The sequence below is a fragment of the Streptomyces sp. NPDC057694 genome (assembly GCF_042799415.1).
In the GTDB taxonomy this organism is placed as follows: domain Bacteria; phylum Actinomycetota; class Actinomycetes; order Streptomycetales; family Streptomycetaceae; genus Streptomyces.
In genome coordinates this window covers 30,292-87,962 of sequence record NZ_JBHVIX010000011.1, presented here as the reverse complement: position 1 = coordinate 87,962, position 57,671 = coordinate 30,292, and the positions used below count along the sequence as shown (strand labels likewise).

Genomic DNA, 57,671 nt, shown 5'->3' with positions numbered 1-57,671 from the left:
GTTGGTGGTGGTCGTGTCGTAGTAGACGGTGGCGGAGGTCCCGTCGGCCGGCTGGGTGTCCGCACACGGGTCGCTGTGGGCGACGGTGCCGCCCTGGACGGTGATCAGGCCGGTGCCGAGCTGGTAGTTCTTCCCGCCGTTGTTGTCCCAGGTGCCGCTGCCGTTGTTGAAGGTGGCCTGCCAGGACGTGGCGCTGCCGAGGTCGACGGTCTTCTTCACCCAGCCGGTGCAGGCGGCCTCCATGGCGACGCCCGGGACCGTGGTCCAGCTGCCGCCCGTGGGCGCCCAATGCAGTTTGTACGCGGACCAGTTGGTGGTGACCGTCGAGTAGTACACGGTGGCCGTGTTCGCCTCGGCGGCGTGCGCCGGGGCACTGCCGAGCGGCAGGCCGGGCAGCAGGGCCGCCACCAGGGCGGCCAGGACGGCGAGGACGAGACTCGCGGGGCTGCGGCGGTGTCTGTGGCGCGCACGCCGCCGTATCGAAAGGTTCATGACAACTCCCTGGTCGGGGCCGCGACGGTGCGGCCGATGGGGGCCGGTGGTTCCCCGCGCGCGCCACGCGGGGAACCACCGGGTGCGGGTCAGCGGGTGAACACCGCGACCGTGCGGGCGGGCACGTCGAAGGTGCCCGAACTCTTCTCGTAGGACGCGGACTTGACGACGGCGTCGGAGCCGCCGGCCTGCGTCGGGTGGAGGCGGTAGCCGGTCCCCGCGAGGTCCTTCACCGTCTGCTGCTGAGCCTTCGGGGTCGCGTTGAAGACGACCACGAGGTCACCGAGGCGGGCGGTGATGACGCCGGGGGTCTCGTCCTTGCCGGAGAGCGGGAAGGAGAGCTGCTCCTGGACCTGACCGGCGGTGGACAGATGGAAGGCGGATTCGTCCGTGCGGATCTTCAGCAGGTCCTGGTACGCGGCCGATGTCCCGTTGATCGCCGCGCAGTCCGGCACCTTCACGGATGTCAACAGAGGCTTGGCGTAAGGCCACTTGGCGTCGTTATCGGCGGCCGGGGGCAGCCCGCGCCCGTAGCCGTTCCCGGCGCGGCAGTCCCAGTGGACGGCGTTGAACCAGTCGCCGCTGTCGAACGAGTTGCGGTCGAGGGACTTGGAGCGGAGCAGGTCGGTGCCGGCCTGGGAGAGCGCCGGGCCCTGCGAGAGCGCGGCCGTCGCCATGGCGAGGACCTGCATGCGGGAGCGGTCGGCGGCGGACGTCGACGCGGGCAGCTTGTAGGTGAGCGCGTCGTAGAGCGATTCGTTGTCGTGGGCGTCCGCGTAGGAGAGAGCGTCGCCCGGGGCGTCCGCGTAGCCCGCGGCGGCGCCGTTGTAGTCGACGCCGGAGCCCTTCACCTTCTTCCCGTCGGTGTCGGTGAACTCGTATCCGGCGAGGTTCCCGGACAGGCCGACCTTGATGAGGTCCTGGTAGTGCAGGAGGCGGGCCTTCTGCTCGGCCGCCGTGCCGTTCGCCTTGCTGGAGTTGGGGTCGGTGTAGAGGCCGGTGGCGAAGCCCTGGACGCCGGGGTCCTCGTCGAACGGGGAGCCGCCGCGCACGGCGTCGCGGGAGCGGTCGTTGAAGGTGGCGATGCCGGTGCCCGCCATGTTCTTCTGCGTGGCCTGCACGAAGCGGGCGTCGTCGGCGACCTCGCCGAAGTTCCAGCCCTCTCCGTAGAGGACGATCTTCTTGCCGTCGACGCCGTCCTTCTTCAGGGTCAGCGCGTCGAGTGCCTTACGGACCGCCAGGATGTTGGCCTTGGGGTGGTGGCCCATCAGGTCGAAGCGGAAGCCGTCGACCTTGTACTCCTTGGCCCAGGTGACGACGGAGTCGACGACGAGCTTGCCCATCATCGTGTTCTCGGGTGCCGTGTTCGAGCAGCAGGTGGAGTTGGCGACGGAGCCGTCGGCCATGAGCCGCTGGTAGTAGCCGGGCACGATCTTGTCGAGGACGGACGTCTTGCTCTGGCCGCTGCTGGTGGTGTGGTTGTAGACGACGTCCATGACGACGCGCAGGCCGTCGTCGTTGAGGGACTTGACCATCTGCCGGAACTGGACGGTGCGGGCCGTGCCGTCGGGGTCGGTCGCGTAGGAGCCCTCGGGGACGGTGTAGTGATACGGGTCGTAGCCCCAGTTGTAGGCGTCCTTGGCGGCGGTCTTGCCCACGCACTCCTGCTGCCGGTCGCTGTCGGCGGCGTACGAGGTCAGGTCGCAGTCGGGGGTGGCCTGGTCGGACTTCTTCTCGGGGATGGTGGCGATGTCGAAGGCGGGCAGCAGGTGCACGTACGACGTGCCCGCCTTCGCCAGCTCGCGCAGGTGCTTCGAGCCGTCGCTGTTCTTGTCGGTGAAGGCGAGATACGTGCCGCGGTGGTCCTTGGCCGCCGTCTTGTCCTCGACGGAGAAGTCGCGGATGTGGAGTTCCTGGATCTGGGCGTCCTTCATGGCGACGGCCTTGGGCTTGGTCAGGGTCGACCAGCCCTTGGGCGCGAGGGACGTGTCGTCGAGGTCGACGACGAGGCTGCGCTCGGAGTCGGCGGTGAGGGCGACCGAGTAGGGGTCGGTGACCTCATTGGTGACGATCTTCTGGACGCTGGGCGCCCACACCTGCACGGCGTAGCGGTACTCCTTGCCCTTCCAGGAGGCGGCCGGACCGGTGACGGACCAGACACCCGTCCCGTCGTCGCGCCGCATCGCCGTCTTCTTGCCGCCGAGTTCGAGGGACACGCTGTGCGCGGTCGGCGCCCATACGGACAGGGTGACCTTGCCGCCCTTGAACACCGGCCCCAGGGAAGCCTGTTCGGCCTTGGCGCCGTACAGGTCGTCGAGGATGCCCTGGGTCTGCACTCCGGTGGCGGCGACGAGCGCGCCGTTCGCGATGCGCTGGGTGAACACGATCTGTCCGTCGAGCGCCCGGCGCACCCGGTCCCGGTCGCGCGGGTCGACGGTGAACGCCGTGTACTCCTTCAGGTGCGGGTACTTGGCCTTCTGGGCGTCCGTGAGCGTGGCCGGGGTGAGCCGGAGCCAGCGGCCCTCGTTGCTGAGCGCGCCGTCGTCGACGGTGATGCCGCCGTCCCGCGCGTACACGAGCTGGGTGGAGGCGGCCGCCTTGGAGCCGACGGAGCCGGGGACGACGACGGTGTCGGCGTCGATCCACTGCGCCTGCGCCTTGGTGATGTCCAGGTCGGGGGTCGAACCGACGGACGGCAGCAGGTAGTTGCTGTCCCCGGCGTTCAGCCACACCTCGTGGCCGTACGTGGTCAGGTCGAGGGAGCGGTCGCTGGGGATGTCCTTCTCGTCGCCCTTGTGGAGGATGTAGCTGAGCGAGGTCGCACCGTCGGCGAGGGGCACCTCGAAGGTGACGCCGTAGGCGTCCTTGCCGGTCGGCTGGAGCGGCTTCGTCCAGTCGGTGCCCTGGGCGGCGCCCGTCCAGGTGTGCAGCCCCCAGCCGTCGTAGTCGCCGTCGGCGCGGTGGACGTGGATGATCGCCTTGGTCTTGTCCTGGGCGGGGTAGACCCCGTCGGGCCTGGTCGTCTCCTGTCCGTCCTTGCCCTGGGCGACCCAGACCTCGCCGGTCTTCGCCAGGTCGACGGTGCGTTCGCCCCCGTCGGCGGTGTCGCCCTTCTGGATCGTGTACGTCAGTGAACTCGCCCCGTCGGGGACCTTCACCCAGGCGAAGGCTCCGTAGGCGTCACGGCCGACGAACTCTCCCGTGCTGTCGCCGGACGTGAGGGTCCAGCCGTCGTAGTCGCCGCCGGTGCGCTTGTAGTGGACGATCGCGTAGGTGCGGTCCACGGCGCTCGGCTTCTCGGCCGCCGGGGCCTGACCGGCCGTCGTCGCGGCGAGAGCGCTCGCGGTGCGTCCGCCACGGTCGACCACAACCGCCTTGTACCGCAGGGCGGTTCCTGCCGCCACCTTCTCGGAGACGGTCTGGGTCACCTGGTACGGGGCGTGGTCGGCGGTGCCGAGCGTCTTCCACCGGCCACCCCCGACCTGTGCGGCGAAGACGACGCGGGCGCCGGTGGACTTGCCCGGGTCGGCGGCGACGGTGACCGTGCCGGTGGCGCCGGCCTCCGGGGCCTTCAGCGTCAGCGTGGGCATGCTCCGGGCGGCGGGCAGCCGGCCGTCGGCGCGGAGCACGGTCGACGAGAGCGCCGGGACGGTGACCTTCACCTTGCCGCCGGTGACGGACACGGCACCCGAACCACCGTACAGAGTCGTGAACTTGGCGGACTCGACCGGCAGCTCGACCGTCTTCGGCCCGCTCGCGTTGTTCACGGCGACGACGTACTCACGGTCGTCGCCGGTCCGCGAGAACGCGTACACCGAGTCCTTCGCGTACAGCTCCTTCTGCACGCCGTCGGCGAGCGCGGGATTCTGCTTGCGCAGCTTCGACAGCGCGGCGATCGCCTTGTACAGGGGGTGCGAGGGGTCGTAGGCGTCGCTCGCGTGGGTGCGTTCGGTGCCTATCTCGTCGTCGTCGAGGTAGTCGGCGACCTTGGAGGCGAACATCGTCTGCCGGGCGTCCTTGTCGCCGCCCGCGCCGGTGAAGCCCTGCTCGTCGCCCGAGTAGACGACCGGATTGCCGCGGCTGAGGAACATCAGCTCGTTCGCGAGCTTGTCGCGCAGGAGGAGTTCCGCGTCGCTCGCCTTCGGGTTGTCGCTCTTCAGGAAGGAGCCGAAGCGGCCCATGTCGTGGTTGCCGAGGAACGTGACCTCGTTGTAGGCGTTCGCCTTGTCCGTCGTGTAGCGGTAGTCCTGCGCGAGGACGTCGGACAGGCCGCTCGCCGCCTTGCCCTGGGAGGCGTAGCCGCGGATGGCGTCCTGGAGCGGGAAGTCGAGGGTGGCGTCGAGGCGGCCCTCGGTGACGTAGGGGGCGGTGACGGACGGGTCGGCGGAGTAGGTCTCACCGAAGATGAAGAAGTCGTCGCGGCCGTGCTTCGCGGCGTACGCATCCAGGGCGGTGGCCCACTGCGTCCAGAACTTCATGTCCACGTTGCGGACCGTGTCGACGCGGAAGCCGTCGATGTCGAAGTCCTTGACCCACTTCTCGTAGATCTTCTCCATGCCCTCGACGACCTCGGGCCGCTCGGTCCACAGGTCGTCGAGGCCGGTGTGGTCGCCGTTCAGCGCGCTCTCGCCGACGAAGGTGGAGTCGCCGCGGTTGTGGTACATGGTCGGATCGTTCAGCCAGGACGGCGACTTGGCGTTCTTCTCCGCCGCCGCGGTCGTCGGCGTGTACGCGAACGAGTCCTTGTCGACCTTGCGCGCGGGCTCCTTCGCGTCGTCGAACGGACGGCCCTCGGTGTCGAGGTACGGGTAGGCGCCCGTGCTGCGGTAGCCGTACGTCTGCTCGGTGTCGGTGATGACGTCGGCGGTGTGGTTCGTGATGACGTCGAAGTAGACCTTCATTCCCTTGGCGTGGGCCTTGTCGATGAGGGTCTCGAGGTCCTGGTTGGTGCCGAAGTGCGGGTCGACCCGCGTGAAGTCGGTGATCCAGTAGCCGTGGTAGCCGGCGCTGGCGCTGTCGCCGCTGCCCTGGACCGGCTTGTTCTTGAAGATCGGCGCCATCCAGATGGCGGTGGTGCCCAGGCCCTTGATGTAGTCGAGCTTCTTCGTCAGGCCCTTGAGGTCGCCGCCCTGGTAGAAGCCCTTGTCGGTGGGGTCGAAGCCGGTCGCGGTGCGGCTGCCGGTCAGTCCGCCCTTGTCGTTGCCGGTGTCCCCGTTGGCGAACCGGTCGGGCAGCACGAAGTAGTACTGCTCCCGGGTGGCGTCGTCGCGTGCGGGCTGCGCGGCCAGCTCGGCGTCGGACGGGGGCTTCGGCGGAGCGGGCGCCGCCGACGCCGAGGTGGCGGTGTGCAGCGCCGCGGCGAGCAGCGCGGCGACGGCCGCGGCGGCTGCCGCCTTCCTCCGTGACGCGCCGCGCGCGCCGCTTCTTCGGTTCACCTTGTAGGGCCTTTCTGGAACTGTTCCGCCGGTGCGGATGGTCATACGGAGCCGGACCGCCCGGTGCCTGCGGGGAGGCGGGGCACCGGGCGGTCGGTGGAACGGGGGGGGCAGGTGTTGCGGTCAGCCGCGCCAGGTGTCCGTGAGGGAGACGAGGCCGGAGGAGGAGACGGTCGCGGTGCGGTTGGCGCCGCTCTCCCAGGTGACGTTGCCGCTCGCGTCCTTGCGGAGGTACTTGTACTCGAACGAGGTGCCGGCGGGCAGCGGCACGTCGAGCTTCCAGACCGGGTAGGCGCCCGGGTCCAGCTTCAGGGCGTTGCCGGTGTTCCAGTTGCCCAGCTGGTCCTTGTTGCCGGTGACGTAGATGTTCTGGCCCCAGGCGGTGGAGGCCGTGACGTTGAAGGAGGCGCCCGCGGTGGGGGTGGTGGTGCCGCTGTCGCCGGCGCCGCAGGTCTTGGCGCCGGTCTGGATCGCGAGCGCGGTGTTCGACGCCAGCGTCGCCGTGAACTGTCCGGAGGAGTTCACCGTGACGCCCTTGCCGCTCTGCACGTCGCAATAGTCACCGGCGGGCAGCGACGTCTGGAAGGTGCGGGTGAGCGAGGACGACTCGTGGTTGATGGCGACGTACGCCTTGGCGCCGCGGCCGAACGCGATCTGGTTCGCGCCGTTGTCCCACCAGTCGCTGACGGCCTCGCCGCGTGCGGTGTTGCGCCAGGCGACCATGCTCGCGATCTCGCGCCAGGCGTGCTGGCACTTCCATCCGTCGGTGTAGCAGGCGCTCACCGAGCCGTTGTCGGGCGGTCCCGCGTCCTTGTCGGTCCACTCGTAGCCGGAGTGCACGTCGGGCGACCCGTACGGCCAGGCCAGCATGAAGACGTTGGCGAGGGTGTAGGTGGCGCCGTTCTTGTAGTTGAGGGTGTCGCCGCCGCGCTCGGTGTCGTGGTTGTCGACGAAGACGGCGGACTGTCCCGAGGGCATGTAGCCCCAGGACTCGCCGAAGTTCTTCAGGTAGGCGAGGTTCTCGCCGGTGAAGACGCGCTTGAGGTCACGGGCGTAGCGGAACTCCTGGACGTCGCCGTTGCCGAGGTACTCGGTCGGCGAGACGGCCTCTCCGGCGCCGTAGATGGCCTCCTGCTTCCAGTACGCGTTCGGGTTCGTCAGCCGCGACTTGATGTTCGCGAGGTCGGCCGTCGCCATGTGCTTGGCGGCGTCGATCCGGAAGCCGTCGACGCCGAGGGAGAGCAGGTCGTTCAGGTAGCCGGCGATGGTGGCGCGGACGTGCTCCTCGCCGGTGTCGAGGTCGGCGAGGCCGACCAGTTCGCACTCCTGGACGTTGGTGCGGTCCTGGTAGTTGCTGATCGTCGCCGTGCAGTTGTCCATGTCGGAGGACGAGTAGACGCCGGGGTAGTCGTACTTGGTGTACGAGGAGCCGCCGGTGCCGGTCCCCGAGCCGGACGTCATGTGGTTGATGACGGAGTCGGCGACGACCTTCACACCGGCCGCGTGACAGGTGTCGATCATGTTCTTGAAGGCGGTCCGGTCACCGAGCCGGCCCGCGATCTTGTAGCTGACGGGCTGGTACGACGTCCACCACTGGGAGCCCTGGATGTGCTCCTGCGGCGGGGAGACCTGGACGTAGCCGTAGCCGGCCGGGCCGAGCGTGTTCGTGCACTCCTTCGCCACCGAGGCGAAGTTCCACTCGAACATCACCGCGGTGACGTCCTTCGTGCCGGGCGCGGCGGCCTGGGCGGGGGCCGGGGCCGTGACGGCGGCCGCTGCTCCCGCCAGAACGGCGAGTGCGGCAGCCACGGACTTTCTGGCCATGGTTCCTCCTGATTCGAAGGGCAACGCGCCATGCCCGTAAGCGTGCTGGGGGGATCGCTTGAATCTTGCTGCAAGTGATTGCGGGGTGACCGTATGAGGGACCGTCATCACGGTCAACCCCTTGGACGCGTTCGTTCCCAACTCGCGCGCGAAAACTACGGATTCTCCTTGCAAGGACTTACGCAAGTATTCCAGCGGTGTTACGTTCAACCACGCTTCCGGTCCGGCGCCGGGGGCCCGGCCGTGCCGGGCCCCACGCGCCCGGCGTTCGGACCGGCGGTGTCCACGCGTCAGCCGTTCAGACACCAGTCGACGAAGGTCGTGACGCTGGGATCCACCCGGTTCTTGCCGTCCGCCACCGCCGCCGTGCAGAAGAAGCGGACCTCGCCGAATTCGAGGTCCATGGTCTCCACCAGGTTCCGCAGCCCGAGCCGCTCGCTCAGCCACTTCCGCACGGACGCCGTGTCGTCCGGCTGGTCGGGCAGCAGGGCGGACCGTCCGCTCAGCAGGTCGCGCTTGCTGACGGCGACGGCGAGCCGGGATCTGTCCAGGCGCGTCCCCATCGTGCGCACCGTCTGCACCGAGCGTGCGAAGACGTCCTCCGGGTCGACCGTCGAGGCGAGCGTGCGGTCGACCTTCGGGCCCTCGGCGTCCAGGCGGGTCCAGAACGCGTCGACGGCCATCGGGTCGAGGACGAAGACGAAGGTGCGGGCCTCGCGGATGTAGCGCAGCGCGTCGGTCTCCTCCCGGTTGACGAACCGCTCCCCCGCCGTGTCGAAGACATGCACCAGACGCTGTCCGCGACCGCCGCCGAGCACGAACGAATGGGCCCGGGGCAGCGCCTTCTGCGTGGGCCGGGTGTGGCCCTGGATCTCCAGGACCTCGTTGAGGACCTCCTGGGCGTCCCTCGACTCGCGGTCGGCGAGGCGGATCTCGGCGCCGCCGTCGGCCGCCGCGTCCTCCAGCGACTTCACCATCGCCGCCATCAGCTGGGTCTTGCCCGCGGCCCTGCCGCCGATCAGCGGCAGGATCACCTCGGGCATGTGACCGGCGTCCTGGTTCATCGGCTTTCCGCAGGCCTCGTGCACACAGTGGCCGCTGAGCCGGGCGTCCTTGCTCATCAGCATGAGCAGGGTCGGGATCCGCTGGTCGCAGGCGCAGCGGCGGCGGAAGAGACCGAAGGTGCCGGGGCGGATGTCCGCGTGCCGGCGGCGGCAGCGTTCCCGGGGGCAGTCGTACGCGGGATAGGGCACGCGCTCGAAGCAGCTCGGGCAGAGCATGCCGCGGGGCAGGCCGCGCAGGATCATCACCGTGCGGTCGATGCCGCGCAGGACGAGCGCGAGCAGCCGGGCGCCGCCCGCGAGCAGGGCGACGACGAGGGCCTGTGCCCCGAGCAGCAGGGCGAGCAGCGGCGCCGCGAGAGCCGCCCCGACGGCCAGGCCCACGTACAGGGTCAGGCCGTACGGGATCGAGATGGCGCGGTGCACCGTGGGCGCGGTGAAGTGGCGGGTGCGCACGCGGCGGCCGGCGTCGGTCACCGTGCGGACGTAGCTCTGCCGCCCCTGGACGAGGAGTTCGCGCAGGTCGCGGGTGGCGGGGCCGAAGAAGTAGTTGCGGTGGGCCAGTTCGTCGGCGGGCCCGTGGCGCGGGATCGTCGTGAACTCGGGGGTCCGTCGGCGCAGAACCCCGTCCAGCACCTGGCCGTAGCGGAAGAGCAGTTCACTCACGAGCGCGGCTGCGCGCAGGCCCACGATCACCGGGGTGACGAACAAGTAGCCCGCGAGGAACACGAGATAGATCGCCGGGCCGATGATGAAGGTCAGGATGTCGTCCATCGGGGGTTCAGTCCTCGTCCGCTCGGGGGCCGTCCGAGGACCGCCGTGACGTGAGCTTGCGGCCCCACTTCTTGACGCGGCCCACGCGCAGTTCGGCGATCTCCTCGTAGCGGGCGGCGAGCTTGGCGTCGTAGGGCCGCAGTACGGCGGCGAGGCGGTTCAGGTCGTCCGGGCGCCAGTGGTCGGCGAGATGCTGGCGCAGCGCCGAGATGAGGTCCAGGTGTGCCTGCGGGAGGAGACCGTCCGGGTCGGTGACCGCGACGACGCCCGTGACATGGCTGAGCAGCCGCGTACCGATCCGGCGTTCGGTCGACGCGTCCCGGTAGACGGCGCGCAGGTAGACGTCCGCGAGGCGGAACGCGAACTTCGGCAGTTCCGCGCGGAGTCGGGCCGGGTCGGCGGGCAGCTTGAGCAGCGCGGGCAGCAGCAGGTGGTCCTTGAGGGCGCGGGGCGCCGCCAGCGCCTGCACCTGCGGGATGCCGAACGCGACGGCGAGCGCGGTGGCCTCCCGGGTCCTGCGCAGGGCCTCGTCCAGGTCGACGACGACCCGCACCCGCTCCTGGGCGACCGCGGGCAGCCACGCGAAGCGGCCGGGTTCGGCGAGCGTGTGGCACAGCGTCAGGCAGTGCCGCAGCGCCTGTTCGTCCGCGACCTCCTGCTTCACGGCGCGGTCGAGCCATTCGGCGACCGCCTCCCCCACGGGTTCGTCCGGCGGGAACCGGACGGCGATCTCGGTCGCTTCCTTGTGCGTCCAGGTCCGCGACGGCTGTCGCCACAGCGCCCGCAGCAGGTCGGCGTCGGGTGCGGTCCGCCCGCGTACGTCCAGGATCCGGAAGAGCAGCTCGATGGTGCGGGCGGGTTCCCGCTCGGCCTGCGCCAGCCAGTAGTGCTCCAGGAGCCGGGGCTGCTCGCCGAGGTCCCGTTCCCTGAGCAGGTCGGCCGGGAACTGGGCGAAGAGCTGTTCCTGCCCGCCGCGGTCCTCGAGGACCTCCTGCACCGCCGCGGCGAGCTTCGCCCTGAACTCCGGCAGGGTGTGGACGAGTTGGCCGACCTCGGCCCGTAGTCCCGGGCCCGCCTCCGAGGCGCCGAGGAGCACGCGGGACAGGTCCAGACTCTGCTGCGCGAGCAGCTCGGGCGGTGGGGTCAGCCGGGCGCCGACCGCCCAGAGCAGCAGCCGTACCCGCTGCCGGCTGGTGGTGGCGTCGGCGAGCAGGCGCTGCCACAGGGCGGTGGCCCGTTCCCGCTCGCCGGGGTCGTTGAGGGGTACGGGGCCCGGCGCGTTCTCGGCACCGGTGACGTAGGCGCGGATCCGGGACTGGTGGAGCTTGCCTTCGAGTTCCTGGTGCAGGGCGGTGTCGCCGCCCGCCTCGGCTGCCGCGCTGAGCGCCGCTACCTGGCGGTCGTCGAGGTCGCGGTGCTTGTGGTGGATGTCGGCGGCGACCGCGGCGCGGCGCGGTCCGAGGTGGCCGGCGCCGGGGAGCCAGTCGAGGACCGCACGGACGTCGGCGGCGGTCAGTTCGATGCCGCCGGCCGCCGCGGCGGCCGCGACCGGGGCGTGCCAGTCGCCGAGCGCCCGCTCCTGCCCACTGGTGTACTCGGCGGTCCACGACCACACGGAGCGGATCGATCCGACCCCGATCCGGTGCAGCAGCCGTACGAGGTGGTGGGTGGGCACCACCTCGGGGAAGCGGCCCGCGGAGAAGTCGAAGACGGTGTACGACTCCTCGTCGTCCGGGCCCAGGTCGAGATGGGCGCCGGGCACCGTGCCGATCAGGTGCAGTCTGCTGCGGGCGGGGCGGAAGAGGTAGGTGGCGAAGGAGAGGCTGCGGGCGAGCTGGGGCGGCAGCAGGTAGGAGACGGCCGCGAACCAGTGGGCGATCCGGTCCGTGGTGTCGTCGACGACCACGACCGAGCCGTCCTCGGCGAGCGCCGCGAACACCGCGGCGAGGAGCGCCGGGAGCTGATCGGCGTGCGGGTGGGTGCGCAGGAAGGCGCGGACCGCGCGGGGCGACAGCGGGCCGCGCGGCAGGGGCGCGGGCCGGTCCGGGATCGTGGTCGTGTCGGCGACCCGGGTGGTCCACAGCGGGGAGTCCCACAGCTCGATAGGGAGCAGCCCGCCGTTGTCGGTGCCGAACTCGCCCTCGGTGTGCAGCGCGTGGGCGAAGTAGTTGCCGAAGCGGCGGGCCGAGTCCCGTCCCGCGTAGCGCACGCACAGCGTGGTCGCGCCGCCCGTCCCGCTCACCGTGTGGCACAGGTTGACCGGGCAGCGGGCCAGCAGCTCGGGGGTGTCGGACTCGGCCAGGGCGCGCGGCGGCTCGTATCCGGCGAGGCCCTCGACCCGGTGCCGGGTGCCGGCCGTGACCTGTTCGCTCACCGCGTTGAACTGGAACCCCGACGACCCGCTGAGCCCGTGCTCGCAGGACGTGTAGTACAGCTGCTGGAATCCGGTCATCCCCGGCCCGTCCTCGGCACCGAGCCGAACTCGCTCAGCAGCCACAGCAGCGGGTCCGCGACCCGGTAGGGCTGGATGCCGAGGTCGGCGACGCGCGACTCGGCGGTGGCGCTGCGGCCGAGCGCGGAGACGCCGAAGTAGCGGTAGCGGGCGAAGGTGTTCTCCAGGGACTGGTCGATGGAGACGCCGTCCCACTCCTTGAGGAGCTGGCGCACCTCCTCGTGGACGCTGAGGCTGTCGGAGACGTCGAAGCGGCCGCGCGCGGCCGCGTGGGAGCGCAGTGGGCTGCCGCTCTCCATGAGGTGCCAGAACGCGTCCATCTTGGAGAAGACCACCGCGATCGGGGTGTCGACCTTGGCGGCCTTCCCGCCCCGGGCGGCGAGGAGCATGCCGCTCACCCGGCTCAGGACGTTGATCGGCGGGTCGATGCCGTCGAGGCCCGGCAGCTCCGTGCCGGGTGCGGCGTTGTTCCTGGCGCCGGGCATCTGCAGCGGGTCGAGGAGCAGGATGATGCCGTCCGCGTTGGTCAGATAGCGGGTGTTGAGCTCTACGCTCTCGCGGCTGTTGAAGTCCTCGCCCGCGGTGTCGAAGAACGACAGGACGGTGTGCTGCGGCTGTTCCTTGAACAGTTTCTTGCGGCGCAGCCCGAACCGGAACACCAGCGGCTCCACGCGGTTGGCGTTGGTCGTCGCGGTCTGGGTCGGCGGGAACATCTGCCGGTCGCGGTAGAGCCGGTCCTCGTAGTCCGTGCTGAAGCGGCGCATGGTCGTGTCGTCCAGGCCCATCAGGGACGCGCCGAACGCCTCGCCGACCTGGTTGCGCATCTCGTGCAGCAGCACGGTCATGTAGATCGTCTTGCCGGAGGAGCGCGCGCCGACCATCGCGATCAGCCGGTTCTCCACCATGCCGAACTGGACGGGCAGTTCGACGTGGCAGACCGGGCAGATCCGGTACGTCGTCTCGCTCTCGCAGTCCGGGTGCACGGCCGTGGACCTGCGGCCGTCGGCGGCGAAGTCCGGGCCCACCTCGTGGCTGGGGCGCCGGCCGAACCGTTCGTCGAGGACCGGGTCGCGGCGCCGCTCGCACCGTTTGCCGACGCGGCTGAGCCGGCTGTTGCAGCGGAACCGGATCTCGCGCGGTGCGAAGGTCTCGTAGCAGTAGGGGCAGGTGAGTCGTCTGGGCATGTCAGGTCACTCGCAGCCGGTGCAGCGCCGTGGGGCGGATGTCGGTGTCGTTGTGGTCGTCGTACGCGTCGTAGCCGTCGTGCGGGTCGTCCCGCTCGTGCGGGGAGGCGGGGCCGCTCGCCGGGAAGCAGACGAGCCAGGAGGTGCCCTTGGTGCTGGGGAAGGGGAACTCCACGGTGAGGGGCGTGCCCGCGGAGAGCCGCTGGGCGGGCACCTCGTGCAGGACGGTGCCCTCGGCGGTGCTGGTGGGGCGGTAGCGGCCGAGGCCGTGCACGATGCGCACGGCGGGCAGGTCGCAGCCGGTCCGCGCGGTGAACGTGACGGTGGCGACGCGGGCGCCGGTGAGGCGGCGGCGCAGCGACGGTTCGTAGTCGACGATGGGCGGTTCGGCCGCGACGCGCAGGGACGCGGCGCCCTCGGTGTCGGCACCGGCGTCCGGTACGAGCGCCTCGACGGTGAGGGTGACCGTGCCGCGGCCGAGCGGCAGGTCGAGGCCGCCGTCGTGTTCGTAGACCCGCCGCTGACAGCGGATGTCGCCGTCGCGCGGACCGTCACCGGACGTGGACGGATCCTCGCGGCGCCAGCGGACGCGGGCGGTGAGCGCGTCGTCGGGCCAGGCCCACAGGACGAGGAGGTGGTCGTCGCGGCGGATGGCCTGGAGCTGGGTGACGGGGACGGAGTGGAGGGTGGAGGTGGAGGCGGGAACAGAGGAGGTGGCGGTGGCGGTGGCGGTGGCGGTGGCGGTGTGCGTCGGTGGCGAGGCAAAGGGTGCGGGTTCGGGCGTCGGTTCGGGCGCCGGTTCTTCCGGTGTCGGGGCCGGTTCGGGGTGCGGCTCTGCTCGTGGCGTCGGTATCGGTGCCGGCTCTACGGGGGTGACGGGTTCCGTCGCCGTGGCGGTGGGCGCTCCCGGGGCACTCTTGGCCGGGGGCTCGGGGTCCGTCGGGGCGGTCTGCCAGGGCTGCGGCTCCGGGTCCTCCAGCGGTGGCGGGAAGTTCCGGTCGCCCGCCGGTGCCGGGCCGGTTCCGACGCGCAGCAGGCCGAAGTCCTCCAGGAGCAACAGGCCGTGCACGACGGCGAGTTCAGGGGTGGTGCAGCGGACCATGGCCCCTTGGGCGGCGGACAGTTCCTCGACCTCGTCGCGGCGGGCCGGGTTCGTGTACAGGCCGCCGGAGAGGAGGACGGCGTCCGGGGTGGCCTCGGCGAGTGCCCGGGACACCTGGGTACGGGCGTGATCCTCGCCGAGCGGTGCGGTGCGCGTCGTGACAATGCGGGCCGTCAGGTCCGGGGTGATGGCGAGCACCGTCAGCTCCACGGTCTCCGCCGCCTGGTCGACGACCAGGATCGTGCGGTGGACGCCCTCGTCGATGGCGCCGTAGTGCAGGGCCACCGCGACGGGCTTCGGGACGATGCGGTGGACGTGGAGCCCCGCGTCCTCGGCGGCGCGGCGCAGCCGGGCCTCGGCCTCGCGGTCGGCGGAGGCGGGCAGGCCGAGCACCGCGTCGTCGTCCTCGTCCGCGGTGAGCAGCAGGTGCAGCGCGGCGGCGGGGTCGGCGACACCGTCGGTGCCGGCCAGGTCCTCCAGGTCCGTCGCCGTCACGACCGGGCGGCCCTGCGGGTCGAACCGGCCGAGGTGGGCGATCCGGTGGTCGATGGCGATACCGAGCATGGCGTCAGCCGGTCCCTTCCTCGGTCGTGGCACCGGTCGTGGCACCGGTCCCGGCTCCGGGCGCGGTCTCGGTCCTGGCCCACGGCGTGCCGGTGGTGTCGATGCCCAGCCGGACGCGGCTGCCCGGGGCCGGGCGCCGGGCCAGGAAGTGCCCGACCACGGCCGCCCGCAGCCGTTCCAGTTCGTTGCGGATCTGGCGGCCGCCGTACGCCTGGTGCTCGGGGGTGCTCATCCGCGCGGTGATCCACGGGTGCAGGGTGGCCGTGTCGGGCACGAGCTCGACCTGGTGGCGTTCGCGGACGGACTCGGTGAGCTGGCCGAGCAGCCGGTCGGCGATCTTCACGATGTGTTCGCGGCGCAGCATGTCGAAGACGACCACGCCCGGCTTGAGCCGGCCGTAGATCTCCGGTCGGCCGATCGCCCGGAACTTCTCCTCGACCGCCCGGGTGAAGTGTGCGTCGAGGGCCGCGTAGGGCACTTCTTCGGTGCCGTCCTCACCGCCGTCGGACAGCAGGCCCTGGACGGCCTCGGCGCCGGTGTTGGAGGTGAAGATGATCAGGCACTGGGAGAAGTACGCGGTCTGGCCGCGGCCGTCGGTGAGCCGGCCGTCCTCCAGGATCTGCAGGAACTTGTCGAGGACGCGGGGGTGGGCCTTCTCGATCTCGTCGAAGAGCAGGACGCTGAAGGGCCGCTCCTGGACCCGGCGGGTCAGCTCGCCGCCCTGTTCGTGCCCGATGTACCCGGGCGGCGCGCCCGCGAGCCGCTCGGCGGCGTGCTCCTGCTGGTACTCGCTCATGTCGAAGCGGGCGTAGGCGCTCTGGTCGCCGAACATCAACTCGGCGACCGCTTTGGCGAGTTCGGTCTTGCCGACGCCGGTCGGGCCGACGAAGAAGAACGCGCCGCGCGGCCGGGCGGTGCCGGAGCCGCCGAAGTCGATGCCCACGAAGGCGGCCTGGAGCGCCGCGGACACCGCCTCGACGGCCTTGGCCTGGCCCACGACCCGGGTGCCGAGGACTCCGGCGGCGCGGGCCACGGTGTCGCGGTCGAGCTGGGTCCACGGGTCGACGCTCACGTTGAGCCGGTGCAGTTCCAGGAGCTTGTCCGGCTTCTGCAGGGGCGCGACGCGCAGCCACGACGTCCGGGCGAGGGCCTCGATGTCCCAGCCGGACATGCCGTCGGTCGCGCCGACCAGGGCCTCGATGTCGTGCCGGGTGGCTTCCGGGGCGCCGTTGAAGTCACCGCGCAGCCAGGTCAGCCAGAGCCGCCGCTCGCTCGGGTCGGGCGGGCCGATGTGCAGGGTGGCGATCCGGGGGTCCTCCAGAGGGAACCAGCCGGGCAGCCGGCCCACATCACCGACCGCGCACAGGACGGCGTTGCGTGCGTGCGGCGGGCGGCCCGCGAGGCTCTCGCGGGGCGTCACGGCGTCCGTCATCGCGGCGCGCAGCAGGAGATATCCGGCGTTCGACTCCGGCTGCCCGGGCGGGAGATGGTGGTCGACGTCCTGGAAGACGAAGGCCACGGAGGCGTCCGGGGACGCGACGAGCCGGTGCACGACGGCCACGACGTCGTCGAACGACCGCGGCGGCCCGGCCTGCCGGGGGGCGAGCAGACCCGACCGCTCCCGGCCGCGTTCGCGGCCGCGCCGGGTGCGCGGGTCCGTGCCTTCGGCGGGGCCGCTCTCGCGGGGCCCGTCCTGTTCGCCCGCGGCGCTGCTCCCGTCCGCCCCGCCATCGGGGCGCGAGTCGTCGCGGCCGCGCCGTTCGGCGGATCCGCGGGGGCGGTCCGCCGCGAGCTCCGCGAAGCGTTCCGCGTGCCCGGGCAGGGGGAAGGTGAGTCCGGCCACCGGGTCCCACCAGCCGACGACGTCGGCGCCGCGGGCCTCCAGGACTCCGGCGACGAGATCGCGGAAGGAGGCGGGGCGGTCCTCGAACCACCAGCGGTCCCTGATCTGACCGGTGAGGACGACCTGGCGGCCGCGCCGGAGTTCCCAGCCGAGGGACACCGCCCACAGGGGCATCATGCCGTCGGCGGTGACCGGTCCCGCGCCGTCCTTGCCCCCGGCGTCCTCGGCGCCGTCGGCACTGTCGGCCCGGTCGGCGCCGTCCTCGTCGAACTTGGTGAAGTCGAGCGTGGTCACGGGGTCGTCCACCTCCAGGAGGCGTCGCGGGGCAGCGGCTTGGCGCGGCGGCCCGGCGGCTTGCCGTCCCAGGTGATCTCGCCCGCGACGAACCCGTCGTCGCCGCCGAGCGACTCGTGCACCCGCTCCAGGAGCGCCTCCGTCGTGTCGCACACCGCTTCGTCCTGAGCGGCGTGCAGCGTGACGTCCGGTTCGCCGTCGACGCGGTAGACGAGGACGGGTGTGCCGTCCTCCTCGCTGGCGACCGTGGTCTCGTACGTCGCCCCGGTGGGCCGCGTGAAGTGCAGCCGGAACGTGCCGTCCTCCTCCGCGCCGCCCTCGAAGGCGAACCCTTCCCCGGTCATGGCGTCCCGGAGCGCCGCCACCAGGTCGCGGCGCCGCTCGTCGGCCAACTCCAGTTCGTCGAGGCGGGTTTCGGCGTCGGGGAGGCGGGCCTCCAGGTCGGCCACGGCCGCCAGCGCCTCGCCCGGACGGCGTGCCGTCAGGCTTTCCGTCGCGGCGCGCAGCGCGTCGTCGATCGTGTCGGCGAGATCGGGGGCGCCCAGCTCGGCGGCGGTGTTGACGACGCCCTGGGCCGCGGGGCGGACGGCGTCGAGCCGCTCGGCGGCCTCCGTGAGGGCCAGCTCCAGGGCCGCCGCGGCCTCGGCGCGCTCGCGTTCGGCCGCGCGCTCCTCTTCCGCCGCGCGCTCCCGCTCCGCCGCTCGTTCCCGCTCGGCCCGGACTTCGCGCTCCGCGGTCTCCCGCGCCTGCGCGATCGTCGCCGCGTGCCGGTCCAGGGCGTGTTCGGCCGTGCCCAACAGCGCCTCGAAGCGCACCTGCTGGTCGGGCGCCGACGCTGCGCGGAGCTGCCCGAGAAGATCGGTGCAGCGCCGGTGGCCCTCGGCATCGAGGATGGCTCCGTCCGGGGCGGCCGCCAATCGGCGATCCAGAGCGGCGAGGACGTGCACGCGGTCGTCCGTGCGGCTCCCGGCGTCCGTCGCGCGCAGGCCGACTGCCTTGCCGCGCAGTACCTCCACCGCGCCGTCGAGCCGCTCGCCGCGCGCGACGCGCACCCGCAGGGCGGCCAGCTCTCCTTCCAGGGCGCCGATCCCGTCGCGCACCCCGGACCGCTGGGCCTCGGCGACGAGTTCCCGCACCTCCTCAAGGCCGCGCTCGTCGGCGCGGCTCTGCTCGGCCTGCGCGCGGTCCCGGCGGGCGGCGTGCTCGGCTTCCCTGCGGGCCGTCACCTCGGCTTCCTTGCGGGCGGCTTCGGCGCGGGCGCGTTCCCTGCGGGCGGCGGCGGCCTGGGCGATCCTGACCCGTTCGGCAGCCCGCCTGCGCTCCCTGGCCCGGCGTTCGTCGGCCCGGCGCGCGCGCTCCGCCGCTTCTCGCTGGGCGTACAGAGCGCCGACCCGGACGCTGCTGTACTTCGGTGATCCGCTCATCGTTCCCTCCGCTCCTCGGTGTGCAGCACGAACCCCCGCACCGCGAGCTGTTCTTCCAGCTGTCCCCGGAAACCGGGGGTGGGTGGTACTCCGGCCCAGGACAGCGAGCCGTCCGCCTCCACCGACATCTCGACCCCGGCGCTCGTGTCCGGCTCGTCGAGCACCTCCCGGTAGCGGTCGGTGAGCGGGACGAGCCGCTGGTTGTCCGAGCCGCGCCAGCGCAGCGCGCCGTGCCGGGCCGCGACGTACGGTCCGTCGACCAGCAGGTCGAGCCGGTCGAGCAGGGCGAGCCGGTCCGGGCCGCCGCGCCGCAGCGCCTCGTGGCGGAACCCGGAGTACGCCATCGCCCCGAAGTCCGGGCGCCGCTCGCGCACCGTGTCGAGCAGCTCGGCCAGCGCCCCGGCCTGGCTGAACGGCTCGCCGCCGGAGAACGTCACGCCTTCGATGCCGTCCAACGCGCAGAGCCAGTCGGCGAGTTCGGGCACCGTGCGGCTCGTGCCGCCGTCGAACGGCAGTGTCTCTGCCGCGACGCAGCCGGTGCAGCGCAGCGGGCAGCCCTGCACCCAGATGACGGCGCGGCTGCCGGGGCCGAGGACCGTGCACCGGTCCAGGGTCCTGGAGACGGAGAGACGGGTCGTCATCGCACCTCCCGCGCGGGGCCGGGATAGCTGTCGGTGCCGCGCTCGGCCTGGTCGCACCACGGGCACCACGGGCGCTCGACGGTGTGGACGTGGTGGGCGTTGACCTTGCACACCTTCAGCCGGCCGACGCCCAGTTCGGCGGCGAGCGCCTCGGCCCACTCGGTGTCCGCGGGACGTCTCGGGGTGCCGCCGAACGCCGTACGCAGCAGGTGGGCGAGTCGGCGCGGCAGCAGGTCGGCGGGCGGTACCGAGCGGGGCAGCAGCACGGAGGCGCGGTCGACGAGCCGACAGCGGCCGTGCAGCACGTTGTCGTCGTACGAGAGATAGTCGCGGCCGTCCGCCGGGGGCCCCGCGAAGGGGTGCAGGCCCGCCATGAGGAGCTGGTGGACGAGAACGGCCAGGGTGAAGTCGTCGGAGGCCGCGTCCGGCGGCGCCCCCGCGCGGGCGCCCATGCGCTCGGGGGCCGTGTATCCGGGGGTGCGCATCCGGCCGGGGAACACCTCACGGCCGTCGCTGAACTGCCAGGAGTCGACGTCCGCCATCCCGACGCGGCCGGCCTCGTCGACCCAGAGGTTGTCGGGCTTGAGGTCGCCCACCACATAGCCCTCGGCGTGCAGTTCGGCCAGCAGCCGGGCCAGTGCGAGGCCGGCGCGCAGTCCGCTCTCCCAGGTCGCTCCGGGCAGGTGGACGCGGCGGGCGGAGGTGTCGAGGAGGTGGCTGAAGGGCTGGTACGCGTGGCGCATGTCGGTCATCACGTAGCCGTCGACGCGGTCCCCCGGGCTGCCGCCCGCGGTGTGCACCTGGACCAGCGGCCAGGCGAGGCGGACGGGTGTGCCGGAGAGCAGGCCGACGGTGCGGGGTTCGCGGCGCTGGCGGACGAGGCGGGCGACGCGGCGCCGGTAGGCCGCGGCGTCGGGCGGGTCGGGGACGAGTTTCGCGACGAGGGGGCGGTCGTCGTCGACGCCGTAGACGAAGCCCTCGGAGCCGCTGCCGATCTGCTCGGTGAGCCGCCAGGTGTGTCCGCCGCGGGAGACCAGCGTCAGGGCCATGGTCAGCCCCCTTCGACGAGCGCGCACAGGACGGTCAGGTCGTCACCGGTCCGGTCGCCGGCTTCCTGCGCGCAGAGCAGACGCCTGAGCGGTTCGGCGTCGCCCTCGTTGTCGCGCAGCGTCGCGGCGAGGCCGAGGAAGAAGCCCTCGGCGGGTAACGGGCCTGCCCTGAGCGGGAGTTCGCGGACGGCCGGGTGGTCGAGTGCGAGGGGCGCGCAGCCGTCGGTGGACAGGACGACGCCGCTCAGCTCGGGTTCCCACACGACGAAGGTGCGGATGCGCAGGGCCGCGCCGGGCGAGGAGAGGAAGGCGGGCGGTCCCTCGGGCGGCGGCAGGACGAGGTGGCAGCGGTCGTCGCGGGTCAGGAGGGTGCCGAAGCCGTCGCCGAGCGACACGAACGCCACCCAGGGCGGTGCCACGACGGCGGCGGTGAGGGTCGCCGCCAGATCGCCGGGCTCACCGGGGTCGGAGGCGTCCGCGGCCAGCGCCCCTGTGACCGCGCGCAGATACTCCTCGACGACGGTCTTGCCGCATCCCGCGATCCACGCGGTCCACGCCTCCGGGGGCTCCTCGGCGCCGGGGATGTCCCGTGCCAGGAGGCGGCAGGCCGCGTCGACGGCGACATGGGCGCCGAGCGCGCTGCGGTGGCGGCTGCCCGCGCCGTCGGACACGGCGAGGACGGCCGTGTCGCCCAGGTCGACCGCTTTGAAGGCGTCCTGGCAGCCCTGGGCCCGGGCCAGATGCGCGGCGCCCTGGACACCGGCGCCCGCGACGATCACCGCAGCCCCCGTTCCAGCCGGTCCATGCGGGCGAGCTTGGCGGCCCGGTCCTCGACCTGCCGGTGGATGAGGTCCGCGTCCTGGTCGGGGCTGCTGGCGTCGGTGCTCTGGAAGAACAGTTCGAGGATGCGGCCGAAGTCCAGGTTCTCCAGCAAGGAGGTGGCCTTCGGCGCCAGGGCCCGCAGCAGCGGCAGGTCGGCGCCGCGCACCCCGACCACCTGGACCACCCACTCCCCCTGCTCCTCGCCCCGCCGCACCCGCTCGGCCGTGCCCGCGAGGGCGGCCGCGTCCAGCGGCCGGCCTTCGGTGTCGCTCGGCGCCCCGTCGGTGAGGACCCACAGGAAGGGACGGCGGACCGGGACGCGCTGCGCCTGGAGGGCGCGGTAGCGGGCGCGGGCCAGATCGAGGCCCGTCTCGACGGCGTCCGTCAGCCGGGTCAGGCCCTCGGCGCGCAGCGCGGGCGGATGCAGCCGGTCCACCAGCACGAACAGCCGCTCCTTGGCGGCCTCTTCGACCGGGACGAGGCGGCCGGGCCCCGGATCGTAGACCCGTACGACCGAGTCGAAGGTGATCAGGCACGTCTCCACCCGGGTGCGCAGCCGCTCCTGCGCCCGGACCCCGTCGAACCAGCTGCGCAGCGCCTCGTTCAGCTCGTCGATGCGCGGGTGCTGTGCGGGGCGTCCCATGGAGGCGGACGTGTCGAGCAGGAGCACGACCGGCTGGCGTTCCTCGTACCCGGCACCGAACTCGATGCCGCGCACGCTCATCCGGCCGCCCCCGCGGTGTCGGCGTGGGCCACCAGGCGCTGCCGCTCGGGGTCGTGGCGCACGGTCACGGCGGTACCCGGCGGCAGGCCGGGCGGCTCGGGAAGCATGCGCAGCAGAACACCGTCGACGAGTACGTACATGTCCGGGGCGGGCCAGGTCACCGTGCGTCCGGTGGTGCCGTGGGCCCACTCCCCCATCCCCCTGATCATGCGGCCACAGTATGTGCCATCGTGCCCATCTTTCTTGCCTGTTACGGAAATTGACGCTCCGTCGAGACACTGCGCGCCGGGGCGCGAGCCGCCCGGGGGCGAAGGCTCCCCCGAGGTCCCACCCGGGCGACCCGCACTACCAGTCAAGCGGACCGGCCGGTCGCGGACGGGTCGCGAACCGGTCGGGTCCCGGCCGTGATCCGTTCCACCACACTCGCCGCCTCCGGGGCGCGGACCACGAAGTGCACGTCCCAGGGCGCCCCGCGCGCCAGTTCGGCCTCGACGGCGCTCCAGACGGCGGCCGCGCTCACCCGGTACGGGAGTCCGCCGCGCCCGGAGCCGAGCAGCGGGAAGCACACCGAGCGCAGCGGCGGGGCGTACCGGTCGCGCTCTTCGGCCAGAAGTGCGAGGGCGCGCGAGGTGGCGCGGGTGATGTCGGCGGGCAGGACGTCGTAGTCGTTGGTGCCGGCCCGGGGGACGGCGACCGCCGCGTGGTAGATCCGCCGGACTCCGGCCTCGGCCATCGCTCCCGACCCGGTGGTCGCGACCGTGCCGGGAAGGACGGGACGGCCCGAAGCGCCGTTCCTGGCGGCCCACTTGCGCAGTTCGTCGTGGAGCGGGTCGTCGATCAGGTCGCCGGTCACCCCGCGCACGGCGGCGGCTCTGCGCAGGGAGGCGGACACCGAGGACTTGTACGGCTCGGGCAGCGCGAAGTAGGTGTTGGCCGGGCAGACCACCACGTCCACGTCGCGCAGCAGGTCGACGGGGTGGACGTGGAGGGTGAGACGTACGGGGCGGCTGCCCGCGAGGACGTCCACGCCGCGGTGGGTGACCCCTTCCCAGTCGCCCGCGTCCGGTGCGCCGCCGCTCCCGTCGGCGGTCAGCGCCACGATGTGTTCGGCGACCTGCCCGAGCACCATCACTTCGTGGTGCTTGCGGAAGCGCTCCTCGCTGACCCGGTACATCTCGGCGGCGCGCGCCCGGCGGGACGACGCGGGCCAGTCCCGGGTGCCTTGGGCGAGACCCAGCGTGTACGCGGCGGCGGTGCGCAGCGTGCCCGCGTCGAGCCGGTCCACGGCACGCCGCAGCAGCGCCTCGACCGCGGCTTCGCGGGTGCGCGCGACGACTGTAGCGGCCGCGGCCGCCTCCAGTGCGGGCAGCTCTCGGTCGCGCAGTCGCAGCAGTCCGGCGCGCCGAACTGTCTGTAAATCGGCCAGAATTGACGCGTGGTCGACAGACGCTGGTGCCATGCGGCCAACGATGGCACCACGTGTCACGGCCGAACAAGCCGATTGCGCAAGGCTTCCGGATCAGCGGTGCAGCGGTTCCTTGATCGCCGATCGCAGGGGTTCGAGCAACTGGTTGGCCTCCTTGATGCCGTCCGGGGAGCCGAGGTCGGCGATGCTGCGGTACGGCAGGGGTTCGAGGGGGCCGTCCGCGACGTCGGCGAGGCGATCGCCGAAGAGCACCAGGGCACGCCGTGACGGGTTGCGTTTCGAGCCCCAGATCATGCCCATGGCCCCGGGCACCTGGGCCCGGACCTCGCGCGCCCACTGCCGCGTGTTCGTGTAGTGCTCGCGTCCCTCGTTCTCCAGCAGGGAGTTGTCCTGGAGGACGGCGGCGAGGGCGGGTCCCGAGCACAGGGAGACCAGTCGCAGTTCGCACCGGGTGCGCACCACGTGCAGCGCCTTGTTGCGCACGGCCCTCCAGGGGACCAGGCGCATCCCGGTCTCCCGGTCGAAGGGCACGGAGCGCAGCAGCGTCTCGGCGAGTGCGGTCTCCGCGTCCACGGCCGCGTAGAGGCAGGGGTAGGGGTCTTCCCGGGTGCCGTGGAAGCGGCCGGGCGCGGGGTCCTCCGCCTGGAACGGTTTGAACTGTTCGGCCGCGAACCGGGACGAATGCATCCGCCACAACTGTGTGTGGGCGGGGAGCACTTCCCAGTGCGGCTGGAAGCGGTACGCGGAGGGCGTCGGTGCCTGCTCGTGCATCAGTCCCCCTCCACCAGCACATGAGCGGCGTCGAGGAGTTCGCCGTCCGACCGGTCGCCGAGGAGAGCGGCGGGCCGTCTGCCGCCCAGCCAGGCGTTGGCGCTCAGCCACCAGTCGGCGGCGCCCCAGGGGTCCGCGTCGGCGCACAGCAGCCCGTTGATCTCCAGGACGATCCGGTACGGCGCCCCGTCCGCGGTTCCGAACTGGAACTCGGGGTAGCGGTCGCCGCGTTCGGGGTCGGCGAGCCGGATCAGTTCGGGCGGCGGTTCCGTTCCGCCGTAGCGGCCGCGGACCTCGGCGGCGGTCAGCGCGGGCGCCCCCAGCAGCCGCTGCTCGACGGCGGCGATGATCGCCGCGGTGTCGGGAGGCGGTGGCGGCGCGGTGATCCGGGCGAGCAGTTCCACTGTCCGCCGCACGACGGGCTGCCCGGCTGTCGGTGTGGCGACGAGCCGTACGGAGTCGAGCGCCTCGCGGACCGGGTGGCCGTACGGCAGCGCGACCAGGCTCAGCCGGATCCGTTGAAAGGCGCGGCGTACGGCTCTGGCGTCGTCCGGCGCGGTCTCGGCGAGCACCCGCAGGCGCCCCAGCAGATCCTGGTACTGCTCGTCGGTGAGGTGCTCGCGGACGCTGTCGTGGTGGTCGGCGATGAGGTCGAGCACCTCGGTGCCGTCGTCCCCGGGGTTCATACGGCCTCCTGCTTTCCTTGGCCGGGGTGTCCTTGGTGGATGAACGCGGCCCAGTGGCCCGGCCGTTGCAGATCGGGGCGGCCGGCGTCCGCCCGGAGGTCGTCGCCGAGGCAGCCCGGGTCCTGCCGGTCGGGGTCGAGCATCCACAGTTGTGCGGCGCGCAGGGCGTCGACCGGGCTGAGGCCGGCCCGCAGATGATGGTGGAACACCGTCATCATGAGGCTCGACGCGCCGTCCCCCGCGGCCCATCGGGAGCCCACGACGTCCCGCGCGCCACCGGAGACGAACGCCGTGGTGAGGGTGAGGGCCTCGTCGTGGTCGCGGTTGCTCAGGTCGGTCTCGCAGGCGCTGAGGACGATCAACGGCCCGTCGGCCGCGTCCTGTCCGGCGGGCTGCGGCCGGTCGAGGAGGCGGCTCACGGTGAGCCGGCCGTGCGCGTCGGCCGCGTCGTCACCAGCGCCGACATCGCCGTCGTCGTCGCCGTCGCCGTCGCCGTCGGGTGGAGCGAGATGCAGCGCCGACTCGGTGGGGCGCGGTCCCGCCATGGCGTGGGTGGCCAGGTGCACCATCGAGTGGTCCTGGGCGAGCAGGGAGAGCACCTGGTCGGGGGTGCCGGCCGGCACCGAGTCGGGCGGGAGGCTGCCGAAGTCTCCGTACAGGCGCGCGCCGGGGTAGAAGGCTTCGCGCAGTGCGAGGACCTCCAGTTCGGCGAACGGGAGCGTGACGCTCGGGTCGACGATCATGGCCGGGGCCGAGACCGGATCGCGGGGTGCCCGTTTCACGGTCCGCAGGAACTGGCTGCCGGACGCCGCGTAGCTGATCACGAGGGCCCGGCACAGGTAGTCGTACGGGGAGTTCTCCGGGAAGCGGGCCGCGTGCCAGGGCACGATGCCGAGCCGGCCGCACGGGACGAGGACGACGCGGGGTGCCCGGCGCTCCCTGGTGCCGTCGGGGAGGTGGTCCGTCAGTCCGCCGAGCACGTGCTCGAAGACGCCGTACGCCCAGTCGCACAGCTCGGACAGGGCCGTCTCCCACGCCTGCCTCCCGCCGGACCGGTCCTTCGAGAGGGCCGCGGCCGCATCCAGGTAGCGCTCCAGGGGGCCGCTCTCGGTCTCGGCGAGCAGGGGCAGCGCGCCGACGCCGATGCCGATCTCCGGGCCGACGGCGAGAACCATGCCCGGCGCCTCGCCGCCGGTGCCGGGGACCAGATAGATCAGCGCGTCCGCGCCCGCCTCGGCGACACCGTCGGCGAGTTCGCGCAGGGTGGGGGTGCCGAGCAGGCCGCCGCGCTCCCGGTAGCCGAGCGCTTCGAGGGCCTGGCGGCGCAGGGTGCTGGGGAGTTCTGCGGGCAGTTCCGTGCCGTCGGCGGCGCCGGACGAGCGCCAGGCGGCGGCGAGGCCGGGGTGTCCGCGCTCCTCCAGGAGGTCGGGCACGTTGCGGGAAGTGGCAGCTGCTTGCAGCACCAGGGCGCGGCCCATTTCCAGGGCGACGACCGCGTCGTCGACCCGCTCGTGCATGGCGGCCCACAGGGCGGCCCGCGCGGCGAGGGAGGCTCCGGTGCGCGCGGTGGTCAGGCGGTGCTCGGCCCCGTTCTGGAGGAGGACGTCGGCGGCGAGGGTGACGAGGGCCTCGTTCGCCGTGTCGATGGCCGCGGCGGCGTCGGCCTCCTGCCGGGTCCGGTGCCATCGTGCGCGGTAGCCGTCGGCGAGGCTCCACAGGGACTCGGCGGCGACGCGTGGGGCCCGGCCCTCCCGGATGTGTTCACGGAGCCGTTCCAGGACGGTGACGGCGGCGTCGAGGTCTTCCAGCGCGTCGGTGGCGCCGAAGCGCATGCCGAGCCGGTTCGCGGCGGTGTGCAGCTGGTCGGCGGGGGCGTCCGCCGGTGGTACCTCCCGGTCGGGGACGACCGAGGTGTCTCCGGCGAGCCACGCGCGGGCGGCGGCGATGTCGCCCTCGGGAAACACGTTCAGCATCTCGTCGCGCCCGAACGGGAGGCTGCCGGCGAGGCCTGCCGCCTTGCCGTCCTCCAGGTCCGTGAGGCCGTCGGCGAGCAGTTCCCGGTCCATGGTGAGCCGGCCGAGGCCCAGCCGGACCATGCCACGGGCCATGAGCGCCGCGAAGCGGAAGTCGCTGCCCTCGGGGACGGCGTCGGTCAGCCGCTCGGCCTCGGGCAGGAGAGCGCGCAGCTGCTCGACGTCCTCGGCGGGACCGGCGATCCGCACCTTCGTCATCAGCTCGATCACGTCCGCCATGACCGCCATGCCGTCGGCCATGGGGATCGAGGACTGCGACTGCCTGCGCAGGTAGTCGGTGACCTTCTGGTTGTTGGCGAACCCGAGCGCCTGGTCCTGGAGGGTGCCGCCGGCGCCTTCGCTCATGTTGAGCAGGAGGGCCATCATGCCTTCCAGGGCGTCCTTCTTGATCCCCAGGCCCTCCGGCATGTCGTCGAACGCCTCACGCAGACGCTTGAGCTGCTGATTGATGGCGGCGGGGTCCCCTCCGCCGGCGTGGTCGACGAAGTCGACCGACGTGGTGTTGACGGCCTGCCAGGCGGCGATGATGCGGCGGAACTCGTCGGGGGTCCAGGGCATGGAGGGTCCGGCGGACGCGTCGCCGCCGGCGGGTCCGGGGGCGGCGGCCGGTCCGGGGGTGGCGGCCGGTCCGGGGGTGGCGGCCGGTCCGGTGGGCATGTCTCCTCCCCCGGTCATCCGCCCCATCATGTCCGTCACCATTTTTCGCATCTGGGCGGCGCCCGGAGTGCCGTCGTCGGGGATCATGCCGGTGAACAGATCGGTGAGCCCGTCCGTCGAAGGCTGGTTCCCGAAGTCGTGCACCTGCCGGAACGCCGCCAACTGCTCGGCCGGCAGCGGGAGTTCGATGGCGTCCGCCATCAGTTCCCGGGCGTCGGCCGCGAGCCGGTTCATGCCGTCGAGGCCTTCGCGCATCATCAGGTCGAAGAAGGCGGTCGCGTCCGGTTCCGGTGCGAGCCCGCCCTTCGTCTCCTGCAGGGGCAGCACGTGGGTCAGCAGGAACAGCGCGGCCCATCTGCGGTCCTCGACCGAGGCCGCCGCACCGGTCGGCGTCGCTGGGTCCCGTACGTCGCGCAGCAGTCGGTGGGCGCGGTCCCGGTCCTCGGGGGTCCCGCCGCCCGCGGCATGGCGGAGGGTGAGGACACCGCCGAGCCAGCACGTCACCGAGCTGTGCAGCGGCGGATCGTGGTCCAACAGGTTTGCCAGTGCGCCGAGTTCGGCGATCGAATCGTCGTGGGCCCGCGACGGCCCGGCCACCGTGTCGGGCGTCGGCACCAGTGCCCTGGCCCGGCCGACGGCGTCGCCCGCCCAGGCCTCCAGTGCCTGGACACCACCGGTCTCCTCTGCTTCGCTCACCGGCTCTTCCCCCGTCCCGAGAACCTCAGCCGTGCGTCTCCGTCTCCATGATGCCGAGACGTACGGCGCAACGGTCGCCGATCACCGAGGTTTTCCGGTCCGCACCCGATCATCGCCCTGAACTCGCCCTCGACGCGCCCGAATCGACGAGTTGCCCGGTGTCCGGGGCGGGCCGGTCCGCGACGCCCAGGTCGCTGCGCATCCCGCGCCGCAGCACGCGCAGCCGTTCCCACAGGGCGTCGATCTCCGCCTGGGCGACGCCGAGCGAGTCGCCGGGGCGCGGGTCGCCGTCGTCGAGGCGCCGGAGCCTGCCGTAGACGGTGCCGAGTGCGTGGGTGATCTCGCCGGCCAGGTCGAGCACCGTGTCGGGCAGCCGCATCTGGGCCTCTGCGTACACGTCGCGGTGCACGTCGCGGGCTTCGGTGAGGCGCTGGCGGACCGCGGGCGCGTCCTCGGCGCGGAGCAGGGTGTGCACCTGGTCGGTGAGCGCGGCGAGGTACTGCCGGGAGGCGGTGTTGAGGGCGACGTACCCGGCGCGCCGCTCCTCGGCCTCCCGTGCCCGTGCCCTGGCCCGTTCGGCGCGTTCCTGTTCGCGCCGCCGGCTGCGGTCGGCCGCGCGCTGGGTGAGCAGGGCCGACAGCAGGGTCCCGAGCACCCCGACGACCGCCACGAACGGCGCGCCCGCGCCTTCGATGTCCATCGCACCCACCCCCGCGTCGCCGTGTGCGACCAGCGAACCGTGCGGACGCGGCGGCGGGTACCCCGTGACCGGACAGCGCCCGGAGAGCGCCCGGCCTTCGCCCGGGGCGCTCCCGGTTCCTAGTTCGTGCGGCGCGCCCGCTGTGCGGTGGATCCGCGTACGACCAGCTCGGGCTGGAACACGAACTCGGTCCGCTGTACGGGCGTTCCGCCGATCTCCTCCAGGAGGGCGCCGACGGCGGCGGTCGCCATGGCCTGCACGGGCTGGCGCACCGTCGTCAGCGGCGGGTCGGTGAACGGGATCAGCGGTGAGTCGTCGAAGCCGGTCACGGAGATGTCGCGCGGTACGTCGAGGCCGCGTTCGCGCACCGCTCTGATGACGCCGAGCGCCATGGGGTCGCTGCCGCAGACGATGCCGGTGCAGCCGAGGTCGAGCAGGGCTCCGCCTGCCGCGTGGCCGCCCTCGACGGTGAACAGGGTGCGCTGGATCAGCGTCTCGGCCTCGTCGCGCGGCACGCCGAGCATGGTGTGCAGGGCGGCGACGAATCCTTCGGCCTTGCGCCGCGAGGGCACGAACCGGGTCGGGCCGATGGCCAGGCCGATGCGTTCGTGCCCGAGGTCGACGAGGTGGCGCACGGCCATCCGGGCCGCCGAGCGGTCGTCGGGTGACACGAACGGCGCGTTGATGTGCTCGTTGAACCCGTTGATGAGGACGTAGGGCACCTTGCGGTCGGTCAGCCGGGCGTAGCGTGCCGTGTCCGCCGTGGTGTCGGCGTGCAGCCCGGACAGGAACACGATGCCGTTGACGCCGCGTTCCTCCAGCTGCTCCACGAGTTCGTCCTCGGTGGCGCCGCCGGGCATCTGCGTGCAGAGCACGGGCGTGTACCCGTACCCGGCCAGGACCTGCTCGATGACCTGGGCGAACGCCGGGAAGATCGGGTTGGTCAGCTCGGGGATGACGAGGCCGATGAGTCCGGCGCTGCGCCGGCGCAGGCGGACCGGCCGCTCGTAGCCGAGCACGTCGAGGGCGGCGAGCACCTTCTGCCGGGTGGCCGCCGCGACGCCGGGCTTGCCGTTGAGGACGCGGCTGACCGTGGCCTCGCTGACCTGTGCCTGCGCCGCGACGTCGTGGAGCCGCAGGGTGCCGCCGTTCTCGGCGGCACCCTGCGGAGGGGAGACCGTCACGCGGCCCACCAGACGGTGCAGTCGGCGGGCAGTTCGATCTCGCCGTCCTCGACGGTGACCGGGCTGGATGCGAGCAGGACGGTGCCCGGGGCGGGGATGCGCACGGCGCTGCCGGTGGTGTTGACCGTGCAGGCGAAACCGGGCCGCTCGAAGTGCAGCAGCCCAGCAGGAGTGTCGTCGTGCCAGGCGACACTGTCGCCCGCGCCGAGCCCGGCCTGCGCCCGCCGCACAGCCAGCGCCGTGCGGTACAGCTCCAGCGTCGAACCCTCCTGGCCGGTCTGCGCCTCCACGCTCAGCTCGCCCCAACTCTCGGGCTGCGGCAGCCAGCTACCACCCTCGCCGAAGCCGTACGAGGATCCGTCACGCGTCCACGGGATAGGCACGCGGCAGCCGTCGCGGAACCCGTCCTGGCCCTGGGCGCGGAAGAACGAGGGGTCCTGACGCACCTCGTCCGGCAGGTCGGTGACGTCCGGCAGACCCAACTCCTCGCCCTGGTAGATGTACGCCGATCCCGGCAGCGCCAGCATCAGCAGCGTGGCCGCGCGGGCCCGCCGCAGACCGAGCTCGCGGTCGCCGGCCGTACGGATCTGGGTGCCCAGGCCGGGCGGGTTCGCGTAGCGCGTGGCGTGCCGCGTCACGTCGTGGTTCGACAGCACCCAGGTCGCCGGGGCACCCACCGGACGCATCGCGTCCAGCGACGTGTCGATGATCTTCCGCAGCTCATCGGCCTCCCAAGGGGCGCCGAGGTACTGGAAGTTGAAGGCCTGATGCAGCTCATCGGGGCGGACGTAGTTGGCCGTGCGCTCCACCGTCGGCGTCCACGCCTCCGCCACGAAGATCCGCTCGTCGTCGTACTCGTCCAGGATCTTCCGCCACGAACGGTAGACCGCATGCACCCCGTCCTGGTCGAAGAACGGCATGACATCGTTGCCCAACAACTTCAACTGATCCCCGCCACCGAGATCCGGCAGCCCCTCCGCCTTCACCAGACCGTGCGCGACATCGATCCGGAACCCGTCCACCCCCATGTCGAGCCAGAACCGCAGGATCGACCGGAACTCGTCCGCGACCGCCGGATGCTCCCAGTTCAGATCCGGCTGCTCGGGCGCGAACAGGTGCAGGTACCACTCGCCGTCCGCAAGCCGCGTCCACGCCGGACCACCGAAGATGGACTCCCAGTCGTTGGGCGGCAGTTCACCGTTCTCACCCTTGCCCGCACGGAAGTGGTAGCGCTCCCGCACCGGCGATCCAGGCCCCTCCGCCACCGCACGCTTGAACCACTCATGCTGGTCCGAGGAATGATTCGGCACCAGGTCCACGATGATCCGCAAACCCAGCCCGTGCGCGTCCCGGATCACCGCATCCGCGTCCAGCAGCGTGCCGTACATCGGGTCGACGGCCCGGTAGTCGGCGACGTCGTATCCGCCGTCCGCCTGCGGGGAGGCGTAGAACGGGGACAGCCAGACGGCGTCCGCTCCCAGCTCCTTCAAGTACGGCAGACGCCGCCGGATCCCCTCCAGATCACCCGTGCCGTCGCCGTCGCTGTCGGCGAAACTGCGCGGATACACCTGATAGATGACCGCGTCCCGCCACCAGTCGGCGGCCTCGCGGATCGTGGCGGTGAACACGGGTGACTGGTCCGTGGAGTGCTGGCTCATGGTGTCCTTGAGACGTGAGGGGCTGGACGACTGGTCGGTGGTGCGGGGCGGTTCAGCCCTTGGTGCCACCGGCCGTCAGACCGGTGACCAGGTTCTTCTGTACGAGGTAGAAGACGGCGGAGATCGGGACGGCGATCAGCACGGCCGTCGCGGCCATGTACTGGCGCTGGGCGTCATGCTCGCTGATGAAGCTCTGCAGTCCCACCGCGAGGGTGTACTTCTGGTCGTCGAGCATGAAGGTGTTGGCGAAGGCGACCTCGCTCCATGCCGTGATCATGGTGTAGAACGCGGCGACGGCGAGACCCGGCCTGGCCAGCGGCAGGATGAGGCGGAAGAACGTACCGAACGGGGAGAGCCCGTCGACCCGGCCCGCTTCGTCGATCTCCATGGGGATCGTGTCGAAGTAGCCCTTCATCAGCCACGCGCAGTACGGCACGGCGGTCGTCAGGTAGACGATGATGAGGCCGGCGTAGGTGTCGATCAGGCCCAGGTCCGAGAGGATCACGTACATCGGGACCATGAGGACCGCGACGGGGAACATCTGCGTGACCAGCAGGATCCACATGAACTTCTTGTAGCCCGGGAAACGCATCCGGGACACCGCGTAGCCGCTGGTGGCGGCGACGAGCACGCCGATCACAGTGGTGCCGAGGGACACGATGAGCGTGTTGCCCAGCCACTTCAGGAAGTTGGTCTGCCCCAGCACGAACGAGTAGTTGCTCAGCGTCGCCGTGTCGAGGATCCGCGACGGGTGGAGGTAGTCGTCCTTGTCCGGGCCGAGGGAGAGGAAGACCAGCCAGGCGATCGGGAACAGCGCGACGAGGCTCGCCACGATGAGGACGGCATGGCTGGCCAGCGACATCTTGCGGCTGCGCCGGCCGCGCCGGGGCGCGTTGACGAGCCGCGGGGCGGCGGGTTCGGGGACGGGGGTCTTCGTCAGAATCTCGGTGCTCATGGCGGTGGCTGCTCCTGCGGCGTCAGATGGCGGCTTGAACGTCATTGCGGTTCAGCCAGCGGCGGTAGACGGAGGTGAAGACGATGAGAAGGGACAGGAGCAGGACGCCGTAGGTGGCGGACTGGGCGTAGTCGCGGGGCGTCTGGCCGAAGCCGAGGTAGTAGGCCCAGGTGACGAGGATCTGCGCGTCCGGCGCCGTGTTGCCGAAGAGCAGGAAGATGATCGCGAACTGGTTGAACGTCCAGATGATGCCGAGCAGGACCACCGTGGAGCTGACGGACCGCAGGCCGGGCAGGGTCACGTTGCGGAACTGCTGCCAGGCGCTCGCGCCGTCCATCTCGGCGGCCTCGTAGAGCGTCGAGTCGATGGACTGCAGTCCGCCGAGCAGCGACACCATCATGAACGGCACACCGCACCAGGTGTTGACGAGGATCGCGGCGATCTGCTGGAAGAGAGGGTCCTCCAGCCAGGACGGCGAGGGCAGGCTCATGGCGTCGAGCGTGGTGTTGATGACGCCGGAGTCGGCGAGCATGAACCGCCAGGCGAAGACGGTGACGAAGGTCGGGACCGCCCACGGCAGGATCAGCATCAGCCGGTAGGCGGTGCGGCCGCGCAGGTCCTTCTGGTTGAGCAGCAGCGCGAGGCCGAGCCCGATCACGTAGTGCAGGGTGACGCAGGACGCGGTCCAGACGATCGTCCAGATGAAGTGCGACCAGAAACGGTCGTAGGAGGTGGGACCCCACAGGATGTCGGCGTAGTTGTCGAGGCCGATGAACTTGTAGGTCGCGTCGATGTGGTTGACGCCGATGGTGCGGGCCGAGTTGAGGCTGTCGGCGTCGGTGAGCGTCAGGTAGAAGCCGCGGACCAGGGGGTAGAGCACGATCAGCGCGAGCACGACGATCACCGGGGCGATCATGGCGTACGCGTACCAGTGCTTCTGGTAACCGTTCTTGAGCCGGGCTATGAGGCCCGGACGCCGGCCGCGGTCACCTCCGCTGGGGGCGGCCGGGCGCTCGACGGCGACAGTCATGGGGAACACCTTCTGGTCTGCGGCTGGTACACGGCTTCGGGGTGGTACGTACTGCGGGTGCCGCGGTCCCACGCGCGGGGCGGGCTGCTGAGTGGAACCGCGGCACCTGTATGGGGAAGTGCCCTGCTACTTGGGTTGCTTGGGCTACTTGCTGAAGCCGTCGGGCAGGAGCTTGCCGTACTGGGTCGTGACGGAGGAGAACATCTTGTCGAGGCTCTCCTTGCCGCTGGCGGCCTTCGGCAGCTCGGTGTCGAGCGGACCCCACAGCGAGCTGTACTCGGGCAGCTCGGGGCGCGGTGAGGCGGCGGTCAGAACCTTCTGGTAGCCGGCCAGGCCCGGGTCCGAGGTGACCTCGGTGGTGTAGGCGTCGTCACGCGTGGGCAGCGTCGCGTTCTTCAGCGCGATCTGCGTCTGCGTCTTCGCCGACGTCATCCACTTGACGAACTTCAGGGACGCGGCCTGGTGGGCCTTGTCCGAGCCCGCGTACACCGACAGGTTGTGGCCGCCGGTCGGGGCACCCGCCTTGCCGGAGGAGCCGGCCGGGACGGTGGCGACGCCGAGGTTCGCCTTGTCCTTGAACGCCGAGCCCTTGTAGAAGTTGGTGACCTCCCACGGGCCCTCGATCGTCATGGCGACCTTGCCGTTGACGAAGGCGTCCTGGCGGTGGGCGTACGAGTCGGCCGTGACGTCGGCCTTGTGCAGGCCCTTGCCGTTGAAGGTGCTCAGCCAGGTCTTGGCCGCCTTCTGGCCCTCGGCCGAGTCCAGGGTGATCTTCTTGCCGGCGGCGTCGACGGTGTCGGTGCCCTCGCCCAGCAGGAACGGCTCGAAGTAGTAGCCCTTCTCGGAGCCGAAGTAGCCGTCGACGCCGGTCTTCGCCTTGATGGTGGCGGCGTCCTTCTTCAGCTGCTCCCAGGTGGTGGGCGCCTCGGTGATGCCGGCCTTCTTGAACAGGGCCTTGTTGTAGACGAGCCCGAGGGTGTCGGTGACCAGCGGAACGCCGTACGTCTTGCCCTCGTACTGGGCCTGCTTGATCAGGTTCGGCTTGAACTTGTCCTTGTCCGCGAGGGCCTCGGTGCCGTCCAGCGGCAGCAGGTAGCTCTTCTTCGCGAAGGCGGGCGTCCAGCCGACCTCGGCGCGCAGCACGTCCGGGGCGCCGCTGGCACCGGCCGCGGTGTCGAACTTGTTCTGCGCCTGGTCGAACGGCACGTTGACGTACTTGACCTTGACGTCCGAGTTGGCCTTCTCGAAGTCCGCGATCAGGGCCTTGTACGTGGGCGACTCGTTCGTGGCGTTCGACGTGTCCCACCAGGTGATGGTGACCGGTCCCGAGGACTTGCCGCCGTCGTCGTCGCTACCGCCACAGGCCGTCGCCGCGAGTGCGAGGGACGCCACCACCGCGGTGGCCGCTATGCCACGCCGCATGAGATCTCCTAGAGAGTGAAAGCCCGTGAGTGGGCGGGGACACGGTCCCGACCGCTTCCCCTGACCTACTTGCCGGCTGCGCCGCTGCGGCCGCCGGGCGACGTGAACGTAACAGCGTGGAAAGCGCCGCGAAAGACCTTGCGCGAAATTTCTGCAAGACGAGGCCATCGTTACATCGCCGTGTCCTGAAGGTTGCCGGGGAATCGCTTGACACCCGTACGCAGACACGGACATAAGCGTGCTAAAAGTCTGCAAATGCCGTCGCAAGACGCTGAGTTCGCCCGTCGTCGCGGCCGGTTCACGACCCTGAAGCGCTCTGCAACACCTTCCAAAGAACTTGCGGGCAGCGGTTTCTCCCTGTCGGTGGGCATTCCCGCAGGCAACCGGTACAGTCCAATGCCATGACCGCGCGGCTTTCCGACATTGCAGCCCAGGCGGGGGTCAGCGAAGCCACAGTCAGCCGCGTGCTCAACGGCAAACCCGGTGTGGCCTCCGGCACCCGCGAATCCGTCATGGCCGCACTCGACGTGCTCGGTTACGAGCGGCCGCCGCGGCTTCGCACCCGCAGCGCCGGCCTGATCGGACTGATCACCCCGGAGCTGGACAACCCCATCTTCCCGGCGCTCGCCCAGGTCATCGGCCAGGCGCTGACCCGCCAGGGATACACGCCGGTGCTCGCCACCCAGACCCCCGGCGGGTCCACGGAGGACGAGCTGACCGAGATGCTCGTGGAGCGCAGCGTCTCCGGGATCATCTACGTGTCCGGGCTGCACGCCGACACCACGGCCGACACCCAGCGCTACGACCAACTGCGCGGCCAGGGCATCCCGTTCGTCCTCGTCAACGGCTTCTCGGCGCAGATCAAGGCGCCGTTCGTGTCCACCGACGACCGGGCCGCGACCCGGCTGTCCGTGCAGCATCTCGCCTCGCTCGGGCACACCAGGATCGGCCTGGCCGTGGGCCCGCGCCGGTTCGTGCCCGTGCAGCGCAAGATCGAGGGCTTCCAGTCGGGCATGGCCGAGCAGCTGGGCCTCAGCACGGAGGAGAGCGAGGCGCTGGTCCAGCACTCCCTGTACACGATGGAGGGCGGGCAGGCGGCGGCCGCGGCACTTCTTGCGCAAGGTTGCACGGCCATCGTGTGCGCCAGCGACATGATGGCGCTCGGCGCGATCCGCGCCGCCCGGCAGGCCGGTCACCGGGTGCCGCAGGACGTGTCGGTGGTCGGCTTCGACGACTCCCCGCTGATCGCGTTCACCGACCCGCCGCTGACGACGATCCGTCAGCCGGTGCAGGCCATGGGGCAGGCGGCGGTGCGCGCGGTCCTGGAGGAGATCGGCGGGACGCCCGCGCCGCACACGGAGTTCGTCTTCATGCCGGAGCTGGTCGTCCGCGGTTCGACGGCGGCGGCGCCCGACCGGCGCGACTGAGCCGGGCCACCGCTCCCCCTTCGTGGTCAGCCGGTCAGTGTCCGCTTCGGCCTGACCACACAGAACTCGTTGCCCTCCGGGTCGGCGAGCACGGTCCACGACTCGTCGCCGCGCTGTCCGACGTCCGCCGGCCGGGCGCCGAGCGCGAGCAGCCGCTCGATCTCGTCCGCGCGGTCCTCGGCGGCCGAGGTGAGGTCCAGGTGCAGCCGGTTCTTGACCGTCTTGGGGCCGGTCACCGGCATGAAGCAGATGCCCACGGGCGCCGTCTCGTCCGGCCCGATCACGATCTCCCGGTCCCGCTCGGACAGGATCCGCCAGCGCAGCGCCTGCGCCCAGAAGCGGGCCAGGGCGGGCAGGTCGTGGGCGTCGATCACGATGTGGTGCAGCGACAGGGGCATGGCGGGCAGTATCGCCCGCTCAGGCCGCCGCGTGCAGTGGCGCCCACCAGTCCACGTGCTCGCGGTACCAGCGCGCGGTGTCCGCGAGGCGGCGCTCGAAGTCGCCGCCCGGCCGGTAGCCCAGTTCCTCGGTGATGCGGGAGTGGTCCACGGCGTAGCGCCGGTCGTGTCCCTTGCGGTCGGTGACGTGCCGGATCCGGTCGGGGCCCGCCCCGCACAGGGTGAGCAGGCGGTGGGTGAGGTCGAGGTTGGTCAGGGAGGTGCCGCCGCCGATGTTGTACGTGCGGCCGGGGCGGCCGGCGGTGCGGACCAGTTCGATGCCGCGCACGTGGTCGTCGACGTGCAGCCAGTCGCGGATCTGCAGCCCGTCGCCGTAGACCGGGACCGTGCCGCCCCCGATCAGGGCGGCCAGGAAGCGCGGGATCAGTTTCTCGGGGTGCTGGTACGGGCCGAAGTTGTTGGTGCAGCGGGTGACGCGGACGTCGAGGCCGTGGGTGCGGTGGTGGGCCAGCGCGAGATGGTCGGCGGCCGCCTTCGACGCCGCGTAGGGCGAGTTCGGGCTCAGTGCGCTGTCCTCGGTGGCCGCCCCGGCGGGAAGGTCGCCGTAGACCTCGTCGGTCGAGATCTGCACGAAGGTGCGGATGCCGTGCCGCAGGGCGGCGTCCAGGAGGGTCTGGGTGCCGAGCACGTTGGTGCGGGCGAAGGCGGCGCCGGACTCGATGGAGCGGTCGACGTGGGACTCGGCCGCGAAGTGCACGATGTCGTCGTGGTGCGCGGCGAGCCGGTCGACGAGCGGGGCGTCGCACACGTCACCGTGCACGAAGGTGAGCCGGGGGTCGCCGCGCACGGTGTCGAGGCGCGTGGTGCTGCCCGCGTAGGTGAGGGCGTCGAGCACGGTCACCGAAACGTCGGCCGGCCCCTCGGGGCCGAGCAGGGCACGCACGTGGGCGGAGCCGATGAAGCCGGCTCCGCCGGTGACGAGGAGGCGTCGCGTCATGAGGTCAGGTGCACCTTGCTGTGGTCTCCGATGACGAGCCGGTGGGCCCGGGACAGGGCGGGCGCGGGTGCGACGACCGCGCCGCGCCCGATGAGGGAGTCCTCGATGCGCGCGGCGCCCGCCACCCGCGCGCCGGGAAGCAGTACCGAGTGGGCGATCGCGCTGTCCTCGACGCGACAGCCCTCGGCGACGGCAGTGTACGGACCGATGTGGGACCCGGTGACGACGGCTCCGGCCCCGATGATCACCGGGCCCGTGATGCGGGAGTCGCGCACGACCGCGCCCTCGGCGATGCTGACCCGGCCGCGCACGGTGCTGCACGCGTCGACCTTGCCCTCGATTCTGCCGACCAGGGTGTCGAGGACGTGGCGGTTCGCCTCCAGCATGTCGTCGACGTTGCCGGTGTCGCGCCAGGGCGCCGTGGTGGTCTCGGCGCGGACGGGCAGCCCCTGGTCGATCATCCACTGCACGGCGTGGGTGAGTTCCAGCTCGCCGCGCGCGGACGGGGTGACGGCGCGGACCGCGTCGTGGACGGCGGGCGTGAAGGCGTAGACGCCGACCAGGGCGAGGTCGCTGCGCGGGCGCTCGGGTTTCTCCTCCAGGCCGAGCACGCGGTCGCCGTCCTCGGGGTCGAGCTGCGCGACGCCGAAGGCGGTGGGGTCGGCGACCCGGGTCAGCAGCAGTCGCGCGGCGGCCGGTGCGGTGCGGGCCCGGTCGAGGAAGCCGCGGACGCCGTCGGGGAGGTAGTTGTCGCCGAGGTAGAGGAGGAAGTCGTCCTCGCCGAGGAAGTCGCGGGCGACGAGCACCGCGTGGGCGAGGCCCAGGGGGCGTTCCTGCCGCAGGTAGGTGAGACGCAGACCGAAGGCCGAGCCGTCGCCGGCGGCGCGGCGGATCTCCGGTCCGTGGTCGCCGACGACGATGCCCGTCTCGGTGACACCGGCCGCGGCCAGCGCGTCCAGTGCGTAGAAGAGCACGGGCCGGTTGGCGATCGGCAGGAGCTGTTTGGCTCCGGTGTGGGTGAAGGGACGCAGTCTGCTGCCGGTCCCGCCCGCCAGGAGCAGGGCCTTCACGCGTACCCCCGGCGGTGCGGTCCTGCCGGTGGATGTGGTCTCAAGGGTTCCTCCTCGGCGACGCGAGCACGACGGGCGGGACGCGGGAGTGGAGCGGTCGGCGGGGCCGGGAGCCCGGGGGGGGGCCGCAGCGCCGGGGCCCGGGTGACGACCACCCGCAGGGCCCGACTCAAGCAGACCCCCGAACCCTTTCGCAAGACCACTCTGAAATTTTCAGCAACTACTTGCTAGAGCCGTCGCCGTGGTGTTTCACTCGGTGCCCGAAGCACTCAACAGCCTTGATCCACGGGCCAGTTCGTGTCGTCCGGCAGCACCGAGGGAGCCGCAGTGAGGCAACACAGCCGCCAGCTCGCCCAATTGGAGCGGGAGGATCCGCATCTGGCTCCGGGCGCCTCGGAGGAGGCGGCCGTGGGGCGGCGGGTGTTCACCGAGGGCCGGGGCCCGGTGCTGACGGACCTCGACGGCAACCAGTACCTGGACTTCGCCTCGGGCACGCTCACCCAGTCCCTCGGCCATACGCACCCCGAGGTGGTGGCGGCGCTGACGGCGCAGGCCGGCCGGTTGTGGAACGTGCACGACACGGCCACCCCGGACCGGGCCCGGCTGCTCGACACGCTCGCCCGGGCGCTGCCGGATCACCTCGACACGTACGCGCTGTTCTCCACCGGCGCCGAGGTGGTGGAGGCGGCGCTGCGGGTGGTGCAGGCGACGGCGGCGCCGGGCCGCAACCGGATCGGGGCGCTGCGCCACGGCTTCCACGGCAAGACGATGGGCGCGCGGATGCTGGTGCACTGGGACATCGGCCACCAGTCGTTCGCGGGCAACAGCGTGCTGGGCTACGCACCGTACTGCTACCGCTGCCCGCTGGGCCTGGAGCGCTCGTCGTGCGGGCTGCGCTGCGCGTCGCTGGTGCGGCGGCACATCGCCGACAAGCCGAGCACGGCCGCGCTCGTCTTCGAGCCGGTGCTCGGCGCGGCCGGTGTGATCGTGCCGCCGCCCGGCTACTGGGAGCAGATCGGTGACGCCTGCCGGGAGAACGGGGTGCTGCTCGTCGCCGACGAGGTGCTGACCGGCGGCGGCCGCACCGGAGCGTTCCTCGCGAGTGAACGCGTAGGTGTGGAGCCGGACTTGGCGGCGCTGTCCAAGGGCATGGCGAACGGCTTCCCGTTCGCGGTGCTCGCGGGCCGTCGGGCGCTGCTGCACGATCCGGCGGCGGCGACGCCGGGCGCGTACGCGTCGACGTACGCGAGCAATCCGCTCGGCATCGCGGCGGCCCGCGCCACGCTGGAGGTCATCGAGCGCGATCACCTGATCGAACAGGTGCGGACACTCGGGGAGTTGCTCCAGGAGCGGCTGCTGGGACTGCACGACCGCTTCGAGAACCTCGGCGACGTACGGGGCCTAGGGCTGCTGTGGGGCCTGGAGTTCGTGACGGACCGGGCGAGCCGCACGCCGGCCCCCGCGCTCGCCCGCGCCGTGTACTCGGCGGCGCTCGACCTGGGGCTCCGGGTCGCTCTCGGCGGTCATGTGCTGCGGCTGGCACCGCCGTTCACGGTCGACGAAGCACTGCTCGACGACGGTGTCGGTCTGCTGGCGAAGGCGATCGAGCAGGCGGTGGCCGCATGATCGTCGCGCACGAGCTGGTCAAGGAGTTCCGCATCCCCGAGCGCCGGCCGGGTCTGGCCGGCAGTCTCGGGACGCTCTTCACGCGCCGGCACCGCGTCGTGCGGGCGGTGGACGGGGTGTCGTTCGAGATTCCGGCGGGCTCGCGCACCGCGTACATCGGGGCGAACGGCGCGGGCAAGTCGACGACCATCAAGATGCTCACCGGGATCATGACCCCGACGTCGGGGTACTGCCGGGTGCGCGGCATCGAGCCGTACCGCCACCGGCAGCGCAACGCGCGCTCGATCGGTGTCGTCTTCGGGCAGCGCAGCCAGCTGTGGTGGGACCTGTCGGTGCCCGACTCGTTCCGCATCCTGCGCCGGATCTACGACATCCCCGACGCCGTCTACCGCCGCAACCTGGCCCTGTACCGCGAGCTGCTCGACATCGACGCGCTCGGCACCACGCCCGTACGGCAGTTGAGTCTCGGGCAGCGGATGCGGGCGGAGATCGCGGCGAGTCTCCTGCACGATCCGGCCGTCGTGTTCTGGGACGAGCCGACCATCGGGCTCGACATGGTGCTCAAGGAGGCGGTGCGCGAGCTGGTCGTCCGCGCGCACCGGGATCTCGGCACGACGGTCGTGCTCACCAGCCACGACATCGCCGACATCGCCGCGATCTGCGACAGCGCGCTGGTCGTGGACCGGGGCCGGGTGGTGCACCAGGGCACCCTCCAGGAGCTGCTGCGCACCGCGGACCGCCGGTCGGTCGTCTTCGACCACCGGGATCCGCTGGCGGCGGACGCCGTGTGCGCGCTCGTCGAGGGGCAGCTGCCCGGGGTGCGGGCCACGCCCGCCGAGGGCGGCCGGATCCAGGTCGACTACCCGGCCGCGGAGTTCACCTCGCGCCAGGTCCTGGCGTTCCTCCTCGACCGGTTCGACCTCGTGGACTGCTATGCGCCGGAACCGGATCTGGAGGACGTGCTCCGCCAGATCTACGGCCGGGGCCGTGCCCCGCGTCCCGCCGAGGTGAGCGGCGTATGAGCGCACGGGCTTCGGTCAGCGCATACAGGTCGTACAGGGCCTATCTGTCGTTCGCGACCGGCGGGCTGCAATCGCTGCTCCAGTACCGGTCGATGTTCGTGATCACCGGGGTGACGGCCGCCGCGGGCGCGGCCGTGACGGTGTTCCTGTGGCGGGCCGTGTACGCGGACGCACCGAGCAGTGGCGGGCCCGGCGGTTTCACGCTCACCGGCATCACCACCTATCTGCTGGTGGCGCAGGTGCTTCAGGTGCTGCACACGAACCGGGTGGACGACGAGGTGTCGGCCGAGGTCTACCGCGGGGACGTCGCCGTGATGCTGGTGCGGCCGGTCAGCTATCCGCTGGTGCGGTTCTTCGCCTGTCTGCCGGTGGTCGCGGCCAACGCGGCGCTGGTCGGGGTGCCGGTCCTCGCTCTCTTCGCGGTCCTCGTGCCGCTGACCGTTCCGCGCCCCGCCGACCTGGCGCTGTTCGTGGCGTCCACGGGGCTCTCGGTCCTCATCGCGTTCTGCGTGAACCTGCTCACCGGCATGACCGGCTTCCTCACCACCAACACGTGGGGGGTGCGGATGGTCAAGCAGAGCGTGGTCGCCTTCTTCGCCGGGCAGCTCGTGCCGATCGCGCTGATGCCCGGCCCGCTGGCGGCCCTCGCGTACGCGCTGCCGTTCCGCGGCATGGTCGACGGCCCGCTGACTCTGCTGCTCGGCCGGTACGACGGCGTGGCGGGCGCGTGCTCGGTGCTCGCCCAGCAGACGGGCTGGGTGCTCGGCCTGGGGCTGCTGTGCGCGGTGCTGTGGCGGGCGGCGCTCGGCCGGCTGGAGGTGCTGGGCGGATGAGCGCACTGCGCGCGGTGTCCCGGTACGCGCGCCTGTCCTGGTTCCTGGGCGGGGTGGGCCTGCACCGGCTGACCGCGTACCGGCTCGACTTCGTGCTCGGCGCGGGGGCGTTCCTGGTGCGGGTCGGGGTGCAGACGGCGGTGGTCGGTCTGGTCTTCCGGCAGGTGCCGGTGGTGGCCGGCTGGTCGTACCACGAGGTGGTGTTCCTGCTCGGCTTCTCGCTTCTGCCGCGCGGTCTCGACCATCTCTTCACGGACCAGCTGTGGGAGCTGGGCCGCAAGCTGGTGCAGCGCGGCGAGTTCTTCCGGCATCTGGTGCGCCCGGTCAGTCCGCTCTTCTCGCTGCTGTCGGAGCGGTTCTTCCACCCCGACGGATTCGGTGAACTGGTCGTCGGTGCCGTGCTGGTGACCTGGTCGGGCCGGGAGCTGGACCTCGACCTCAGCGCCACGCAGTGGGCGCTGGCCCCCTTGCTGGTGCTGTGCGGGGCGCTGATCCACACGGCGGTGAAGCTGCTCTTCGCGTCGCTGTCCTTCTGGACGGTGACGAGCCTGCCCGCGATGTACGCGGCGAGCCAGGTCTCCGAGTTCTCCGCCTACCCCCTCGACCTCTACCACCCGACGCTGCGCGCCCTGCTGACCTGGGTGCTGCCGTTCGCGTTCACGTCCTACGCCCCGTGCGCCTACCTCCTCTACGGCGACACCGGACTCGTGGTGTGGCTGCCGCTGGTGACGGCCGCCGCGCTGGGTCTCGCGCTCGCGGTGTGGCGGCGCGGCATCACCACGTACGAGATGACCGGGAGTTGAGAGCCGCATGATCGACGACGCCGCACTGGACGCGCTGCTGCGCGCCGCCCCCTGGATGCCGCAGGACGGACGCGCGGCCGAGCGCTACGAACGGGTCGACCACGCCGTGCTGGGTTCGGCGGCGCTGCTCCTCGTCGTGGCCGCGGTGGGCGGGCCCGCTGCGGGGAGGCGGTTCTTCGTGCCGGTGCGGGCGGGCGCCGGGGGCCGGCTCGAGGAGGCGCTCGGCAGCGACGCGTTCGACGAGGCCGCGGTCGCCCGGACCCTGACCGGCGGCCGGCTGCACACGGCGCGGGGCGGCACGGTCGAGTTCCGTGGCCCGGGGCGGGCCGCCGCGCGGGTGCGGCGGCTGCCCTTCGAGCGGGGCTGGTCCTCCAACGCGCTGTCCCTGGTGGACATCGCGGGCACCCCCTGCATCCACAAGACGTACCGGCGCCTGGACGAGCCGGTGCACGAGCCGGAGCTGCTGCGCCGGATGAACGGCACCGGCCGCACCCCGGAATGGATCGGCGACTACGCCTATGTGGACCCCGCCGACGGCACCCGTCACCCGCTGGGCGTGGTCTACCGCTACGCCAAGGGCGACGGCATCGACACGCCGCTGCGGGAGAATCTGCGCGCGATGTGGCCGCGCCTGGCCGACGGCGTCGACCACGAGGACGTGGTGGACGCCCATCTGCTGCCACTGGAGGGGAAGTTGCGGGGCGCGGGCGCCTTCCTGGCCGCCTTCCACCGCGATCTGGCGGAGCGGCTTCCCGGCAGCGCCACGTATCCGGTGCGCGACGCTCTCGGTGACGCGGCGCGCCGCGTCGGCCTCCTCGAACGGCACGACGGACTCCATCTCCCGCCTGCCGTGCGGGCCTCCGCGTACGCGTCCCTGCGCGCCGAACTCACGCTCCTGGAGGCCGACTTCGTTGAGGCTCGCGTGCATCCGGACGCGGGTCCCTGCCACGGCGACCTGCATCTGTCGCATCTGCTGCGGGACGGCGACGGCGCATGGCGGATGACCGTCATCGATCTGTCCACCCCCGCCCTCTCCCCCGCCGAGCCGGGGTGGTCCGAGCAGTCGCCGCTCCAGGACCTGGTCGCGATCGAGCGGGCCCTGGAGTACTTCGCGGCGGACGAGGCGGCGTTCGAGAGCGCGCGGCGGCTGGGTGTCGACTCGCTGGAGACGATGCTCGCCGCGCTCGACGGCGCCCGCGAGGGCCCGGAGCATCAACGGGCCGTGGTGCGCGAGGTGTTCGGCGCTGCCGACGCCTGGCGGGAACGGGTGCTGCGGATGCTGCTCGGCACCGGCTCGCCCGGCCCGCTGCGCCGCCTCCTCTATGTGCGCCGGCTGCTGCACGAGCTGGCCTACAACCAGGCCCATGCCCGCCCCTACCACGCGGCGATCGACCTGCGGCACGCCCGCGCGCTCGGCCCCGCCACCGCACCCCCCACCGCACCACCCATCGCACCCGCCATCGCCTTCGCGAGGAAGTGACCAGCCCATGCGACAGCCCGAGGGCGCACCCCTGCACATCATCGAGACGTACTTCGAGTGCTGCGGTTTCGACCACACCTTCATCCAGGGCGGCACCTCCGTCTACCTGTGGAACCTCTCCAGGACGTTCGCCGCGCGCGGTCACCGCGTCTCGATCGTGACCCCGGCCCACGGCCGCCTCGACGACCTGCGGGCCCGGTACGAGGTCGAGGACCTGCCGTACGAGGACGTGTACACGCTTCCCCTCCCGCTCGACCCCGAGGTGTGGCACGGCTTCCCGGCCGAGGCCGAACTGAAGCTGCGCACCACGGCGCACCGCATCCGCCTCGACGGCGTCGACCTGTACTTCCTCGCGAACGCCTGGCTGGACAGGCTGCCGGACACCTTCTATCCGCCCTACGACAGCAAGGGCCGTGACCTGGTCTTCTTCAAGCCGCTCGTGTTCCAGGTGGACGCGGTGCGGTTCCTGCGGAGCTGGTTCGGCGACGAGAAGGCGCTGGTGCACGCGCACGAGCCGTACTACCACTACCTTCTTCCGGCTGCCCTGCGCGACGACCCCTCCAAGCTGGTCGTCAGCAATGTGCAGAGCAACATGCCGATCGCGAAGCAGGTGTACGCACCGGAAGTACGCCGTCTGCTCGGCCTGTTGGGAGTGTCCGCGCCCCGGCCGTCCGAAGAGCCCGGGCCCGAAGCTCCGGCGGCGATGGTCCAGTACCAGCGACGCACACATCTGCACTACACGTACGGGCCCGATCATCTCCCCGTCTACGAACTGACGGCGGAGAACGCCGACTTGATCGATTTCCTGTCGGCGGGTCAGCTCGACTTCTACGCCTCGTTCCGCGACACGCCCTTCGAGGAGCTGTTCGCGCGGCTGCCCATCGCGGACGTCGTGCGCCGCAACGCGCACAAGATGTTCGTCGGCGGCTGCGCGATCTCGGACCAGTGGCTCGCCTGGGACCCGGCGGACGTCGACCGGGCGGCGGTGCTCGGCTCGCTCGGCCTCGACCCCGGGCTGCCGACCTTCTTCCACAACGCCCGCTACGCCGTCCACCACAAGGGCCAGCGGGAGCTGATCCGGGCCGTGGACGAGGTCCTGAAGCGTGGTCTCGCGGCGAACTTCGTGGTGCGCTGCATCTCCGGAAACGGCATCGCGGACCCGCTCTTCCACGAGATCGCCGAACGCCACAAGGGGCGGCTGCACCTGGAATGGGAGCGGGTGCCGGAACGGCAGGTGTTCGGGTACGCGGCGGCATCGGACTTCTGCCTGTTCCCGTCGAAGTTCGAGATGGACACGTTCCTGATCGCGCAGGGCGAGGCGATGGCGGTCGGCGCGGTGCCCATCGCGACGGACCAGCGCGGCATGGAGCACTTCCGGCACGCGGACGGCCCGGAGACGACCACGGGATTCGCGGTGAACCGCTCGTTCGCCGAGGACGACGAACTGCTCGTCGCCGCGCTCGCCGCACGTGTCCACGAAGCCGTGGCCCTGTGGCACGAACAGCCGGACCGCTACCGGGAGTTGTCGCGGCGGGCCGCCGCCGTCGCCCGGGTCTTCACCTGGGACCACTGCGCGGATCTGCACCTGGAGGCGTTCACCCGTCTGTGGCAGGGCGAGCCGGGCCGGCTCGATGTGCGGCGCGCACTGCGACACGGCTGGTTCGACCTGCTGGACGACGCCGCGCTCACGCCCGAGGCCGCCGTCGCGCACGGCGATCTTGCCGCGTACGAGCGCTGCGCGCCGCTGGACGACACGGCGGCCCGCACGCTGTTCGCGGCGGCCTGGGAGCGGGCCGACTTCGCCGCCTGCGCCCGCGTCGCCGAACGCCGGCCGGGTGCCGTCGCCGCCGACTACCTGGAGCGGCTGCGCACGCGCGCCGCGGTGACGGCCGACGGCAGCCTGCGCTACCGGCTGCCGCACGCGGCCCGCGTCGAGGTCGTGTCCCCCGCCACCGCTCCGGGCGACCGCGCGCTGCCCGGCGTACGGCCACTGGCGCGGACGGCTCCCGGCACCTTCGAGGGGGCGCCGCCCGGCCCCGGCGACCTGCTGCTGCTCACGCTCGACTCGGGGCGTGTCACCTGGGACGAGGTGCGGCATGGCTGACCGCGACGGGGTGCGCGCCGTCCTGCTGGCGGGCGGTGAGGGCAGACGCATGGGCCCGCTGGGCACGGGACGCCTCAAACCGCTCGTCCCGTTCGGCGGCGCGTGCCGGCTCATCGACTTCAGCCTGGCGAACGCGCACGCGTCCGGGCTCGGCGAGGTGCTGCTGCTCTCGCAGTTCGAGGAGCGGCGGCTGATGGACGATCTGCACCGGGTGTGGCACGCGCGGCCGGGGCTGCGGGTGCATTTCGGCCCGTACGACGCCGCGTACCGGGCCACCGCTCCCGGCGAACTTCCGCGCGACGTGCCCGCGCCATCAGGTGAGTTGGAGCGCGGAACGGCGGACGCGCTGATCCGCAAGGCCCGCTACGTCTTCGACTCCGAGCAGGTTCTCGTCCTGCACGCCGACCATGTCTACCGCTTCGACTACGGTCCGCTGATCGCCGCCCACCGGACCTCCGGAGCCGCGCTGACCGTCGCGTACCAGCGGATCGAGCGGCGCTGGGTGCATCTCTTCGGGATGGTCGGGTTCGACGGCCACGGGCGGCTTACACAGTTCGTCGAGAAGCCAGAACTTCCCACATCGGACCTGGTGTTCGCGGCGTTCTGCGTCTTCGACTCCGCGACCCTGCACCGTTACCTCGAACAGCTCGACGGCACCGGCTGGCAGCACGACATCAGCCGGGACGTCATTCCGGCGATGCTCGCCGCCGGTGAGGACATCCGCGGCTACGAGGTGCGCGAGCACTGGGCGGACATCGGCACCGTCGAGCGCTACCACCGCGCCCATCTGGCCCTGGCGGACGCGCCCCGCGACGGCCTGCCGGTGGACCGGATGCCGTGGACCGTACAGCCGGGAGTGCGCCGCTCCTGGGTGGCCGACGCGCCCGGTGTACGGGCCTCGTGGGTGCCGCACGACCTCGTCAACGACGGGCACGTGGAACGCAGCGTGCTCTTCCCCGGCGTGCGCGTCGGTGCGGGCGCGCGGGTGAGCCGCAGTGTCGTGCTGCCCGGCGCCGTCGTTCCCCCGGGCGCCGACATCGACTCGGCGGTGGTCCTGGAGGACGGGACCGTCCAGCACGTGCCGCAGACCGAAGGAGCACTGACATGACAGCGAACCCCAGCCCCTCTTCCTCCTACGACATCCTGGTGGCGGGCGGCGCCGGAGTGGACACCATCGTCCGGGTGCCCGCGCTCGAAGTCCCGTCCGGCGACTCGGTGTTCGTGCCGCCCGTGCGCGACTACGTGGCGCACACCGGCAACGGTGTGGCGAGGGGCGCCCGCGCGCTCGGCATGGCCACCAAGTTCGTCGACTTCCTCGGCGACGACATCCAGGGCCGCACGATCCTGGACGCCTATGCGGCCGACGGCCTCGACTTCAGCCATGTCGTCTCGCTGCACGGCACCCCGCGCGGCGTGAACCTCGTCGACCCGCAGGGCCGCCGCTTCTCCTTCTACGACGGCCGCCACCCCGCTGACCTGCGGCTTCCGCGCGACTTCTATCTGCCGTTCCTCGAACGGGCCCGGCACGTCCACCTGTCCATCACGGGCGTCACGAAGGACATGTTCGACGACGTCCACCGGCTCGGCGTCCCCAGCTCCACGGACCTGCACGACTGGGACGGCGAGAACGAACACCACCTCGCCTACGCGCTCGCCGCCGACTACGTGTTCCTCAGTGCGGCCGCGATCCACGACCGGCTCGACAACGTCCTGCACGCGATCGTGGAACGGGGCCGGGCGCGCCTTGTCATCGCCACCGACGGCGCAGCCGGCTGCCATGTCCTGGAGCGCGGCGACGACAAGGCACGGCACTTCGCGGCCGTGCGTCCGCCGCGTCCCGTCGTCGACAGCAACGGCGCGGGAGACGCCTTCGTGAGCGCCTTCCTGTACGCGCTCGCACAGGGCCGGCCGGTCGAGGAGTGCGTGCTCGCCGGCTCGGTGTCGGGGGCGTTCGCCTGCACCAGCGCGGGCACCCACACCGAGTTCATCGACGCGGCCGGGCTGCGCGCCGGGTGCGCCGCGGCGACGGCCGGCTGAGGGCGGGGACGGCACCGACGTGCACATCATCGCGTTCTCCTTCGAGTGCGGCGGCTTCGACCGGCAGTTGATGCGCGGTGGCCTGTCGCCGCTGGTGTGGCAGCTGGCGCGGCAGTACGCGGCGCAGGGCCACCGCGTCTCGCTCGTCACGCCGGCGCACGGCCATCTCGCCCGCCTGCGGGACACGTACGCCGTCGAGGACCAGCCGCACCGGACGGTCACCCACACGGTGCCGCTCGCGCTCGACCCGAAGGTCTGGACGGGTCATCCCCCGCACCTGGAGCTGGAGTTGACGACGACCGCGCATCTGCTGCGGCTGGACGGCGTCGACATCCACTTCCTGTCGGACGCCTTCCTCGACCTGCTGCCGGAGCGGCTGTATCCGCCGCCGGGCGCGGAGGGCCGCGATCTCGCGCACTTCAAGCCCCTGGTGTTCCAGGCGGCCGGTCTGCGTTTCGTCCAGGAGCAGCTGCGTACCCCCGGCGAACCGGCCGTGGTGCACGCCTTCGAGCCCGCCTACCACTACCTGCTGCCTGCCGTCCTCGCGCGGGATCCGCTGCTGCGCACGGTGAGCACCGTCGCCGCGAACGCGCCCGTCGGTCAGAAGGTGTACCGGCCGCTGGTGGAAGGGATGCTGGCGCTGTTCGGCGCGGGCGACACGCCGCTGGACCCGTTGGACGGCCCGCTGCCCGCCGAGGGTTCCGCACGGGCGGCGATGGGCCGCGCCCTGGCGGGCACACGGATGCATGTCGAGTACGGGCCCGACCACGTCGGACTGTTCCCGCTCGTCGCGGCCCACGCCGACCTCGTCGACTTCGTGTCGCCCGGGCAGCGGACGTACTACAGCACGTTCCGGGACGCGCCGGTCGAGGCGCTGTTCGAGACGCTGCCGGTGGCGAAGGTGCTGCGGGCCCGCGCGGACCGGCTCCTGACCGGCGGCTGCGGGGTCACCGACAGCTGGCTCGCCCGCGATCCGTCCGCGGTGGACCGAGCCGGGTATCTGCGCGGCCTGGGCCTGGATCCGGGCCGCCCGGTCTTCTATCACGCGGCGCGCTACGCGGTGCACCACAAGGGGCAGCTGGAGCTGATGCGGGCCGTCGAGGAGGTCCTCGACGGCGGTCTGGAGGCGACCTTCCTCATCCGGTGCGCCACGGCGGACGGCACTCCGGCGAACGCCTACTTCCGATCGGTCGCCGACCGGTACCCGGACCGCGTCCGCCTCACCTGGGAACTGGCCGACGAGGACACTCTCTTCCAGGAGGCGGCCTGCGCGGAGTTCTGCGTGTTCCCCTCCAAGTTCGAACTCGACGGGTTCCTGATAGCGCAGGCGGAGGCCATGGCGGTCGGCGCCGTCCCCGTCGCGACGGACCAGCAGGTGACCCGGCACTTCCGGCACGCGCTGCCGCTCGACCATCCGGAGGCGACGGGGTTCGCGGTGCCCGCCTCGTTCCGCGACGACGACCCGGAGCTGGCGCGGCTGCTGGCCGACCGCATCCGGGAGGCGGCGGCCGTCCGCGCCGGACGCCCCGCCACCTACGCTCGCCTGTCCGCCACGTCGCGGCTCACCGCACGCCGGTTCACCTGGCGGCGCGCGGCCCGCACCCGCCTCGACGCCTTCGCAGGTCTCGTCCGGGACGCCGCGCGCCCGTATCCCGTGCGGGAGTCGGCGGCCAACGGCTGGTTCGACGACCTCCCCGACTCCGCGTGGCGGGACGAAGCGGAGGCGATCCGCGCCTCCGCGCTGGCGTACGGCGACGCCGAGGCGTGGGAGCGGGCGGGCGGCACCCTCGACCGGCAGCGGTACGAGGAGCTCTTCGCCGCCGCGTGGTCGCGGGCGGACTTCGTACGCTGCCTGCGCACCGCGATCCTGGCGGGCCGCCCCGATCTGGCCGACCGGGTCCACGGGCGGGCCCGCGTCACCCGGACCCCGGACGGCCCGTGGCGGCTCACGTACCGGCACGACGGTGCGGCGACGGTGGAGATCGTGCGGGACGGCGCGGCCCTGCCTGCCCGTGCCGCCCTGGAGACCCCTGCCGAGACGCTCGCCTCGGACGAACCGGCCCCCGCCGCCACCGGGACCGCGCTGCACCCTCTGACCCGCTCCGCGCCGGGCGTCTTCACCGGCCCACTCGGATTCACCGGCCCACTCGGTTCCACCGCCGCGCCCGGTTTCGTCGGCCCGCCCGGTTCCGTCGGCCCGCCCGGATTCACCGGCCCGCTCGTCGAACTGTCCGACACCGGCGACCTGGTCGTCATGGTCACCCTGGCCTCCGGCCGTGTCGCCTGGGACACCATGCCGTCGGCCCGGCCGCCGTTCCGGCTGGTCGCCACCGATCTCGACGGCACGCTGCTGCGCGACGACCAGTCCGTGTCGGAGCGCACCCTGCGTGCGCTGGCGGCGGTGGCCGACGCGGGGGCACACCATCTCGTGGTCACCGGCCGCCCCGCCGCCGCCTGCGCCCGCGTCTTCGACGCGCTCGGCTACCGGGGGCTCGCCGTGTGCGGGCAGGGTGCGCAGCTCTACGACGCCGGGTCCGGCCGGCTGCTCTCCTCGGCCCGCCTCCCCCGCGCGCTGGCCCGCCGGATCGTCGCCCGCGTGGAGCGGGAGCTGGGGCCCGTGGAACTCGGGGTGGTCACCACGGCGCCCGACAGCCGGTTCAAGGTCACCGAGCGGTTCGGCGAACGCATCCGGCACGGCTGGGACGTGACGGCCGACCGGGAGCAGCTGTGGGACTCCCCGGTGGACAAGCTGATCCTCCACCACCCGGCCATGGCGGAGGACCAACTCTGCGTGCTGGTGCAGCAGTTGTGCGGCGACGAGGCGACGGTCGTGCACTCGGTGAAGGGCATGGTCGAGGTGCTGCCGCCCGGCACCACCAAGGCCGCCGGCATCGAACGCGCCGCACGTCTCCTCGGGTGCACGGCCGCGGACACCCTCGCCTTCGGTGACATGCCCAACGACATCCCGCTGCTCACGTGGGCGGCCCACGGCGTCGCCGTCGCCAACGCGCACCCCGCACTCCTGTCCGCCGCCGACGAGATCGCTCCCGCCAACGAACAGGACGGTGTCGCCAGGGTCCTGGAACGGCTCTTCACCCGGCCGGACACGCCCCGCCGGCCGGTGTCCGCGTACGAGAGGTGAGGGGCTCCGGGCCCCAGCGCCACACCCGACCGGCCCAGGAAAGGCATCAGCCCATGTCCCCGCCCGCCGAAGAAGCCCTGCTCCGCCTGGCCCGCGCCCGCGGGATCGCCACCTCCTACACCACGGACCGAGGGGCCCGCGCCGACGTCCCGCCCGACACACTGGTCGCCGTGCTGGCGGCGTTCGACATCGACGCCACCACCTCGCGGGCCGCGGCCGAGGCGCTGGTGACGCTCGAACAGCGGCGCTCCGCAAGGCTGTTGCCGCCTTTCATGACACTCGGTGCGTCCGACACGCTGCGCCTCGACCTGCCGGACGACGCACGGGCCCGCGTGGAGTGGGAGGACGGCACGGAATCCACACCCGTCACCGCACCCCTCGCCGGCCTCCCCCCGGGCCTGCACACCCTCCACGTCCGCAGCACCCGCACCGCCGAGCGCACCCCTCTTCTCGTCGCCCCCGAACGCCTCACGCTCCCCCGGGGCCGCCACTGGGGTTTCCTCGTCCAGCTGTACGCCACACTCTCGCGCCGCTCCTGGGGCATGGGCGACCTCACCGACCTGGCCGACCTCGCCGAATGGTCGGCACGTGAACACGGCGCGGGTTTCGTGCAGTTGGGCCCGCTGCACGCGGCCGAACCGGGGCCGGGCACGGATCCGTCCCCGTACCGGCCGGGCTCCCGCCGCTTTCCCGACCCGCTGCATCTGCGCGTCGAGGCGGTCCCGGAGTACGCGTACCTCTCGGGCGAAGCCCGCGATCTCGTGGACTCCTGTGCGGCCCGCGCTCGACGCCTCAACGAAGCTGTCCTGAGCGGCAGTTCACTGATCGACCGGGAGACCGTACGGGATCTCAAGTTCGGCGCGCTCCGGCGGCTCCACACCGGCGTCCCGCTCACACCGGCCCGCGCCGCGGCCTTCGCGGCGTTCGTCGGGCGCGAAGGCCGCGACCTCACGGACTTCGCCACCTGGTGTGCGCTGGCCGAAGTGCACGGCGGGGCCTGGCGGTCCTGGCCGGCCGCCCTGCGCGACCCGCGCTCCGCGGCGGTGGAGCGCGCCCGCACCGAACTCGCCGACGCCGTCGCCTTCCACCGCTGGCTCGCCTGGATCACGGACGAGCAGCTCGCCGGGGCACAGCGCCGGGCGAGTTCCGCCGGGATGCCGATCGGGCTGGTGCACGATCTCGCGGTGGGGGTGTCGCCCGACGGCGCGGACGCCTGGGCGCACCAGGACTTCCTCGCCGCCGGGACGAGCGTGGGCGCGCCGCCCGACGACTTCAACCCGCGCGGCCAGGACTGGGGCCAGCCACCCTGGCGGCCGGACGCGCTGGAAGCGGCCGGATACCGGCCGCTGGCCGGGGCGCTGCGGGCCGGACTGCGACACGCGGGGGCGCTCCGCGTGGACCATGTGATGGGCCTGTTCCGGCTCTGGTGGATCCCGGAGGGCCGGCCGCCCGCCGAGGGCACCTACGTCCGCTACGACGCCGACGCGCTGCTCGGCACGCTCGCCCTGGAGGCCCACCGGGCGGGCGCCGCCGTCATCGGGGAGGACCTCGGCACGGTGGAGCCGGGCGTGCAGGAGCAGCTCGCGCGGCGCGGCGTCCTCGGCACGTCCGTCCAGCGCTTCGAGTATGTGGGCGGCTCCGAGGGCCGGGCGGGACCGCTCCCCGCACAGCAGTGGCGTACGGACTGTCTGGCCACACTCACCACGCACGACCTCCCCACCACGACGGCGTGGCTGACCGGCGAGCACGTCGAACTCCGTTCACGGTTGGGCCTGTTGACGCGCCCGGAGGCCGAGGAGAAGGCGGACGCGGTAGCGGAGCGGGACGGCTGGCTCGCCGAGCTGGTCCGCTGCGGCCTGCTCGACGAGGGCGACCACGACCCGGACGCCGCGCTGTCGGCGCTGCACCGGTTCCTGCTGCTGACCCCGTCCCGGCTGCTCGGCGTGTGGCTGCCCGACGCCGTCGGCGACCGGCGTCCGCAGAACCTGCCGGGCACGTCCACGGTGCATCCGAACTGGCGGCTCCCGACGGCGGACGGCGCCGGGCGCCCCGTTCCGCTGGAGGAGCTGGCGGAGCACCCGCTCGTCCGCAGGATCACCCGGCTGTTCACCACGCTCCCCCGCGCGTGCGACCGGGAGCACCCGGAGCACCCGGAGCATCACGAGAGAGAAGAGAGAGATGCCAGGCCAGCTTCTTGACCAGGCCGAATCGGGCGTACGCGAGGACGCCGGCGGCTTCGGCCTGCTGGCGCCCGACGGCACGGCCTACCGCGTGGACGTCACCGAGGGCGTGTTCGATCAGGACAACCCACTGCTCGCGCAGGCCGTCGCGGGCCGCAGAGTCGTCGCCTTCGTCAGCCCGACGGTCGACCGGCTGTACGGGGACCGGCTGCGCGCCTACCTCAACACTCACGTGGACCCGGGCAGTTGGAGCGTCCACCCGATCCGTACGGGCGAGCACCACAAGACGCTCGCCGCCGCCGAGCAGGTGTGCGCGACCGCCAAGTCGGCGGGCCTCGACCGGCACGGGGTGATGCTGGCCGTGGGCGGCGGGATCGTGGCGGACATCGTCGGCTTCGCGGCGTCGATGTACGCGCGCGGCATCCGCTACGTCAAGGTGAACACGACGCTGGTGGGACAGGTGGACGTCGGTGTCGGTGTGAAGACGGGGGTCAACGCGCTGCGCACGAAGAACATGTTCGGCGCCTACCACCCCGCCCACGCCTCGCTCAACGACCCCGCGTTCCTGGCGTCGCTGCCGCCTCGCGAGGTCCGCTGCGGGCTCGCCGAGATCGTGAAGATGGCGGTGATCCTGGACGCGGACCTGCTGGCGACGCTGGAGAGCCGTCCGGACGTGTTCCTCGAATCATCGAGTGGGGCTGGGCAGTTGGAGACTCATGTCCTGCGGACATCGATGCGGCTGATGATGGAGGAGCTCTGCCCCAATCTCCGTGAACACGAGCTGGCGCGGCTCGTGGACTTCGGCCACACCTTCAGCCCGGCCGTCGAGACGGCGGGGGACCACCGTCTGGAGCACGGCGAGGCGGTCGCCGTCGACATGGCGCTGTCCGCGCACATCGCCCGGCTGCTCGGCCTGACGGACGCCGACACCTGCGCGCGGATCGTCCGGCTGCTGCGGCGCATCGGCCTGCCCGTGCACGATCCGCGGACCTGCACACCCGAGCTGATGACCCACGCACTGCGCGCCTCCTGGGAGCGGCGCGGCCGCAGGCTGCACCTGGTGGTGCCGACGGCGCCCGGCAAGGCGGCGTTCGTCGACGAACTGGAGGACGTGCCGCCGACGTTGCTGCGGTCGGCCCTGGACGCGCTGGCGCGGGACGGGGAGCGCCACGATGGCTGACGCCGAGACCGTACGGAACCTGCGCGACCTGTTCAAGACCAAGGCGCACGACCACGGCGGCGCGGGCACGATCCACGCCCACCGCGTCTTCGCCCGCCAACCGGACGGACAGGGAGCCGAGTTCGTCGATCTGGCCGTGCTGCCGCCGGGCACCTCCATCGGCCGGCACCGGCACGGCGCGGACCGCGAGACGTACATCGTGCTCGACGGCAGCGGGCTGATGTTCCGCGACGGCGTCACCTTCCGGGTCGCCGCGGGCGACGTCGTCGTCAACCGGCCGCACGGAGAGCACGGGCTCGTCAACGACGGTCCGGCCGAGCTGCGCCTGCTGGTCTTCGAGGAGCCGCTGCCCGACTCCGAGGCTCCCCGAGGAGGATCCGCGTGAACTCGCCCTCTCCCCTTGCCCCCTTCACCGTTCTCGACGTCGGCGGCACCACCCTGCGTATCGCGGAGTACGCGCCGCGGACGGGCACGCTGTCCCGGGTGCGCCGGGTGCCGGTCGACGGCATGGCCCGGGACGCCGACGCCCCCGTACCGGTGCTCCAGGAACGCGTCGTGGCCCAGCTGGTCCGGGAGATCGAGGCGCACTCGGCGGCCGGTCCCGCGCCGCGCGCCGTCGGGGTCGCCTTCGCCGGGCCGATCACGGCAGCCGGACTGGTCCTGGCCGCCCCGACGGTGTGGGGCGGGCGCGGTGAGCCGCTGCCGCTCGGCGCGCGCCTCACCGCGCGGCTCGGCGTCCCGGTGGTCGTCGTCAACGATCTGACCGCCGCGGCCTGGCGCTATGCCGCCACCGAGGACGAGCCGTTCTGTCTGCTGACCGTCAGTTCGGGCATCGGCAACAAGGTGTTCCGCGGTGGCGAGATCCTGCTCGACGCGGACGGGCACGGCGGCGAACTCGGCCACTGGACCTGCGACACCTCGCCCGACGCGCCGCTGTGCGACTGCGGGGGCCGCGGCCATCTGGGGGCGATCGCCTCCGGCCGCGGGGTGCTCGCCGCGGCCCGCAGAGCGGCGACGGCCGACCCGGACGGGTTCGCCGGGTCGCTGCTGTCCGCGCTCACACCCGGCGGGCGGGCCGCCGCGCTCACCAACGAGGCGCTGGCGGCTGCGGTCCGCGCCGACGACCCGTTTGCGACGTCCGTTCTGCGGGGCACTCTCACTCCGCTCGCGCAGGCGATCGCGTCCGTGTTCACGTCGATCGGGATCTGCCGGTACATCGTGATGGGCGGCTTCGCCCTGGCCGTCGGGGAGCGCTACCGGCGGCTCCTGGTGGGCGAGTTGGTGCGGCTCGGCTGCTTCGGGCTCGCGGCGGACCGGGTCGACGCGATGGTCGCGCTGGGGGTCGCGGACGACGACCACGGGCTGATCGGCGCGGGCCGGCTGCTCGCGGAGCGGCTGCCGGTGCCCGCCGGGCAGGGGGTGCGATGAGCGGCGTACTCGTCGTCGGCAGCGGTTTCGTCGGCACCGGCATCGCCCGCAGCCTCGCCGCCGCAGGCACCCGGGTGACCCTGGCCTCCCGGGGCCGGCCCGCGACGCCACCGGCCTCGTACGGGGCGCACTGGTCGGCGCTGGACGCCACCGTCCCGGAAGCGTGCGGGCGGCTGCTCGACCGGCTGCGCCCGGACCGTGTCGTCCTGGTGCACGGCCCGTCGGACGTGACGTGGTGCGAGGCGCATCCGGCCGAGGCCGAGCGGGCCCACACGGCGGTCGCCGACAACGTCGCCTCGCTGGCGCCCGGCGCACGGACCGTGCTGATCTCCACGGACAACGTCTTCGACGGCGCGGCGCCGCACAACCCCGAGTCGGCGCCGGTCTCCCCCGCGAACGCGTACGGCCGTGCCAAGCGCCGGGCCGAGGAAGTGCTGCTGGCCACGGCGGCGGACGCGACGGCGCTGCGGGTCAGTCTCGTCTACGGGTACGAACCGGCCGACGCCGGGAAGTGGCTGAACTTCTTCGCGTCCTGCGCCCACCGGCTGCTGAACGGCGAACCGGTGCGGGCCCCGGACGACCAGTGGACCACGCCGATCCCGGTCGACGACGTCGCCCGGGTGACGGCCGCGCTGCTGGCCATGGACGCGCCGCTGCCGCCGGTGCTGCATCTGGGCGGCCCGGACCGGGTCACCCGCGCCGAGTGGGCGACGACGATCGCCGACGCGCTCGGCGCGGACCGCCGTCTGGTGGTGCCCGTGCCGAAGTCGCTGACCCGCTACGCGTCCCGCCCGCGCAACGCCTGCCTGACCGGCGAGTTGCTGCCGACCCTGCCGGCGCTGCGCGGCCTGCGGACCAGGGGCGTCGACGCGGCGGCCCGCGCCTTGGCCGCCGAGTTCACCCCGGCCGGCGGCGCACCGGCACGGGTCCGGGGTCCCGGGGGGGGGGGGGGGATCAGGGGGGCAGGACAGGGGGGAACGAAGGAAACGGGGGTGACAGGGGATACCGCCCACCAACGCGGGAAGTTAGGAGGGGGAGCGC

At 72.3% G+C, this 57,671-nt stretch carries 42 protein-coding genes (1 of these 42 running past the window's edge); 15 read left to right on the top strand and 27 right to left on the bottom strand.

All coding sequences use genetic code 11. The features are described from left to right. The 24 genes from ACFVDP_RS23625 to ACFVDP_RS23510 all read right to left on the bottom strand — a co-directional run. Positions 1 to 492, bottom strand: the 5' end (the start) of a protein-coding gene (locus tag ACFVDP_RS23625) for a carbohydrate binding domain-containing protein (RefSeq protein WP_383492810.1). Its footprint begins 2,517 nt before the window's first position; the window shows 492 of its 3,009 coding nt (coding positions 1-492); its start codon is at positions 490 to 492; the stop codon falls past the left edge of the window. 89 nt (positions 493 to 581) lie between these two features. Beyond that, positions 582 to 5,972, bottom strand: a complete 5,391-nt coding sequence (gene pulA, locus ACFVDP_RS23620; protein WP_383492807.1) for a pullulanase-type alpha-1,6-glucosidase — start codon at positions 5,970 to 5,972, stop codon at positions 582 to 584. Positions 5,973 to 6,050: 78 nt separating this feature from the next. Further along, positions 6,051 to 7,751, bottom strand: a complete 1,701-nt coding sequence (locus ACFVDP_RS23615) for a carbohydrate-binding module family 20 domain-containing protein (protein ID WP_383492804.1) — start codon at positions 7,749 to 7,751, stop codon at positions 6,051 to 6,053. 290 nt (positions 7,752 to 8,041) lie between these two features. Continuing rightward, complete coding sequence (locus tag ACFVDP_RS23610; protein WP_383492802.1) at positions 8,042 to 9,586, bottom strand: hypothetical protein; 1,545 nt, start codon at positions 9,584 to 9,586, stop codon at positions 8,042 to 8,044. Positions 9,587 to 9,593: 7 nt separating this feature from the next. After that, positions 9,594 to 12,038: a GTPase-associated protein 1-related protein gene (locus ACFVDP_RS23605; RefSeq protein WP_383492800.1), complete on the bottom strand. Its 2,445-nt coding sequence runs from the start codon at positions 12,036 to 12,038 to the stop codon at positions 9,594 to 9,596. Next, positions 12,035 to 13,222 carry a hypothetical protein gene (locus ACFVDP_RS23600; RefSeq protein WP_383492798.1) on the bottom strand — a complete coding sequence of 396 codons (1,188 nt, stop codon included), beginning with the start codon at positions 13,220 to 13,222 and terminating at the stop codon, positions 12,035 to 12,037. The genes ACFVDP_RS23605 and ACFVDP_RS23600 overlap by 4 nt, the downstream gene beginning before the upstream one ends. A gap of 1 nt (position 13,223) precedes the next feature. Continuing rightward, the gene (locus ACFVDP_RS23595) at positions 13,224 to 14,888 is read right to left on the bottom strand and encodes an Hsp70 family protein (RefSeq protein WP_383492795.1); all 1,665 of its coding nucleotides are present in this window, start codon (positions 14,886 to 14,888) and stop codon (positions 13,224 to 13,226) included. 4 nt (positions 14,889 to 14,892) lie between these two features. After that, positions 14,893 to 17,025: an AAA family ATPase gene (locus ACFVDP_RS23590; RefSeq protein ID WP_383492792.1), complete on the bottom strand. Its 2,133-nt coding sequence runs from the start codon at positions 17,023 to 17,025 to the stop codon at positions 14,893 to 14,895. Next, positions 17,022 to 18,449 (bottom strand): hypothetical protein, encoded by a 1,428-nt coding sequence (locus ACFVDP_RS23585; protein ID WP_383492789.1) that lies wholly within the window; start codon positions 18,447 to 18,449, stop codon positions 17,022 to 17,024. Before ACFVDP_RS23585 ends, ACFVDP_RS23590 begins: the two co-directional genes overlap by 4 nt. Then, positions 18,446 to 19,090: a 4Fe-4S single cluster domain-containing protein gene (locus tag ACFVDP_RS23580; RefSeq protein WP_383492786.1), complete on the bottom strand. Its 645-nt coding sequence runs from the start codon at positions 19,088 to 19,090 to the stop codon at positions 18,446 to 18,448. The genes ACFVDP_RS23585 and ACFVDP_RS23580 overlap by 4 nt, the downstream gene beginning before the upstream one ends. Continuing rightward, positions 19,087 to 20,139 carry a hypothetical protein gene (locus tag ACFVDP_RS23575; RefSeq protein WP_383492783.1) on the bottom strand — a complete coding sequence of 351 codons (1,053 nt, stop codon included), beginning with the start codon at positions 20,137 to 20,139 and terminating at the stop codon, positions 19,087 to 19,089. The genes ACFVDP_RS23580 and ACFVDP_RS23575 overlap by 4 nt, the downstream gene beginning before the upstream one ends. A 2-nt stretch (positions 20,140 to 20,141) precedes the next feature. After that, on the bottom strand, positions 20,142 to 20,918 hold the full coding sequence (locus ACFVDP_RS23570; protein WP_383492780.1) for a protein phosphatase 2C domain-containing protein: 777 nt from the start codon (positions 20,916 to 20,918) through the stop codon (positions 20,142 to 20,144). Then, positions 20,915 to 21,685 carry a hypothetical protein gene (locus ACFVDP_RS23565; RefSeq protein ID WP_383492777.1) on the bottom strand — a complete coding sequence of 257 codons (771 nt, stop codon included), beginning with the start codon at positions 21,683 to 21,685 and terminating at the stop codon, positions 20,915 to 20,917. The genes ACFVDP_RS23570 and ACFVDP_RS23565 overlap by 4 nt, the downstream gene beginning before the upstream one ends. Next, complete coding sequence (locus ACFVDP_RS23560; RefSeq protein WP_383492775.1) at positions 21,682 to 21,894, bottom strand: hypothetical protein; 213 nt, start codon at positions 21,892 to 21,894, stop codon at positions 21,682 to 21,684. Before ACFVDP_RS23560 ends, ACFVDP_RS23565 begins: the two co-directional genes overlap by 4 nt. A gap of 143 nt (positions 21,895 to 22,037) precedes the next feature. Beyond that, positions 22,038 to 23,144 (bottom strand): macro domain-containing protein, encoded by a 1,107-nt coding sequence (locus ACFVDP_RS23555; protein ID WP_383492772.1) that lies wholly within the window; start codon positions 23,142 to 23,144, stop codon positions 22,038 to 22,040. A gap of 60 nt (positions 23,145 to 23,204) precedes the next feature. Further along, positions 23,205 to 23,882 (bottom strand): RES family NAD+ phosphorylase, encoded by a 678-nt coding sequence (locus ACFVDP_RS23550; protein ID WP_383492770.1) that lies wholly within the window; start codon positions 23,880 to 23,882, stop codon positions 23,205 to 23,207. Beyond that, on the bottom strand, positions 23,882 to 24,568 hold the full coding sequence (locus tag ACFVDP_RS23545) for a hypothetical protein (RefSeq protein ID WP_383492767.1): 687 nt from the start codon (positions 24,566 to 24,568) through the stop codon (positions 23,882 to 23,884). The genes ACFVDP_RS23550 and ACFVDP_RS23545 overlap by 1 nt, the downstream gene beginning before the upstream one ends. Beyond that, complete coding sequence (locus tag ACFVDP_RS23540) at positions 24,565 to 27,954, bottom strand: CHAT domain-containing protein (RefSeq protein WP_383492765.1); 3,390 nt, start codon at positions 27,952 to 27,954, stop codon at positions 24,565 to 24,567. Before ACFVDP_RS23540 ends, ACFVDP_RS23545 begins: the two co-directional genes overlap by 4 nt. Positions 27,955 to 28,063: 109 nt before the next feature. Continuing rightward, complete coding sequence (locus ACFVDP_RS23535; protein WP_383492762.1) at positions 28,064 to 28,654, bottom strand: hypothetical protein; 591 nt, start codon at positions 28,652 to 28,654, stop codon at positions 28,064 to 28,066. 119 nt (positions 28,655 to 28,773) lie between these two features. Continuing rightward, positions 28,774 to 29,847 carry a LacI family DNA-binding transcriptional regulator gene (locus ACFVDP_RS23530; protein WP_383492759.1) on the bottom strand — a complete coding sequence of 358 codons (1,074 nt, stop codon included), beginning with the start codon at positions 29,845 to 29,847 and terminating at the stop codon, positions 28,774 to 28,776. Further along, complete coding sequence (locus tag ACFVDP_RS23525) at positions 29,835 to 31,496, bottom strand: alpha-amylase family glycosyl hydrolase (RefSeq protein ID WP_383492756.1); 1,662 nt, start codon at positions 31,494 to 31,496, stop codon at positions 29,835 to 29,837. The genes ACFVDP_RS23530 and ACFVDP_RS23525 overlap by 13 nt, the downstream gene beginning before the upstream one ends. A gap of 52 nt (positions 31,497 to 31,548) precedes the next feature. Then, positions 31,549 to 32,451, bottom strand: coding sequence for a sugar ABC transporter permease (locus ACFVDP_RS23520; protein ID WP_383492753.1), 903 nt, complete (start codon positions 32,449 to 32,451; stop codon positions 31,549 to 31,551). Between the two features lie 22 nt (positions 32,452 to 32,473). After that, on the bottom strand, positions 32,474 to 33,481 hold the full coding sequence (locus ACFVDP_RS23515) for a carbohydrate ABC transporter permease (RefSeq protein ID WP_383492750.1): 1,008 nt from the start codon (positions 33,479 to 33,481) through the stop codon (positions 32,474 to 32,476). Positions 33,482 to 33,625: 144 nt separating this feature from the next. Continuing rightward, a complete protein-coding gene (locus ACFVDP_RS23510) occupies positions 33,626 to 34,903 on the bottom strand; it encodes an extracellular solute-binding protein (protein WP_383492747.1) in 1,278 nt (425 codons plus the stop codon). Between the two features lie 401 nt (positions 34,904 to 35,304). Between ACFVDP_RS23510 and ACFVDP_RS23505 the strand changes: the two genes are divergently transcribed. After that, entirely contained in the window at positions 35,305 to 36,330 is a 1,026-nt protein-coding gene (locus ACFVDP_RS23505) for a LacI family DNA-binding transcriptional regulator (protein WP_383492744.1), read from the top strand. Positions 36,331 to 36,356: 26 nt separating this feature from the next. Here ACFVDP_RS23505 and ACFVDP_RS23500 read toward each other — a convergent pair whose 3' ends face one another. Genes ACFVDP_RS23500 through ACFVDP_RS23490 form a run of 3 tightly spaced genes read right to left on the bottom strand, consistent with a single transcriptional unit; the run spans position 36,357 to position 38,795 of the window. Beyond that, a complete protein-coding gene (locus ACFVDP_RS23500; RefSeq protein WP_383492741.1) occupies positions 36,357 to 36,728 on the bottom strand; it encodes a VOC family protein in 372 nt (123 codons plus the stop codon). 19 nt (positions 36,729 to 36,747) lie between these two features. Further along, positions 36,748 to 37,725, bottom strand: coding sequence for a dTDP-glucose 4,6-dehydratase (gene rfbB, locus ACFVDP_RS23495; protein ID WP_383492738.1), 978 nt, complete (start codon positions 37,723 to 37,725; stop codon positions 36,748 to 36,750). Further along, entirely contained in the window at positions 37,722 to 38,795 is a 1,074-nt protein-coding gene (locus tag ACFVDP_RS23490) for a glucose-1-phosphate thymidylyltransferase (protein WP_383492735.1), read from the bottom strand. The genes rfbB and ACFVDP_RS23490 overlap by 4 nt, the downstream gene beginning before the upstream one ends. A gap of 327 nt (positions 38,796 to 39,122) precedes the next feature. On the opposite strand from ACFVDP_RS23490, the gene ACFVDP_RS23485 reads away from it, so the two are divergent. The 14 genes from ACFVDP_RS23485 to ACFVDP_RS23420 all read left to right on the top strand — a co-directional run. Continuing rightward, the gene (locus tag ACFVDP_RS23485; protein ID WP_383492732.1) at positions 39,123 to 40,421 is read left to right on the top strand and encodes an aspartate aminotransferase family protein; all 1,299 of its coding nucleotides are present in this window, start codon (positions 39,123 to 39,125) and stop codon (positions 40,419 to 40,421) included. Further along, positions 40,418 to 41,443: an ATP-binding cassette domain-containing protein gene (locus ACFVDP_RS23480; RefSeq protein ID WP_383492729.1), complete on the top strand. Its 1,026-nt coding sequence runs from the start codon at positions 40,418 to 40,420 to the stop codon at positions 41,441 to 41,443. The genes ACFVDP_RS23485 and ACFVDP_RS23480 overlap by 4 nt, the downstream gene beginning before the upstream one ends. Continuing rightward, positions 41,440 to 42,276 carry an ABC transporter permease gene (locus ACFVDP_RS23475; RefSeq protein WP_383492726.1) on the top strand — a complete coding sequence of 279 codons (837 nt, stop codon included), beginning with the start codon at positions 41,440 to 41,442 and terminating at the stop codon, positions 42,274 to 42,276. The genes ACFVDP_RS23480 and ACFVDP_RS23475 overlap by 4 nt, the downstream gene beginning before the upstream one ends. Beyond that, positions 42,273 to 43,079 (top strand): ABC transporter permease, encoded by an 807-nt coding sequence (locus tag ACFVDP_RS23470; protein ID WP_383492723.1) that lies wholly within the window; start codon positions 42,273 to 42,275, stop codon positions 43,077 to 43,079. Before ACFVDP_RS23475 ends, ACFVDP_RS23470 begins: the two co-directional genes overlap by 4 nt. Before the next feature lie 7 nt (positions 43,080 to 43,086). Further along, on the top strand, positions 43,087 to 44,559 hold the full coding sequence (locus tag ACFVDP_RS23465) for a hypothetical protein (RefSeq protein WP_383492721.1): 1,473 nt from the start codon (positions 43,087 to 43,089) through the stop codon (positions 44,557 to 44,559). Positions 44,560 to 44,566: 7 nt separating this feature from the next. Next, positions 44,567 to 46,663 carry a glycosyltransferase gene (locus ACFVDP_RS23460; RefSeq protein ID WP_383492718.1) on the top strand — a complete coding sequence of 699 codons (2,097 nt, stop codon included), beginning with the start codon at positions 44,567 to 44,569 and terminating at the stop codon, positions 46,661 to 46,663. Beyond that, positions 46,656 to 47,771 carry a sugar phosphate nucleotidyltransferase gene (locus ACFVDP_RS23455; protein WP_383492715.1) on the top strand — a complete coding sequence of 372 codons (1,116 nt, stop codon included), beginning with the start codon at positions 46,656 to 46,658 and terminating at the stop codon, positions 47,769 to 47,771. The genes ACFVDP_RS23460 and ACFVDP_RS23455 overlap by 8 nt, the downstream gene beginning before the upstream one ends. Beyond that, complete coding sequence (locus ACFVDP_RS23450; protein WP_383492711.1) at positions 47,768 to 48,700, top strand: carbohydrate kinase family protein; 933 nt, start codon at positions 47,768 to 47,770, stop codon at positions 48,698 to 48,700. The genes ACFVDP_RS23455 and ACFVDP_RS23450 overlap by 4 nt, the downstream gene beginning before the upstream one ends. A gap of 19 nt (positions 48,701 to 48,719) precedes the next feature. After that, positions 48,720 to 51,842, top strand: a complete 3,123-nt coding sequence (locus ACFVDP_RS23445; protein ID WP_383492708.1) for an HAD-IIB family hydrolase — start codon at positions 48,720 to 48,722, stop codon at positions 51,840 to 51,842. 53 nt (positions 51,843 to 51,895) lie between these two features. Beyond that, positions 51,896 to 54,040, top strand: coding sequence for a 4-alpha-glucanotransferase (gene malQ / locus ACFVDP_RS23440; RefSeq protein WP_383492706.1), 2,145 nt, complete (start codon positions 51,896 to 51,898; stop codon positions 54,038 to 54,040). After that, positions 54,021 to 55,202 (top strand): sedoheptulose 7-phosphate cyclase, encoded by a 1,182-nt coding sequence (locus tag ACFVDP_RS23435; protein ID WP_383492703.1) that lies wholly within the window; start codon positions 54,021 to 54,023, stop codon positions 55,200 to 55,202. The genes malQ and ACFVDP_RS23435 overlap by 20 nt, the downstream gene beginning before the upstream one ends. Continuing rightward, the gene (locus tag ACFVDP_RS23430; protein WP_383492700.1) at positions 55,195 to 55,587 is read left to right on the top strand and encodes a cupin domain-containing protein; all 393 of its coding nucleotides are present in this window, start codon (positions 55,195 to 55,197) and stop codon (positions 55,585 to 55,587) included. The genes ACFVDP_RS23435 and ACFVDP_RS23430 overlap by 8 nt, the downstream gene beginning before the upstream one ends. Continuing rightward, positions 55,584 to 56,630, top strand: a complete 1,047-nt coding sequence (locus ACFVDP_RS23425) for an ROK family protein (RefSeq protein WP_383492697.1) — start codon at positions 55,584 to 55,586, stop codon at positions 56,628 to 56,630. The genes ACFVDP_RS23430 and ACFVDP_RS23425 overlap by 4 nt, the downstream gene beginning before the upstream one ends. Continuing rightward, positions 56,627 to 57,671: SDR family oxidoreductase (locus ACFVDP_RS23420; protein WP_383492694.1), on the top strand; the 1,045-nt coding region annotated here is incomplete at its 3' end. The genes ACFVDP_RS23425 and ACFVDP_RS23420, both read left to right, overlap by 4 nt.

What these genes read in the sequence shown, in the direction of transcription:
- ACFVDP_RS23480 (WP_383492729.1), top strand. Translation starts at nt 40,418, where the DNA reads ATGATCGTCGCGCACGAGCTGGTCAAGGAGTTCCGCATCCCCGAGCGC.
- ACFVDP_RS23450 (WP_383492711.1), top strand. Translation starts at nt 47,768, where the DNA reads ATGACAGCGAACCCCAGCCCCTCTTCCTCCTACGACATCCTGGTGGCG.
- ACFVDP_RS23595 (WP_383492795.1), bottom strand. Translation starts at nt 14,888, where the DNA reads ATGCTCGGTATCGCCATCGACCACCGGATCGCCCACCTCGGCCGGTTC.
- malQ (WP_383492706.1), top strand. Translation starts at nt 51,896, where the DNA reads ATGTCCCCGCCCGCCGAAGAAGCCCTGCTCCGCCTGGCCCGCGCCCGC.
- ACFVDP_RS23435 (WP_383492703.1), top strand. Translation starts at nt 54,021, where the DNA reads ATGCCAGGCCAGCTTCTTGACCAGGCCGAATCGGGCGTACGCGAGGAC.
- ACFVDP_RS23470 (WP_383492723.1), top strand. Translation starts at nt 42,273, where the DNA reads ATGAGCGCACTGCGCGCGGTGTCCCGGTACGCGCGCCTGTCCTGGTTC.
- ACFVDP_RS23615 (WP_383492804.1), bottom strand. Translation starts at nt 7,751, where the DNA reads ATGGCCAGAAAGTCCGTGGCTGCCGCACTCGCCGTTCTGGCGGGAGCA.
- ACFVDP_RS23460 (WP_383492718.1), top strand. Translation starts at nt 44,567, where the DNA reads ATGCGACAGCCCGAGGGCGCACCCCTGCACATCATCGAGACGTACTTC.
- ACFVDP_RS23600 (WP_383492798.1), bottom strand. Translation starts at nt 13,222, where the DNA reads ATGCCCAGACGACTCACCTGCCCCTACTGCTACGAGACCTTCGCACCG.
- ACFVDP_RS23510 (WP_383492747.1), bottom strand. Translation starts at nt 34,903, where the DNA reads ATGCGGCGTGGCATAGCGGCCACCGCGGTGGTGGCGTCCCTCGCACTC.
- ACFVDP_RS23525 (WP_383492756.1), bottom strand. Translation starts at nt 31,496, where the DNA reads ATGAGCCAGCACTCCACGGACCAGTCACCCGTGTTCACCGCCACGATC.
- ACFVDP_RS23610 (WP_383492802.1), bottom strand. Translation starts at nt 9,586, where the DNA reads ATGGACGACATCCTGACCTTCATCATCGGCCCGGCGATCTATCTCGTG.
- ACFVDP_RS23475 (WP_383492726.1), top strand. Translation starts at nt 41,440, where the DNA reads ATGAGCGCACGGGCTTCGGTCAGCGCATACAGGTCGTACAGGGCCTAT.
- ACFVDP_RS23545 (WP_383492767.1), bottom strand. Translation starts at nt 24,568, where the DNA reads ATGAACCCCGGGGACGACGGCACCGAGGTGCTCGACCTCATCGCCGAC.
- ACFVDP_RS23575 (WP_383492783.1), bottom strand. Translation starts at nt 20,139, where the DNA reads ATGGCCCTGACGCTGGTCTCCCGCGGCGGACACACCTGGCGGCTCACC.
- rfbB (WP_383492738.1), bottom strand. Translation starts at nt 37,725, where the DNA reads ATGACGCGACGCCTCCTCGTCACCGGCGGAGCCGGCTTCATCGGCTCC.
- ACFVDP_RS23455 (WP_383492715.1), top strand. Translation starts at nt 46,656, where the DNA reads ATGGCTGACCGCGACGGGGTGCGCGCCGTCCTGCTGGCGGGCGGTGAG.
- ACFVDP_RS23555 (WP_383492772.1), bottom strand. Translation starts at nt 23,144, where the DNA reads ATGGCACCAGCGTCTGTCGACCACGCGTCAATTCTGGCCGATTTACAG.
- ACFVDP_RS23520 (WP_383492753.1), bottom strand. Translation starts at nt 32,451, where the DNA reads ATGAGCACCGAGATTCTGACGAAGACCCCCGTCCCCGAACCCGCCGCC.
- ACFVDP_RS23560 (WP_383492775.1), bottom strand. Translation starts at nt 21,894, where the DNA reads ATGATCAGGGGGATGGGGGAGTGGGCCCACGGCACCACCGGACGCACG.
- ACFVDP_RS23500 (WP_383492741.1), bottom strand. Translation starts at nt 36,728, where the DNA reads ATGCCCCTGTCGCTGCACCACATCGTGATCGACGCCCACGACCTGCCC.
- ACFVDP_RS23580 (WP_383492786.1), bottom strand. Translation starts at nt 19,090, where the DNA reads ATGACGACCCGTCTCTCCGTCTCCAGGACCCTGGACCGGTGCACGGTC.
- ACFVDP_RS23550 (WP_383492770.1), bottom strand. Translation starts at nt 23,882, where the DNA reads ATGCACGAGCAGGCACCGACGCCCTCCGCGTACCGCTTCCAGCCGCAC.
- ACFVDP_RS23585 (WP_383492789.1), bottom strand. Translation starts at nt 18,449, where the DNA reads ATGAGCGGATCACCGAAGTACAGCAGCGTCCGGGTCGGCGCTCTGTAC.
- ACFVDP_RS23505 (WP_383492744.1), top strand. Translation starts at nt 35,305, where the DNA reads ATGACCGCGCGGCTTTCCGACATTGCAGCCCAGGCGGGGGTCAGCGAA.
- ACFVDP_RS23465 (WP_383492721.1), top strand. Translation starts at nt 43,087, where the DNA reads ATGATCGACGACGCCGCACTGGACGCGCTGCTGCGCGCCGCCCCCTGG.
- ACFVDP_RS23605 (WP_383492800.1), bottom strand. Translation starts at nt 12,038, where the DNA reads ATGACCGGATTCCAGCAGCTGTACTACACGTCCTGCGAGCACGGGCTC.
- ACFVDP_RS23535 (WP_383492762.1), bottom strand. Translation starts at nt 28,654, where the DNA reads ATGGACATCGAAGGCGCGGGCGCGCCGTTCGTGGCGGTCGTCGGGGTG.
- pulA (WP_383492807.1), bottom strand. Translation starts at nt 5,972, where the DNA reads ATGACCATCCGCACCGGCGGAACAGTTCCAGAAAGGCCCTACAAGGTG.
- ACFVDP_RS23430 (WP_383492700.1), top strand. Translation starts at nt 55,195, where the DNA reads ATGGCTGACGCCGAGACCGTACGGAACCTGCGCGACCTGTTCAAGACC.
- ACFVDP_RS23515 (WP_383492750.1), bottom strand. Translation starts at nt 33,481, where the DNA reads ATGACTGTCGCCGTCGAGCGCCCGGCCGCCCCCAGCGGAGGTGACCGC.
- ACFVDP_RS23565 (WP_383492777.1), bottom strand. Translation starts at nt 21,685, where the DNA reads ATGAGCGTGCGCGGCATCGAGTTCGGTGCCGGGTACGAGGAACGCCAG.